Origin of the sequence: Sphingomonas sp. (assembly GCF_964263785.1) — a bacterium.
In the GTDB taxonomy this organism is placed as follows: domain Bacteria; phylum Pseudomonadota; class Alphaproteobacteria; order Sphingomonadales; family Sphingomonadaceae; genus Sphingomonas.
Map to the genome: position 1 here is coordinate 1 of NZ_CAXVWL010000093.1, position 42,267 is coordinate 42,267.

The window sequence follows — 42,267 nt, forward strand, 5'->3', positions numbered from 1 at the left end:
AGCGCGATGCACAGGATCGCGGTGAAGCCGAGCACCGGGTCGATCGGCACAGGCGCGGCGAGCATGCCGCATAGCGCGGTGAAGACGACGAGCGTCATGACCCGGGGCTTGGTCAGCGCCAGGAAATCGCGCCATTCGGCGGGGGGGAGCAGGGGCGTGGCGGTGGTCATGGGATGCGGGCCATATAGGGATGCGGCGGGTCGGATGAAAGCGGCGATGCAGCGGCGCATTCGGGGGAATACCGACCTGAACGCGCCGTCATCTGCAAAGCAGCCGCTACATCCGCGCGAGGGTGGTCTGCGGCGGCGGCGCGAAGCGGACGCCGCGGGTCTTCCACTGGCGCGCGCTCATGCACCGGCGCTGGTAGATGCCGGTGCTGGTGGCGGCGGCTTCCTCGAGCGTTGCCGGGCGGATGCAGTAGCGCTGGTCGGAGGTCTGGTAGGTTGCCGTGATCGGCACCTCGCCCGGGCGGGCCGCGGCGGAGGCGGCGGTGGCGAAGCCGGCGGCGGTCGACAGTGCGAGGGCGGCGGCGGCGATGGTCGTGGGGGTCATGGTCGGTTCTCCTGGCTGGGCGGGTTTGCCCATGCAGGAGGCTTTGCAGGAGGTGTGCCAGTCGAGTAAGTCACTGGAGTTGCGTGGGTGGCTGAGGTGGGTAGGTGTGTTGGCGTGGTGATACACGCCAAAGGGTGGCGGGTTGTACCAAACGAAAAACGCCCCGGACGTTGGCCGGGGCGTCTTTTCGGAAGAGAGACACGGAAGTAAATTCCGTATCCTTCGTCAGTCGCGGCTGTAGCCGCGCTGGCCGGTCGACTGAATGCAGGCTGCTTCGCTTGCCTGCACTCAGTCGACGTGCGGCAAGGTCTCGAACTGGTGGTACGGGGGGGGCGAGGACAGCGTCCATTCCAGCGTCGTCGCGCCGTCGCCCCAGGGGTTGTCGCCAGCCCGCCTGCCGGCCGCCAGCGACCAGATCAGGTTTACGAAGAACACCACCATGCTCAGCGCCATGATCATGTAGCCGATCGAGGCGACATGGTTCCACTGTTCGTACTGCGGCGTGTAGTCGGGAATGCGGCGCGGCATGCCCTGCAGCCCGAGGAAGTGCATCGGAAAGAACATCACGTTCACGCCGACGAAGAACACCCAGAAGTGCACCTGGCCGAGGAACTCGTTGTACATCCGACCCGACATTTTCGGGAACCAATAATAGAAACCGGCGAAGAGCGAGAACACCGCGCCCAGGCTCAGCACGTAGTGGAAGTGCGCCACCACGTAATAGGTGTCCTGCATGTAATCGTCGATGCCGCCGTTGGCGAGAACGACGCCGGTGACGCCGCCGACGGTGAACATGAAGATGAAACCGATCGCCCAGACCATCGGGGTCTTGAAGCTGAGCGAACCGCCCCACATCGTCGCGATCCACGAGAAGATCTTGATGCCGGTCGGCACCGCGATCACCATCGTCGCGGCGGTGAAATACATCTTGGTGTTTACGCTGAGACCCGTCGTGAACATGTGGTGCGCCCAAACGACGAACCCGACCACGCCGATCGCGACCATGGCATAGGCCATGCCGAGGTAGCCGAAGACGGGCTTGCGGCTGAAGGTCGCGATGATCTGGCTGACGATGCCGAAGCCCGGCAAGATCATGATGTACACTTCGGGATGGCCGAAGAACCAGAACAGATGCTGGTAGAGGACGGGATCGCCGCCGCCCGCCGGATCGAAGAAGGTGGTGCCGAAATTGCGGTCGGTCAGCAGCATGGTGATCGCCGCAGCGAGCACGGGAAGCGCCAGCAGCAGCAGGAAGGCGGTGACCAGCACCGACCACACGAACAGCGGCATCTTGTGCAGCGTCATGCCGGGTGCGCGCATGTTGAAGATCGTGGTGATGAAGTTGATCGCGCCGAGGATCGACGACGCGCCCGCGAGGTGGAGCGCGAGGATCGCCATGTCGGTCGACGGCCCCGGCTCGCCATAGGTCGAGAGCGGCGCATAGAGCGTCCAGCCGTTGCCCGCACCACCGAAGAAGGGCGAGGCGAGAAGCAGCGTGAAGGCGGGGACGAGCAGCCAGAAGCTGACGTTGTTCATCCGCGGGAACGCCATGTCGGGCGCGCCGATCATGATCGGCACGAACCAGTTGCCGAAGCCGCCGATCATGGCAGGCATCACCATGAAGAACACCATGATGAGGCCGTGCGCGGTGATGAGCACGTTCCACAGGTGGAGCGATTCGTCGAGGCTGGCCTCGCCGCCGTGCATGAATTGCGCCCAGCCCTGTAGGTACTGGATGCCCGGATGCGCGAGCTCGGCGCGCATCAGCCCCGAGATCGACCCGCCGATGATCCCCGCGATGATCGCGAAGATCAGATAAAGCGTGCCGATGTCCTTGTGGTTCGTCGACATGAACCAGCGTGCGAAGAAGCCCGGCTTGTGATCGGCGTCATGCGCATGTTCGTGCGTGTCGTGCGCCACGAAAGCCGACGGGTGGAGTGCGGTATCGGTCATCTTACTGTCCAGCCTTGCCGAGCGTGCCGCCGTTGCCGGTGGCGCCCTGGGAAATAGTGGGTGCGGTGATGGTCGCGTTCTCGACCGGGCCGGTGGCGGCGTTCGTCGTCGCGGCTTCGGCGTCCTTGGCCGCGGAGCCTTCGGCGCCGGGCTGCGGGATCACCTTGTCGGAGGCCTGCCCCGGGGTCGGCATCGTGCCGCCCTTGGCGCGGACCCAGGCCGCGAACTGCGCCGGCGGCACTGCCTCGACCGCGATCGGCATGTAACCGTGACGCGCGCCGCACAGCTCCGAACACTGGCCAAAGTAGAGGCCCGGCTTGTCGATCGTGAAGCTGGTTTCGTTCAGGCGGCCGGGGATCGCGTCGAGCTTGATCCAGAACGCGGGAACTGCCCAGCTGTGGATCACGTCGTTGGCGGTGGTGATCAGGCGGATGGGCACGCCGACAGGCAGCACGATCCGGTTGTCGGCGGCGAGCAGCGGCGGACCGTCTGCATCGGTGCGGAAGCGCACCCCCGGCTCGACGTCCTTGCGCTCCTTGAGCATGTTGGCGGTGATCTCGAACCCACCATTATCCGGATACTGATAGGACCAATACCATTGGTTGCCGATCGCCTTCAGCGTCACCGCGCCCGCGGGGGCGGGGCGGAACTGCGCCTGGAGCAGGCCGATCGAGGGCACCGCGATCAGCACCAGGATGACGACCGGGAGCAGCGTCCACAGCACCTCGATGAACGTGTTGTGCGAGGTCTTGGACGGCACCGGATTGGCGGCGCGGCGGTAGCGGAAAGCGACCCAGATCAGCAGGGCGAGCACGAGGATGCAGATCGCGGTGATCGTCGGCATCAGGATGCTGTCGTGCATCCAGTGCGCGAACACGCCGTTCTTCGTCACCTGTGGTTGGAGGCCGAAGAGGCCATCGGTCGGCTGGCCGATGTGCGGCTGCGCGGTCATCGCAGGCGCGCCGTCCATCGCCAGCGTCGGCGAGGCCGGCTGAGCGGTGGGCGTCGCGGCCGAGGTCGTCGGCGCGGTGTTGGAGACGCCTGCCGGAGCGGCCGCCGCCTGGGGAGCCGGCGCGGCGACCGCTTGCGGGGCAGGCGCCGCGGCGTTCGCGCCTGCGACGCCGGCGAGCGCCAGCCCCGCCGCGATCGCGATTCTCAACCCCAGATTGCGCATGCGTGTCACCTTCGTGTTCCTGTCGCGTGGGCTCGCCCGGCGAAATCGGGCGTGAACGAAACGGAGCCAGAGCGCCCCTTTCGGCCGTATCTTTCAGCGGCCTATACGCGCGGGCGCCCCCCGTCTCAATGGCAACACCCATGATTTTTCGCCGCACTGCGATACGTTGCACCGCAGCCGCGGGGGCCGTAGAGGAAGCGGATGACCGACGCCCCGATGACGCAAGCCGAGGTGCTCGCCGAATTCCGTGCCGCCGATGCGCTGCTGGAGGGGCATTTCATCCTATCGTCGGGGTTGCGGAGCTCACGCTACCTGCAATGCGCACGGGTGCTGATGGACCCGGCGCGGGGCGCCCGGCTGGCCCGGGCACTGGTCGCGATGCTGCCCGCGGACCTGCGGGTCGAGGTGGTGGTGTCGCCGGCGATGGGCGGGGTGATCGCGGGGCACGAGATGGCGCGTGCGCTCGGTGTCGAGGCGATGTTCCTGGAGCGGCCCGAAGGCACGTTCGAGCTGCGCCGCGGCTTTCGGCTGGCGCCGGGCGCGCGGGTGCTGATGATGGAGGACGTGGTGACCACCGGCCTGTCGTCGAAGGAAGCGATCGCCGCGATCGCGCGGGCGGGGGGCGAGACCGTGGCGGCGGCGGCGCTGGTCGATCGCACGGGTGGGTCGGCGGACCTGCCAAACGTCTTTGGAGGCGTGCCGTTCTTTCCGCTGATCCGGCTCGACGTGCCGACGTATGCCGCCGATGCGCTGCCGCCGGAGCTGGCGGCGGTGCCGGCGGTGAAGCCCGGAAGCCGGGCGGCGTTGGCATGCTGACGACGCTGTCTTATATCGGAGTGCGAGGTGACGCGATGACGTTTGAAGTGATCAAGCGCGAGGACGGGCGATACGGCTGGCAGCTTCGCGACGAGCAAGGCGACGTTGTCAAGTTGCCTAAGCCTGGGAGGATACACCTGCCCGACGACCCGGCGGCGGATGAGCGCGCCCGGCAGGCGTTGCAGACGGTTCTGCGATCCTGGGCCGAGCATGGCATACCACCGCTCGGTGCATAAGCCTTGACGCAGTTGCGGCGCGACCGGTCGGTCTTCGTCAATTGCCCGTTCGACCTGAGCTACAAGCCGTTGTTCGATGCCATCGTGTTTGCGCTGGTCCATTGCCGGTTCGAGGTGCGCAGTGCCCTCGAAGTCAACGATGCAGGCGATCTGCGCCTGGCCAAGATCGTTCGGCTGATCGAGGAATGCCGGTTGAGCGTGCACGACATCTCGCGGATCGAGCTCGACGCCGACAGTGGCCTGCCGCGCTTCAACATGCCGATCGAGCTCGGCATCGCGCTCGGCGCCAAGCATCTGGGCGATCGGGCGGTGCGTGATCATCTGCTGCTTGTCATGGACTCGGATCGCTATCGTTATCAGCGTTTCGCATCGGATCTTTTCGGCGTCGATATCCACGCGCATTCGTCAACCGTGCCCGGCGTCCTGCAAGGCGTGCGCGACTTTCTGGCGCCGCATGCCGACGAGAGCCTGCCCGGGGCGACGGCGATCGGATCGGCGCTCGACCGATTCGAACACGCCTTGCCCGAACTTGCGGCGGCGGCGCGGCAGCACCCCGCCGAGCTGACTTATGTCGACCGATTGCGCCACCTGACGGTCTTCGTGGAGGGATACCGATGACCCTGCGTCTGGGCGTCAACATCGACCATGTCGCCACCGTGCGCAATGCGCGTGGGGTCGGGTATCCCGATCCGGTGCGCGCGGCGTTGCTGGCGGCGGAGACTGGCGCGGACGGGATCACCGCGCATCTGCGCGAGGACCGGCGGCACATCACCGATGCCGATATCGCCGCGCTGTCCGAGCAACTGACGGTCCCGCTCAATCTGGAGATGGCGGCGACCGACGAGATGCTCGCGATCGCGCTGCGTCACCGCCCGCACGCCGCGTGCATCGTGCCCGAGAAACGCGAGGAACTGACGACCGAAGGCGGACTCGATGCGCATGCGTTGCACAACCGGCTGGCGCCGATGGTCGCCGAACTGGGCGCCGCGCGGGTGCGGGTGTCGCTGTTCATCGAGCCATCGGCGGTGCAGGTCGCGGCGGCGGTGCGACTCGGGGTGCCGGTGGTGGAGCTGCATACCGGGCGCTATGCCGAGCTGGACGGCGCGGCGCGCGCGGCCGAGCTGCGGCGGCTGGCGGACGCCGCGGCGCTGGCGACCAAGAACGGTATCGAAGTCCATGCCGGGCACGGGCTGACCTATGACAATGTCGCGCCCATTGCCGCCATCCCGCAGGTGCGCGAGCTCAACATAGGACATTTCCTGATCGGCGAGGCGCTGTTCGTCGGGCTGGGCGAAGCGGTGCGGCGGATGCGCGACGCGATGGATGCGGCGCGATGAGTACCTCACTCGGCCTGGGGGGGATGGAAGGGGCCCGCTCGGCGCAGCCGATTGGAAAGGGTGAGGGCGAAGTATTGCGCGGAGCTGCGATCACCCTCACCCTTCCGCCGCTTCGTGGCTCCCTCCCTCTCCCAAAGGGAGAGGGATTCTGATCCTCGGGCTCGGCTCCGATCTGTGCAACATCGAGCGGATCGCTGCGTCGGTTGCGCGATTTGGCGATCGGTTCGAGGCTCGCGTGTTTACCGATATGGAACGCGCCAAGGCGAACCGCCGTCCGTTCACCAAGGCGGGCACGCTCGCCAAGCGGTTCGCCGCCAAGGAGGCGTTTTCCAAGGCGGTCGGGACCGGGTTCAGGGCGGGCGTGTTCATGCGCGACATCGGCGTGGTCAATGCCACGCCCGGGGCGCCGACGCTGGAGCTCACCGGCGGGGCCAAGGCGAGGCTTGACGCGTTGACCCCGCCCGGCCACGTCGCGCGCGTACACCTGACCATGACCGACGATCATCCTTGGGCGCAAGCCTTCGTGGTGATCGAGGCGATAGCGGACCCGAACTTATGAAGGACGTGGCGTTGGACGGCAGCGAAGCCCCCGAGACCGCTGCCACCCCGGCGGAACCGGCGCGCGCACGGACCGACTGGTGGGGCGAGGTCAAAGGCATCTTCTGGCTGATCGTGATCGTGCTGGGCTTTCACAGCTTCATCGCCAAGCCCTTCTACATTCCGAGCGAATCGATGTTGCCGGGCCTCAGGATCGGCGATCGACTGGTGGTGTCGAAATGGGCATACGGCTGGTCGTTCGTGTCGCCGACGATCCCCGATCCGGTGGCGATCTTCGACAGCCTGGTGCTGCGGCGGCACGAGGACAGCTGGATCGTCGGGCTGCCGCATTGGAAGGGGCGCCTGCTCGGCTCGCTGCCCGAGCGCGGCGACGTCGTGATCGTCACCCCGCCGGGCACGCGCAACGACTATATCAAGCGCGTGATCGGCCTGCCCGGCGACCGGCTGGCGGTGCGCGGCGGCACGGTGTGGCTGAACGGCGTGCCGCTGAAACGCGGACCCATTCACGACACCGCGATACCCGTGGACACCAACAGCCCGTGCAGCGACATCGATTATCCGGGCGCGCGCCGGGCGATGCCCGACGGCACAACCGTGTGCCGCCTGCCGCTCGTCACCGAAACGCTGCCCAACGGTCGCCGCTACGACACCGTCGAGCTGGGGCAGAGCCAGGGCGACGATTATCCCGAAGTGACCATTCCCACCAACCACGTCTTCCTGATGGGCGACAACCGCGACCGTTCCGCCGACAGCCGCTTCAGCCTCGCCGAACAGGGTCTGGGCGGGCCGGTGCCGTACGAGAATCTCGGCGGGCGCGCGGAGTTCGTGACCTTCAGCCTCGACGGCGACGCGTCGTGGAATCCGCTGACCTGGCCGGGTTCGCTGCGCGGCGGGCGTGCGGGTACGTCGCTTCACCCCCAGCGCATTGCGGGACCAAGCGATGGCCGATGAGCCGAAGCACGTAGAACAGGACGCTGCACCTGCGGAAATGCGCGATCCGTTCGTTCGGCGCGAGCTGACCCGCGCCGCGGTGTGGCTGGGGCTGGCGGGGGCGATCGCGCTGGCGGTGCTGCTGGTCCAGCCGCTGCTGCTGATCTTTGCGGGGCTCGTCTTCGCGTCGCTGCTCGACGGTGGCGTGCGGCTGCTCGGACGGGTGCTGCCGATTGGGCGCGGGTGGCGGCTGCTGATCGTCGTCGTGCTGGTCGTGCTGTTCCTGCTCGGCACCTTCTATCTGACCGGGGTGCAGGTGACCCAGCAGGTGACGCAGCTGCGATCGACCCTGGAGGTTCAGTTCGCGCGGGTGGCGGCGTGGCTGGCGGCGCAAGGGGTTATGCCCGGCGCTTCGGATGTCGGCGGCATGGTGCGCCAGGCGATGGGATCGGTCGGGCGGCTGACATCCTGGGTCGGGACCGCGATCGGCGCGCTGACCAGCCTGTTCATGATCGCGGTCATCGGGCTGTTCGTCGCGATGGAGCCGCGCACCTACGGCCGCGGGGTCGAGTGGATGGTCCCGACCGACAAGCGCCGCGAGTTCGCCCTGGTCGTCGACCGGATGAGCAAGACGCTGCGCCGCCTGATGGCCGGGCGGCTGCTCGGCATGCTGGCCGAGGGCGTGCTGACCTGGCTCGCGCTGATGATCGGCGGCGTGCCGATGGCGATGATCCTGGGCGTGCTGACCGGGCTGCTGGCGTTCATCCCCAACATCGGCGCGTTCATCAGCGGCGCGTTGATGATCGCGGTGGGGTTCTCGGCGGGGACCGAGGTGGGGTTCTGGGCGATCGGCACGTATCTGGTCGTGCAGACCTTCGACGGCTATGTGCTGCTGCCGATCGTCGCGCGCAAGACCGTCGACCTGCCGCCTGCGCTGACGCTGGGCGCGCAGATCATGGCGAGCGCGCTGTTCGGCATCCTGGGGCTCGCGCTGGCCGATCCGATGACCGCGATGATGAAGGCTGCGCTGGAGCGGAGTTCGGAGCGGTCGGAAGAAGAGCTCGGGGACGATTCGCGTCACACCTGAGCGACAAGACGGTCGAACAGGTCCAGGTAGCGTTTGGCCGAGTCGGCGCCCGGCTGCGGCACTGGCATGGGGCGGGAGGCGAAGGGCGAAAGCCAATGGCGCAGCGCGGCGACGAGGGCCGCGGTGTCGTCGCGCGCGACGATGCTGCCGAGCGCGGGCGTGGCGACGATCTCATTGATGGCGGGGCTCGAGTCGGTGGCGACGACGGGGGTGCCGACCGACAGTGCCTCGCGCAGCACGCCGGGAACGCCTTCATAGTCTGAGGTAAGTGCGACCACACGTGCCTGCGCCATTGCCGGCAGGGGATCGGCGGTGTGACCGGGTAGGTGGAGCCGGACCCCGAGCGCTGCGGCTTGCGCCGCCAGCGCGGCACGGCACGGGCCTTCGCCGAGGATCACCAGCGATGTGGCGGGAGGCAGGTGAGGAAGCGCGGCGACGAGCCGGTCCCAGCGCTTTTGGGGCACGAGGCGCCCGACGCCCAGAACGAACGAACCGGGGGGCAGCGGCGTGGCCGGACCTTCGCGCGGCATGGCTGGCGGATTGGCAATGACGCTGACCCGGCCGCGCATCCGCATCGCCCCTTGCGCCGCCGCGGCGGTGGCGGGGGTCATCGCGACAAGATGATCGAGGAAGCGTGCGTGGAGCGCGAGCCAGACGCGGTGCCCCGCCGCCGTGATGGCGCCATGGTCGCCGCGCGCGGTCGCGTTGGACAGTTTGGCGACGATCGGCGGGCATTGCGTGCCCAGTCGCGCGCGCGTCCAGGCGGCGATGCTGGTGTAGTGATTGCCGGGGCAGAAGATCACGTCGGGTGCGTATCGGCGGACAACGCCGGGGAGCGCGAGCATCCGGCGATAGTCGGTCCCGCCGAGGGCGACGATGTCGACACCCTGCGGCAACTCCGCGGCGAGCGGTCCGCTCGCGTCGCCGATCGCCAGCGTCACCCGCCGCTCCGCCGCGATCCAGCCCGCCGCCAGCCGCAGCAGCGCGCGCTCGACGCCGCCGCCGTCCAGCGTCTGGGCATAGGACAGGATGTGACGCGCGGTCAGCCGATCGTTGCCCGGGCCTTGCGCAGATCGTCGACGAAGCGCGCGAATTCGCCCTCGACCTGCGTCTTGTCGGGGAGGCGCAGCAGATAGCTCGGATGGACGGTGATCCAGGCCGCGCCGCCCTCGGGCAGGGTCATCGCGCGCCCGCGCTCGCGGCCGATCGTGACGACGCGGCCGAACAGCGATCGCGCGGCAGTGGCGCCGAGCGCGACGGTGACCTGCGGGCGGACGAGCATCTGTTCCTGCTCGATCCACCAGCGGCACGCCTCGATCTCGCCCGCGCCGGGTTTGGCATGGATGCGCCGCTTGCCGCGCTGCTCGAACTTGAAGTGCTTGACCGCATTGGTGACGTAGGTGCGCGTGCGATCGACCTCGGCGACGCCAAGCGCACGGTCGAAGAGCTGCCCGGCGGGGCCGACGAAGGGGCGGCCGGCCAGATCCTCCTGGTCGCCGGGCTGCTCGCCGACGAACATCATCGCGGCGTCGACCGGGCCTTCGCCGAAGACGGTCTGGGTCGCGGGCTTGTAGAGCGGGCAGCGGGTGCAGCCCTTCGCCTCGTCGCGCAGCGCTTCCCAGGCGATCCGGCTGTTGCCGCCCACCGCGGCGCGTGCCGTTTCGATCATGCCCGATTCCCTTGCCTGCGCGCCTGCGATCAACTCGGGCACCAACGCGGTTTCCGGCATGTTTTTCCAGTATTTACGCGGCATTTCCTTCAGCATCGCGCCGATCTTCACGCGCGCGGGGTTGAAGATGCTGGCGTAGTAGGTCTTCCATACCTCCTCGACCGGGTCGCCGTCCGGCGCGTCGGTCTTCGCCGCGCCTGGGCCTTCCTCCAGCTTCTCGCCGTTCCAGTGTAGCGATACCTCGGGGGTGAGGATCGACCAGCGCATGCTGGCGAAGCGGTTGACGAAGAAGGCGGCGTTGGCGCGGACGATGTGGTGGTCGGGTTCGAACCAGGCGACGTAGCGGGTGGCGGCGCCTTCCCCATCCCCTTCAGGCGCTTCGCGGAAACGCAGGAAGGCGCGCATCTTGTGGATATCGCGGCGGACGTCCTTGGCGATACGGTCGAGGCGTCGGACGAGCGGATCGGCGCGGTCGTCGAGGAGCCGCGGCTCGAAGCGCAGGCGGGCGAGCAAGGTGTAGAGCAGCGCGAACCGTTCGGGCTCGCGCGAGAGGATGGCATTGCGCGCGAGGTCGAGGAAGGCGCGCGGGACCGAGAAGCCGGGCGGCGCGGGTGGGGGCGGTTCGGCTTGCGCTGCGAACAGGTCGGTGTCGGCGCCGGCGACCTGCCAGACGACGTCTTCGGGCGGGGTCGCGTCCGCGACGAGCCCGCGGGCGGCGTCGCGCCAGGCGTCGAAATCGTCGGGTTGGGGGAGGGTGACTATGCGCATGATCTTATTCCCCGGGACGGGGAGGAATAAGTAGGGCACCCCTCACGCCGCGAACAGCTCAAGTTGCTGCTTTTTCGGCGCGACCAGCGGCTTGAGCTCCGCCTTGTCGGACAGTGCCACCGGGCGCCAATCCTCCGCGATCAAGAAGGGGCGGACCTTGGCGATCGAGACCGTCAGCCGGGCGACATCCTCGAGCCGCAGCTTGCGCCAGCGGCGGCTGGTGAGGATCGCGTTCACCGCTTTCACCCCCAAGCCGGGCACGCGCAGCAGCAGCTCGCGCGGGGCGCGGTTGACGTCGACCGGGAAGCTGGCGCGGAACTTCAATGCCCAGGCGAGTTTGGGGTCGATGTCGAGCGGCAGCATGCCCGTCGCATCGTCCGCCGCCGCGACGACCTCATGCGGCTGATAGTCGTAGAAGCGCATCAGCCAGTCGGACTGGTACAGCCGGTGTTCGCGCATCAGCGGCGGGCGCTGGAGCGGCAGGACCGCGCTGGCATCGGGAATCGGGCTGAACGCCGAATAATAGACGCGGCGTAAGGAGAAGCGGTCGTAGAGCGTCGAGGCTTTCCGCACGATGTCGCCATCGGTGGCGGCGTCGGCGCCGACGATCATCTGGGTCGACTGGCCCGCGGGCGCGAACCTCGGCGCGGACTTGTAGCGCTTGGTTGCGTCCTTGCCGTCGAGGATCGCGGCCTTGGCATCGCCCATCGCGCTCTCGATCCGCCCGGCGTCCTTCTCGGGCGCGAGGCGCTTGAGGCCGCCGACGGTCGGCAGCTCGACGTTGATCGACACCCGGTCGGCGTAGAGCCCGGCCTGGTGAACGAGCTCGGGATCGGCGTCGGGGATGGTCTTGAGGTGGATGTAACCGCGGAAGTGGTGATCCTCGCGCAAGCTGCGTGCGACCTCGACCAGTTGCTCCATCGTGTAGTTCGACGAGGCGATGATGCCTGAGGAGAGGAACAGCCCCTCGATATAGTTGCGACGGTAGAAGCTGAGCGTCAGCTGGACGACCTCGTCCGGCGTGAAGCGGGCGCGGCGGACGTTGGAGCTCTTGCGGTTGATACAATAATGGCAGTCGAAGATGCAGCTGTTGGTCAGCAGGATCTTGAGCAGGCTGATGCAGCGCCCATCGGGGGCATAAGCGTGGCAGATGCCCATGCCTTCGGTCGAGCCCAATCCCTTTCCGTCGCGCGAGTTGCGCTTGGCGGTGCCCGACGAAGCGCAGGAGGCGTCGTATTTGGCGGCATCGGCGAGAATTTCCAGCTTCTTGCGGGTGTCGAGCTGGGCCATGCGTTCGATATACGTTCTTGGAAAGACGGGGACAAGAGGCTCGGAACCTTGCACTTGTGGCATGGTTGACACGGCATGACCCAGACCGCCAGCGCTGCCAGTCTGCTCCATGCCGCCGTCCAGGACCTCCACGCCGCCAAGCGGATGCAGGTCGAGCGGCTGCCCGAACTCGTCGATACGGCGGGTGAAAAGCTGGCCGCACTGATCGTGCAGGAGGGCGCGCGCGCTGCGGCGCAAGCGGCGCGGATCGAGAGCGCAGGAGTCGATGCGGCTGGACCCCGAAACCTGTGGATGGCTGGCATCCTCGACGACGCCGATCGCGATGCGCGAAGTCACGAAGCAGGACGCTTGCGCGACATCGCGTTAGTCGGCGCATTGCGCAAGGGCAAGGTGGCGGAGATCGTGTCGAGTGAAACCGCTATCGCGCTGGCTGCGGAGATGGACGATGCCGCGATTGGGGACGTCATTCAGGCGAATCGCGACGAGGAGATCGCGAGCGACCGCGCACTCCAGGCGCTGCTCTCCGAACTGACCGGCATCAGCCGGCCAGTATTTCGGCCGCCTGCAGATCGACCGACACGAGGCGGCTGACGCCACGTTCGATCATCGTCACCCCGAACAGGCGGTGCATGCGGCTCATCGTCACCGCATTGTGGGTGACCACGAGGTAGCGCGTGTCGGTGTCGCGCGCCATTGCCGCCAGCAGATCGCAGAAGCGTTCGATGTTGGCGTCGTCGAGCGGCGCATCGACCTCGTCGAGGACGCAGATCGGCGCGGGGTTGGTCAGGAACAATGCGAAGATCAGCGCGATCGCGGTCAGCGCCTGTTCGCCGCCCGACAGCAGGGTGAGCGATTGGAGCCGCTTGCCAGGCGGCTGCGCCATGATCTCCAGCCCGGCTTCGAGCGGATCGTCCGAATCGACGAGTTCGAGATGCGCCTCGCCGCCATCGAACAGGGTCGCGAACAGGCGGCGGAAGTGCGCGTCGACCGCCTCGAACGCGGCGAGCAGGCGCTGGCGGCCTTCGCGGTTCAAAGTGCCGATCGCGCCGCGCAGGCGGTGGACCGCCTGCGACAGTTCGTCGCGGTCGGCAGTGTTGCCGGTGCTGGCGGCCTCCATTTCGGCGAGTTCGCGTTCGGCGACGAGGTTGACCGGGCCGATCCGTTCGCGGTCGCGCGCCAGCCGTTCGTGGGTGGCGGATTCTGTCTGCGGGGTGGCGACGGTGTCCGCGGCGAAGCCGGTCCGCTCGGGCAGGACCGGGGCGGGACATTCGAAGCGTTCGCCCGAGAGGCGACCCATCTCGACGCGGCGCAGTTCCTGGTTCTCGACGCGGGCGAGCGCACCCGCGCGGACTTCGCGCGCGGCGGCCAGGGGTTCGCTGGCGGCACGGTAAGCGTCGTCCGCGGTGCGCAAGGCGACGTCGGCGGTGCGTTCGGCGGTTTGTGCGCTGTCGGCTTGGGCGCGCGCCCGGGTGTGGGCGGCGTCGAGTGATGCGACGGCCGTATCGAGCGCTGCAGGGCGGTCGGCGAGCGCGGCGGCGTCGCGTGCGACCGTGGCGGCGCGGGTGTCCATCGCGGCGATCCGCTTCGCCGCTTCGCCTGCGCGGGTGCGCCAGCTGCGGGCTTCGGCCTGAACCGAGGCGAGGCGGTGGGCTGCGGCAGTCGTCGTCCGGTCGAGCGCGGTGCGTGCGGCGCGGGCGTCGGCGACGGTGGCTCGGGTGTGGGCCGCGGTCGCGGTGCGCTCGGCGACGGCAATTGTTGCCGCTTCGCCATCGGGCAGCGCGGCGACGCTGCGCTCGGCGACGCGGACATCGGCCAGCGCGGCAACACGGTCCTCGGCCGTGCGGGCGGCGCGCACGTCGAGATCGGCCTGCTGCCCGGCGCGGCGTTCGAGGGCGGCAGTGGCGCGATCCTCGGCACGGCCGGCGTCGCGCAGCGCCGTCTCCGCGCGTGACAGCGCGGCGCGCGCGGCCTGGCCCGTGCTCCGTGCGCCGGTTAGTTGCGCGGCGACCGCATCGCGGGCGGCTTGCGTTTCGCTTGCTGCGGCAACGGCCGCGGGGCGGGCCGTGTCGAGCGCGGCGAGGTGGTTGGCGCGCTGGAGCCGATCCGCCGCTGCCGCGCCGCCGCCCTGCGCGCGGTAGCCATCCCAGCGGCGCAGATGCCCGTCGCGGGTGACGAGCCGCTGACCGACCGCGAGCGCGATGCCGTCGTCGGTGTCGGTCACGAACACCTGCGCGAGGCGGCGCGCGAGGGTGGCAGGGGCCTTAACGTGCGGCGCCAGCGGTGCGGTGCCCGGCGGAAGCGGGGGATCGCCGGAATGCGGCTCGGCGCCCGTCCAAGCCGTGGGCGCGGTATCGAGCGCATCGTCGAGTGCGGCGGCGAGCGCGCGTTCGTAGCCCGGCGCTGCGGCAACATGATCGAGCAGCCGGTCGCGCCCGCCCTGCGGCACCGCGGTGCGCAACGCCTTCGCCTCGGCATCGAGCGCGGCGAGGGTCGCGTGCGCGGTGGCGCGTGCGGCTTCGGCGGCGTCGCGGGCGGCGGCGCCTGACCGTTCGTCGGCGTCGGCTTGCGCGATGGCCGTGCGTGCGGTCGTGGCCTCGTCCTCCGCCGCCCTGCGCGCGGCGATCGCGGCATCGCGGGCTGCGGCGAGCGGGGCGGGATCGCCGAGCGCCTCCCGCGCGGCGGCGAGCTGCGCGGCGTCGCGCTCCGCCCGGTCGGCGCGCGCCTGTGCCGCGGTCAGCCCGACGCGCGCGACCCGCGCGTCGGCGGTTTCCGTGGCCTGACGGGCGAGCGCCTGGGCGAGCGCGACCTCCGCGTCGCGGGCGCTACGTTCGGCTTGGGCAAGGTTCGCGTCCAACTGTGTCATCTGTGGCCGGGCAGCGGCGATCTGCGCGTCTAGCGCCTTCGCCTCATCGCCGAGCCGCCGGATCGCGTCCGCCGCGTCGCCTGCGAGCGCGCCTTCGCGGGCGCGATCCTCGACCAGCCGGGCGGCGTCGGCGGCATGAGCGGCGAGGCGGCGATCGACCTCGGCCCGCTCGGCACGGGTCGCGGCGAGGCGTTGCGCGATCTCGCCCGCGGCGTCGCGGGTGGCGAGCGCCGCGGTGCGGGCGATGGCGACCGCTTCGGCGGCGGCTTCGCGCATCGCGGCGGCGGTGCGCTCGGCTTCGCTTGCCTGCGCGACCGCGCGTTCGGCGGCAGTGGCCTCGGTTCTGGCGGTGTCGGCGGCGGCGGCGGCATCGCGCCAGCGGGCGTAGATCATTCGCGCTTCGGCCACGCGCACCTGCGCCGACAGTTCGCGATAGTGCGCGGCGGCGCGGGCCTGGCGCTTAAGGGCGGCGGCGCGCGCGTCCTGATCGGCGATGATCGTGTCGAGGCGTTCGAGGTTGACCTCGGTCGCGCGCAGCCGCGCTTCGGCCTCGCGGCGGCGGACGTGGAGTCCGGCGATTCCCGACGCCTCCTCCAGCATCGCGCGGCGATCCGCAGGCCTGGCGGCGATGACTGCGCCGATCCGGCCCTGGCTGACGAGCGCGGGGGAGTGCGCGCCGGTGGCGGCGTCGGCGAACAGCAGCGCGACGTCGCGTGCACGGACGTCGCGGCCGTCGATGCGGTAGGCGGACCCGGCGCCGCGCTCGATCCGGCGCACGACTTCGCGCTCGTCCCCAGCTACTTCGCCGAGGATCGACACTTCCGCGAAATCGCGTGGCGGGCGGGTAGCGGTGCCGGCGAAGATGACGTCGTCCATCCCCGCGCCGCGCAGCGACCGCGCCGAGGTCTCGCCCATCGTCCAGCGCAACGCTTCGAGCAGATTGGACTTGCCGCAGCCGTTGGGGCCGACGACGCCGGTGAGGCCGGGTTCGATGCGGAGTTCGGTCGCCTCGACGAAGCTTTTGAAACCCGCAATGCGCAGGCGGGTGATCTTCATCGATTGCGGGGCTTTACGCCCCGGCGGCCTTCAGCGCCTTTTCGACGTCGGGCCAGCCAATGCCTTCGACCTTCGCGCCGTTGACGATCAGCGTCGGGGTGCCCGAGACGGTGCCGTCGGCGCCGCGCTTCTGGGTGACCGCGGTGATCGCGTCGAGCGCCTTCTGGTCGGCCAGGCATGTCCGCGCTTTCGCTTCCGGCAGGCCGCGCTGCTTCATGAAGGCGATGCCGCCGATCGCCTCTGTCCAGCCGGTCACCGCATCGGTCGGCGCGCGGGTGGAGAGCGCCTGCTGCTGGGCCGGGGTGACTGCCATCATCGCCTGGTTGAGCGCATCCTGGTTGGCGTAGGTCTGTTCGAGGATCGGAAAGAACGCCGCCTTGTCGGTGCAGCGCGCGAGTGCCGCCAGGCCGAGTTCGCCGGGGCCGTGGATCAGGAAATCGCGGAATTCGAAGCTGACCTTGCCGGTCGAGACATAGTTCTTGATGAGCGGATCGAAGCCGGCGGTGGCGAAGCCCTTGCACGCCGGGCACAGCCGCGCGCCATATTCGACGAGCTTGACCGGGGCGGCGGGGTTGCCGAGCAGATAGCCTTCGTCGGTTTTCGTGACGGTCTCCGTCCAGGGCTGGCTGGCGGGTGCGGCGACCGCGGCGACGGGCGCGGCGGCGGTGGCGTTGCCGTCACCGCCGGAGCAGGCCGAAAGGACCAGGAGCGCGAACGCGGCGAGAAGCGACTTCATGCGATTACTCCGAGAGGATCATTTGGCACCCGCGGCGCGCAGCGCGGGTTCGAGCTGGGCCCAGGCCGCGGTGCGCGGGACGATGCGGCCGTTGATGAAGAAGGTCGGCGTGCCGGGCAGATCGCGGGGAGCGGCGGCGGTCATCGCGGTGATCTGCGCGGTCGCGGCATCGTCGTCGAAGCACGCTGCGGTCGCCGCCGGCAAAAGCCCGCGCGCCTGGACGAGCGCGGTCAGGCCCGATCCTTCGGCCTCGGCGCGAAGCTGGTCGGCTTGCGAATACAGCGCGAGCTGGCTGGCGTTCAGCTGGTCAAACTGCATGCCGCGCGCAAGCCATTGCTCCTGCGCGGCATAGATCGCCGCCGACGCGCCGAAGAAGCCGCGTGGTCCCGTGCAGCGCGCCAGGATCGCGGCGGCGAGATCGAGGCGGTCGCGGACGAAATGGCGGACCTCCAGGCTGGTCGAGCCCGATCGGATCATCCGGCCTTTCAGCACCGCATCCGATTCGCGCGCGAAGGCGGCGCAATGCGGGCAGGTGTAGCTGGCATATTCGACGAGCTTCACGCGCGCCTGCGGGTTGCCGAGGACATAGGCGCCCGCAGGTGTGCGGGTGACGGTCGCGGTCCAGTCGCGCGGGGCCGCGGCGCCGGACAGCAGGAGGAACGCGAGGAGGGCGAGCAGACTGCGCATAAGGGTCAGCCGATCCGCGGCAGCCCGCTCGACGCGGCGACGCCGGCGGCGAGCGATTCGAGGACGGCCTTGAGTTCCGGATCGGCGATGGTCTTGAGGCTTTCGCCGAGGTCGTGCGGCACCGCGCGGAACGACGGCGCGCGCTTCGGCGCGGGCTTGGCGACTTCGCCCTGGCGGATCACGACGCGGGCGACCGCGCTGTACCCGAAGAAGCGGTTCACCCGCTCGGTGATCTCCGGCGTGATGTGCTGCATCATCGGCGCGAAGGCCCCGCGGACGACGAGAGTGAGGGTGCCGTCCTGCTTCTTGCCGAAGGGAAAGCGGATCGATTCGGGGTGGCTGGCGGCGGCGTAGCGTTCGCCGACGATCTCCGCCCAGCGGCTGACGATCGACGATTGGACGAAGCCAAATCGGCGGAACGCCGCGCCGCCGATCGCGGGCAGCAGCTCGGCGACCTGGCGCGAGCGGTTGGCGCGCTGGGGTTCGTCTTTCGGGGCAGGCGGACGCTTGCTCATGGAGCGGGCCATGCCATAGCGGATGCGTGGACGCAAAGCGCTCTTCCATCCCGGCACGCCTGCTCGACTGGTATGACGCGCATCGCCGCGACCTGCCGTGGCGCGCGAAGCCGGGCGAGGCGGTGGAGCCGTATCGCGTCTGGCTGTCCGAGGTGATGCTTCAGCAGACCACCGTCGCCGCGGTGCGCCCGCGGTTCGCGACGTGGGTCGCAAGATGGCCGACCTTTGCCGCGCTCGCTGCTGCCGACGATGCCGACGTGATGGCCGCTTGGGCAGGGCTCGGCTATTACGCTCGCGCGCGCAATCTGGTCGCGGCGGCGAAAACGGTCGTGGCCGATCACGATGGCGCGTTCCCACGTACTGAGGCAGCATTACGCAAGCTGCCCGGATTTGGGGCCTATACGGCCGCTGCGGTGGCCGCGATCGCGTTCGGGGAGCGCGCGGTGGTGGTCGACGCCAATGTCGAGCGGGTGGTCGCGCGGCTGTTCGCGATTTCCGTGCCGCTGCCCGGCGCGCGGCCCGCCATCCGTGCCGCAGCCGATTCGATCACGCCGGACGCGCGCGCGGGGGATTTCGCGCAGGGGATGATGGACCTCGGCTCGGGTGTCTGCACCCCGCGCGCGCCGAAATGCCTGCTGTGTCCGCTCCGCGCGCAATGCGCCGGGTTTGCGACCGGCGCGCCCGAGGCTTTCCCGGTCAAGGCGGCGAGGAAGGCGAAGCCGCAGCGCTACGGCACGATCTTCTGGCTGGAGCAGGACGGTGCGGTGCTGCTGGTGCGGCGGCCGCCCGAGGGATTGCTCGGCGGCATGCGCGCCTTGCCGACGGGCGCGTGGAGCGACGCGCCGCCGGGGCTGGAGGGCGCGCCCGCGCCGGCCGACTGGCGCTTGCTCGACGTGTGTGTGCGGCATGGCTTCACGCACTTCGACCTCGATCTGGCGCTTGCGGTGGCGCACACGCAGGGGCATCAACCCGCGGACGCCAGCGAATGGTGGCCTGTCGAGAGCCTTGCGTCCGCAGGGTTGCCGACGGTGTTCGCCAAGGCGGCCGAGACGATGGAGAGACTGCGATGAAGCCGGTTTTCGGATATGTTACCACCGCCGCGGTCGCGGTGCTCGCCGCCACTATCGCATCCGGGCAGGCGCAGCAGCGGGCGACGCCGCCGCAGGCCCGCGCCGCCGGGCCCGCGCCTGTCGCCCGGCTGCCGATGCGCCGGAACGCGGTGCTGCCGACGACGCAGGCGCTGTTCGACGGCTATGTCCGGTCGGGCAAGATGCCCGGCATCGTCGGCGCCTTCGGGGTCGGCGACCTGCCGACGCAGTTCGTGACCGCGGGCGCGCAGGGACTGGAGCCCGGCCAGCGCCCCGCCGACGCCGATACGTTGTGGCGGGTGTATTCGATGACCAAGCCGATCACCGGCATGGCGGCGATGATGCTGGTCGAGGACGGCAAGCTCTCGCTCGACGAGCCGCTCGGCGACATCTTCCCTGCGTTCCGGTCGATGAAGGTGCTGACCGATCCCGACACCAGCCTGGCCAGCCGCCCCGCCGCGCGGCCGATCACCATCCGCAATCTGCTGACCCATACCGCCGGGCTGGGTTACAACATCATCACCAAGGGGCCGCTGCTCAAGGAGTACGAGCGGCTCGGCATCCTGCCCGGCGCGGTCAACGCCGCGGTCGAGGTGCAGGCGCACCAGGTCCGCCCGAAGTCGCTGGCCGAATTCGCGAACCGCGTCGCGACACTGCCGCTGATCGCCGATCCGGGGACGAAGTGGAGCTATTCGATCGGGCTCGACGTGATGGGCGCGGTGGTCGAGAAGGTCAGCGGCATGTCGTTCGAGCGCTTCGTGCAGACCCGCATCTTCACGCCGCTAGGCATGACGCGGAGCTATTGGCAGGTGCCGCGCGACCGACAGGGGTTGCTGTCGACCAACTACACCTTTGTCGGGGACAAGGTGGTGCCGCTCGACCCGGCCGCGACCTCGACCTTCCTCGATGCGCCGAGCTTCGCCTATGGCGGCGCCGGGCTGGTGATGTCGGCGCGCGATTACGACCGCTTCCTGCACATGCTCCAGGACGAAGGGGAGCTCGACGGCGTGCGGGTGATGAAGCCCGAGACGGTGCGCCTGGCCATGTCGAACCTGCTGCCGGCGGGCGTGTTCTTCACCGGCATCGGCGGCGGCACCGGGGGCACGCAAGCGCCGGTGCCGATGGGCTTCGGCGCGGGCGGATCGGTGTATCTCGCGGACAAGCCGAACGGGCCGGGCAAGGGCACCTATGGCTGGGGCGGGGCGGCGGGGACGATCGCCTGGGTCGATCCGGTCAAGCGCGCGCGCGGCACGGTGATGGTCAATTACTTCCCCGCCGAACGCTGGCCCACTCGCGCGCAAATCCCCGCCGCGCTGGCGCAGGACGTGGCACGGTTGGCGCCGCGGTGATCGGCTTCACGGGCGGTACGCTCGACCGTGCCGACCGGCTGCGCCACGACGGCGCCGCGCTGACGGCGGCGACGGCGGACGGCCGTGCGCGGTTGCTGGTGCTCGACGGCTACACCCCGCAGGCGGGCGACGATGGGCGGCTCGGCTGGACGACGCTGGCCGACGCGCCCGACGATGCCGTGCTGATCCTGCTCGGGCTGGACGAGGGCGCGGCGCGGTTCGCGGCGTTCGTTCCCGGCACGATCGGCGGCGGCACCCCGGCGATGCGCGCGCCTGCGCTGATGCAGATGCTGGCCGCGCTGGCGCCGGGGGAGGCGGCGACCTATGCCGCGGCGCGCAGCCTGATCGACTGGCATGGCCGCCACCGCTTCTGCGCGAACTGCGGCGCGGCGAGCGAAGCCTTTCGCGCGGGCTGGGGGCGGCGCTGTCCGTCGTGCGCGACCGAGCATTTCCCGCGGGTCGATCCCGTCGTCATCATGATCGCCGAACACGACGGGCGCGCATTGCTGGGGCGCGGCAAGGGCTGGCCGCCGGGGCGCTATTCGGCGCTCGCGGGGTTCCTGGAGCCCGGCGAATCGGTCGAGGAAGCGGTGGCGCGCGAGATCGAGGAGGAGGCAGGGGTGCGCGTGCGCGACGTCCGCTATGTTGCCAGTCAACCCTGGCCGTTCCCGTCGTCGCTGATGATGGCGTGCGTCGCGGTGGCGGAGGACGACGCGATCACGCTGGACACGGCCGAACTGGAGGACGCGATCTGGGTGCCGCGCGACGTCGTGCGCGAGGTGCTGGCGGGAGGGGAGGGCCCGTTCCTGCCGCCGCCGCCGTATGCCATTGCGCATACGCTGCTGACGGTGTGGGCGGCGCGCTGAACGGTATCAATCTGCGCGATGGATGTCGAACGAACCAGTCGGCGGGGTGAGGCCGTTCAGTCGACCATTGCCCTGCATGATGTAGGTCATGTTCATGCGATCCTGTAGCGTGGACGATCGCTGCGCCGCGTCCGCGGCCTGCCTGCTGAGCGTTTCGCGATGCCGTGCAGCGGATCGAAGCGACTGGCGCCCCTGCGCTCGCGACTGAAGCACCAGCCAGATCGCCATGCCTGCGGCAAGCAGTGATCCGCCGAGCGCCAACAATGCCTCCGACATTCCGATCACGTCATTCCTCGCTTCGCCAGAACCGCAGGATCAGCTGTGCGAATGTATGTAGCAGAGCAATCGTTATCAACGCCAGTGCGATACCGACCGTTCCCGGCGCCCGCTCGCCGCGCGCGGCGGGTGCAACGAAGACGGCGATCACGAGCGCGATGCCGAAGTTGTTCAATAAGGTGGAGCCGAGCTTAAGTTGCTCGTTGGTGCGCTTGGCATCCCGTTTGCGGCGATTGGCGCCGGTCTAGTCGAGGAGTTCGGCGTCGGGCAGCGCGGCATCCGGGCGCGCCGCCCGCAATACGCCCGCGATGGATGCGAGCAGGATCGCGCCTGCAAGCATCAGGACGATCTGTGGATCCGTCACGCCCTCACCCCCGCGCGCGCGCCTGCCGGTAGGTCCCCAGCAGCCGCACCCACTTGGCGTGGAAGCCCAGTTCCTCGATCGCGCGGTCGAAGCCGGCGTCGCCTGGCCGGCCGTCTACGTCGGCGTAGAATTCGGTTGCGGCGAAGGTGGCGCCGCGCTGGTAGCTTTCGAGCTTGGTCATGTTGACGCCGTTGGTCGCGAAGCCGCCCATCGCCTTGTAGAGCGCGGCGGGGATGTTCTTCACCTCGAAGATCAGCGTGGTCATCCATGGGCCGTCCCCGACTGGCGGACGGCCGCCGCGCGCCAGCGTGACGAAGCGGGTGGTGTTGTGGTCGGCGTCCGCGATGTCGTCGGCGAGCAGGTCCAGCCCGTAGATCGCCGCCGCCGCGGCGGGGGCCAGCGCGGCGACCGCCGGATCGCCGAGTTCCGCGACCACCGCGGCGGCGCCGGCAGTGTCGGGATAGGCGACGGGCTGGATATCGTGCGCGCGCATCCAGTGACGGCATTGGCCGAGCGCCTGCGGGTGGCTCATCGCCTGGCGCACGCCTTCGCGCGGGCCGAGCCCCATCAGCGCGTGGCGGATCGGCAGGAAATGCTCGCCGGTGATGACGAGCCCCGATTCGGGCAGCAGGAAGTGCATGTCGGCGACGCGGCCATGGAGCGAATTCTCGATCGGGATGATCGCGCAATCGGCCTGCCCCGATTTCACCGCCTCGATCGCGTCGGCGAAGTCGAAGCAGGGCAGCGGCAGGCCGTCGGGGAAAGCCTGCGCGGCGGCGACATGGCTGTTGGCGCCGGGTGCGCCCTGAAAGGCGACGGTGCGCGCGGGGTCGGCGGCGGCGGCCTCGGTCATCGCGGCGACGATCGGCTGCGCGGGGGCGGCATATTGGTCCATGGCCGCGCGGGGTACGGGCGTGCCCGAGCCTTGCCAAGCGTGCTTGCGGTGCGCGCGGGGCTTTTCTATGGGGACACCAACTCTACCGCCGGGACATCGAACAGATAATGGACAATCGGACCAACACGATCGCGGGCTGGGTGCTGGCGGGCTGCGGCGCGGCGCTGGGGCTGTCGATCGTCGGCGGCATGGTGTTCCACGGCGAGCGCCCCGAGAAGATGGGCTATGCGATCGAGGGGGTCGAGGAGGCCGGCGGCGCGGGCGGCGAAGCCGCGGCGGTGCCGATCGCCTCGCTGCTCGGCGCGGCGGACCCTGCCAAGGGCGCCGAAGTGTTCAAGAAGTGCGCCGCGTGCCACACGATCAACCAGGGCGGCGCGGCGGGCGTCGGCCCGAACCTGTACGCGACGCTCGGCGAAGGCATCGGGCAGGGCAAGGGCGGCTTTGCGTTCTCGGACGCGCTGAAGGGCGTCGGCGGCAATTGGGACTTCGACAAGATGAACGCGTGGCTGACGAGCCCGCGCAAGTTCGCGCCCGGCACCAAGATGACCTTTGCCGGGCTGTCGGACGCGCAGGACCGCGCCAACGTGATCCTGTACATCAATCAGCAGGGCTCCAACCTGCCGCTCCCCGCCGCACCGGCGGCGGGCGCGGCGGCTCCGGCGGATGGCGGCAACAAGGTCGAGGGTGCGGGCGGCGCGGCCCCCGCCGCGGCCAATGCGGTCGACGCGGTTGCCAAGGATGTGCGCGGCGAAACGGGCGACATCGCCAACACCGGCACCGCCGCCAGCGGTGCGCCTTCGGTCGATCCCGAGGCGGCACGCAAGGGTGCGCGGCAGACGAAATAGGCTGAGAACCCAGAGCCTTCGACGTGAGCCTTGGTCGAGGGTAAGCGCCAGGCCATGCGCTTCGACTTCGCTCAGCGCGAACGGAAATGTTGATTCAGGCGGCCAGCACGTGTCGGTCGTCTTCGTTGGCGGGTTGCTTTGCCGGTTTGCGCGTCGGCGTGCCCGTGTCGTGCGGCGCTGGCTGCCGGACCGGCGGTCGATGACGACTCCTCGCACCAGACCGATCGCTACCCCGATCCGCGCGGTCGAGGCGAGCAGGGTGACCATCGCCAGCATATCGACGTAAGCGCCGATCTCGACGCTGGTGAGCGCGATCGTCAGCTCGGGCGCCGCCATGCCCGCGATTCTCAGACCGTCGGCGCCGCCGAGCCACGCCAGCATCGCGGCGCTCAGCACGAAGTCGACGCCGAGCATCACCCGTCCGCGCGTGATCCTGGCCAGCCATGCCGCGGGTACGGCGACGAGCGCGCGGTGCAGGGTGCGGTCGACCGGCTCGCGGGTGCGTGGATCATCGCCAGCCAGCATGCCAGCAGCATCGTCGCCATCGTCCGCTTCGCCGCCGCTATGAGGCGTGACGGCGCCGCCAGTGGGGTCAGGCGGGCGGGGTCGGGTCCTGTTCGAGGCGCTCCTGGTAAAAGCGCTGCACCGCGTCCCACGCTTCGTCGGCGGTCTCGACATAGGTGAAGATGCCGAGGTCGCGTTCGCTGACCACGCCTTCCTCGACCAGCGCGTCGAAGTTCACCACGCGCTGCCAGAAGGCGCGGCCGAACAGCAGCACGGGAATCGGCTTGATCTTGCCGGTCTGGATCAGCGTCAGCAGCTCGAACAATTCGTCGAACGTCCCGAACCCGCCCGGAAACGCCGCCAGCGCACGCGCGTGGAGCAGGAAGTGCATCTTCCTGAGCGCGAAATAGTGGAACTGGAAGCTCAAGGACGGGGTGACGTAGGGGTTCGGCGCCTGCTCGTGCGGCAGTACGATGTTGAGCCCGATCGATTCGGCGCCGACATCGGCGGCGCCGCGGTTGGCAGCCTCCATGATCGACGGGCCGCCGCCCGAGCAGACCACGAAATGGCGCCTGCCCGCCTCGTCGCGCGGGAAGTTGGAGACCTTGGCGGCGAGCTCGCGGGCGACGTCGTAATATTTGCTCTTCTCGATCAGCCGCTCGGCGATGCGGCGGCTCTTGTCGTCGGTCGCCATCTCCAGCAGCGCCTGCGCCTTGGCAGGCTCGGGGATGCGTGCGGAGCCGTACATGACGAAGGTCGACGCTATCTTCGCTTCCTCAAGCAGCAATTCCGGCTTCATCAGCTCGAGCTGGAAACGGACGGGACGCAGGTCTTCGCGCAGCAGGAAATCCATATCCTGGAAGGCGAGCGCGTAGGCGGGATTTTCGGTCTGCGGGGTCGACACCGCGTCCTTGGCGGAGGCGGCATCCTGGCGGGCGCGGGCGAAGACCCGCGAGGGAACACGTGTTTCAGTCATCCGAGGCTGGTACGGGATATTTCGCGCACGCGCTACCGGCAGAAACCGGCCCGATCGTCCTCCAGATGCAGGTGGTTGGCATGCGCGGCATTGTAGTCGGGGCTGAGCACAGTGCCGAAGCGGCGGCAGGCGCTGTCGTGGACGGTCTTGAGGAAGCCGCGCACCGCGGGATCGTCGGAGCGCCAGTCGCGCAGGACTGTCACGCGCCGGCCGTCCTTCAGCACGAAGCCGCCGACGTCGGTGGCGTTGGCGATCGCGTGGCCCGAGCGCCTTCCGGCGTTGGCCGCTGAGCCGACGACGTTGCGGCACGCGTAGGTGCCCATCCCCTCGACCCGCGCCAGCTCGCTGCCGAGTTGCTGGTAGGCGGCGGGCGCGACCGCGTTGCGGACCCAGGCGGCAAAGGCGCGGGCGTTGCCGCAGCGCATCGCGGTGATGCCGGTGACGGGCACGCCGATGTCGGTCAGCTGCACCGCGCCGTAGACGCCGCAGCCGGTGCCGTAGTCCTTGTCGGGCAGGGCGCGGAAGGCGACGCCTTCGCGGGTGAGATCGGCGAGGCATTGTGCGGTTTCGCGGACCGATGGACGCTGGGGCTCCGGGCGTGCGCTGCTCGGCGCCTCGTGGCGACCGCATGCGGCGAGCGCGAGCAAGGCTGTTATGGTCATCCCGGCGGTCCCGACGATGCTCAAGGCAGGGCTTGAGGCAGGCTTGTGCCGGGGGCCAGCGTTCCGCGCGTATCTCACGCTCATGACTTTGCGGGACGCTGGACCCCGGAACAAGTCCGGGGTGACGAAATTGAACTAGGGTTACGACGAAGCGGACTTGCCCTGCGTCGATCACCGCACTAGGGCCGTCGGCGGGCCACGCCGTCCCAACGCGGCGCGCGCTCTCTGTGAGGAGAGATACATTGACGGATACCGCCATCGCGCCCGCCGTTCGGGTCGCGCACAAGCCCGCTACCAAGCCGGCACGCCCCTATTTCTCCAGCGGTCCCTGCGCCAAGCCGCCGGGCTGGGATGCGGCGAAGCTCGCGACCGCGTCGCTGGGGCGCTCGCACCGCTCGAAGATCGGCAAGCAGCGGCTGCAATATTGCATCGACCTGATGCGCGAATTGCTCCGCCTCCCCGACACGCATCGCATCGGCATCGTTCCGGGCTCCGACACCGGCGCGTTCGAGATGGCGATGTGGACGATGCTCGGGGCGCGCCCGGTTACGACGCTGGCGTGGGAGAGCTTCGGCGAAGGCTGGGTGACCGATGCGGTCAAGCAGCTGAAGATCGAGTCCGTAGTGATGCGCGCCGATTACGGGCAGCTGCCCGATCTGGCCGCGGTCGACTGGGCCACCGACGTTCTGTTCACCTGGAACGGCACGACCAGCGGCGTGCGCGTGCCCGACGGCGATTGGATCCCGGACGACCGCGCGGGATTGTCTTTTGCCGACGCGACCTCGGGCGTGTTCGCCTACGACCTGCCGTGGGACAAGATCGACGTGGCGACCTTTTCCTGGCAGAAGGTACTTGGCGGCGAGGGGGGGCACGGGGTCCTGATCCTGGGGCCGCGCGCGGTCGAGCGGCTGGAGAGCTACACGCCTGCGTGGCCGCTCCCCAAGGTGTTCCGGCTGGTGTCGAAGGGCACGCTGACCGAAGGCGTGTTCAAGGGCGAGACGATCAACACGCCGTCGATGCTCGCGGTCGAGGATGCGATCTTCTCGCTGGAATGGGCGAAGTCGCTGGGGGAGAGCGGTCTGATCGCGCGGTCGGACGCCAATGCGGCGGCGCTCGACCGGATCGTCGAAGAGCGCGACTGGCTGGGGCACCTCGCTGCCGATCCGGCGTCGCGGTCGCGGACCAGCGTGTGCCTGACGGTCGAGGGCGCGAATGAGGCGCTCATCAAGCGGATGGCGTCGTTGCTCGAAACCGAAGGCGCGGCGTTCGATGTCGCGGGCTATCGCGACGCGCCGCCGGGGCTGCGCATCTGGTGCGGAGCGACGGTCGACACCGCCGATATCGAGGCGCTGGGGCCGTGGCTTGATTGGGCGTACGCCACGGCGAAAGCGGGCTGACACTTCCTTCCGTTCGCCCTGAGCGAAGTCGAAGGGCACGCCCGACCAATGTGCTTCGACTGCGCTCAGCACGAACGGTTTATCAAAGGTTCCAAATCATGCCCAAAGTCCTCATTTCCGACAAGATGGACCCCCGCGCCGCGCAGATCTTCCGCGAGCGCGGCGTGGGAGTGGACGAGATCACCGGCAAGACCCCAGACGAGCTGATCGCGATGATCGGCGAATACGACGGCCTCGCGATCCGCAGCTCGACCAAGGTGACCGCCAAGATCCTCGACGCCGCGACCAACCTCAAGGTCGTCGGGCGGGCAGGGATCGGCGTCGACAACGTCGACATCCCCGCCGCCTCGGCAAAGGGCGTGGTGGTCATGAACACGCCGTTCGGCAACAGCATCACCACCGCCGAGCACGCCATCGCGCTGATGTTCGCGCTCGCCCGGCAGCTGCCCGAGGCCGACGCGTCGACCCAGGCGGGCAAGTGGGAGAAGAACCGCTTCATGGGGGTGGAGCTCACCTCCAAGACGCTGGGGCTGATCGGCGCGGGCAACATCGGATCGATCGTCGCCGACCGCGCACGCGGGCTCAAGATGAAGGTCGTCGCGTTCGATCCGTTCCTCACGCCCGAGCGCGCGGTCGAGATGGGGGTGGAGAAGGTGACGCTCGACGAACTGCTCGCGCGCGCCGACTTCATCACGCTGCACACGCCGCTGACCGATTCGACCCGCAACATCCTGTCCGCCGAGGCGCTCGCCACGACCAAGCGCGGCGTGCGGATCATCAACTGCGCGCGCGGCGGGCTGATCGACGAGGCCGCGCTCAAGGCCGCGCTCGATTCGGGGCAGGTCGGCGGCGCGGCGCTCGACGTGTTCGTCGAGGAGCCCGCCAAGGCCTCGCCGCTGTTCGGCACGCCGAACTTCGTCAGCACGCCGCACCTAGGCGCGTCGACGACCGAGGCGCAGGTCAACGTCGCGATCCAGGTCGCCGAGCAGATGGCCGATTTCCTGGTGAACGGCGGCGTCACCAACGCGCTCAACATGCCGTCGCTGTCCGCCGAAGAAGCCCCCAAACTCAAACCCTATATGGCGCTCGCCGAGAAGCTGGGCTCACTGATCGGCCAGCTCGCGCACGGCGCGTTGACCGGCGTGACCATCGAGGTCGAGGGCGCGGCGGCCGAGCTCAACCAGAAGCCGATCACCGGCGCGGTGCTCGCGGGGATGATGCGGGTCCATTCGGACACGGTGAACATGGTCAACGCGCCGTTCCTGGCCAAGGAGCGCGGCATCGACGTGCGCGAAGTGCGATCGACCCACGAGGGCGATTACCATACGCTGGTGCGCGTGACGGTGAAGACCGCGGGCGGCGATCGATCGGTCGCGGGGACGCTGTTCGGCGACCAGGCGCCGCGCCTCGTCGAGCTGTTCGGGATCAAGGTCGAGGCCGATCTGGCGGGGCCGATGCTCTATGTCGTCAACGAGGACGCGCCGGGCTTCATCGGCCGCCTGGGCACGACGCTGGGCGAGGCGGGGGTCAACATCGGCACCTTCCATCTCGGGCGGCGCCAGGCGGGCGGCGAGGCGGTGCTGCTGCTGTCGGTCGACGAGCCGGTGACCACGGACCTGCTCGCGCGCGTCAAGGCGCTGCCGGGGGTGCGCACCGTGATGGGGCTGTCGTTCTGAAGCCGAAGGACGCCACGCTCCACAACCGGGCCAAGGTGTGGATGGCGAACACGTTCGGGCTCGACCACGCGACGCTCCACGTCCACGTCGGCATGGTCATCTGGGTCGCGTGCGTCACCATCGCGGGCGACGTCGGCGCCTGGTGGCCGCTGGCCGCCGTGACCGCGGCCGAGCTGTTCAACGAACTGCTCGATCGGCTGCGCAGCGGATCGTGGCGCTTCGCCGACACGGTGCAGGACATCGTCAATTCGGTGCTGTGGCCGGCCGTGCTCTTCGGACTAGCGCGCGCGGGGGTGATCTAGCGGCTAGTTCGGCGGCTCGTCGGGGTCCTCGGGCGGTGGGGGTTCGTCCTCGTCGCGCGGGGGCGGCGCGTCGCGTTCGCCCGACGGGCCGATCCGGATGCCGCCGTCGGGATCGACCTTGAGGTTGATCCCGAGGCCCTCGAAATCGCCCTCGAACGGCATATCCTCGTTGCTCATCGCGGCGTTGTCCGTCGCTTCCTCGACAACCGGAGCGGCGACGGAGGCGAGGCCAAGCGCGGATTGCATGAAGGTGCGCCAGATGCGGGCGGGGACGGTGCCGCCGTGGAGGCCCGGATTGGGCGAATTGTCGTCGTTGCCGACCCAGACGCCGACCACCAGATCGCCCGCGAAGCCGATGAACCAGCCGTCGCGGCTGTCCTGCGAGGTGCCGGTCTTGCCGTAGGCGGGAACGCTCAGCACCGCTTCGCGGCCGGTGCCGCGGATCGCGGAGTTGAGCAGCGACAGCATGTTCTCGCGGATGTCGTCGGGCATCTTGGATTGTCCGCCGGTCAGCGATTTGAGCCAGCTGCTGTCTTCGTTGAGCTTCTCGATGCCGCGCGGCTGGATCGGATAGCGGCCCGCCGATACCGCGGCGTAGGCGGCGGTGAGTTCGAGCAGCGAGACCTCCGCGGTGCCCAGCCCGATCGTCGCTTCGTTGGCGATCGGGGTGGAGATGCCGAGGTCGCGCGCGGCCTTGATGACGTTCCTGACGCCGAGTTGCTGGGTCAGCCGCGCCGCGGCGACGTTGGAGGAGCGGGCGAAGGCGCGCGCCAGGCTGATCTCGCCGAGGTAGCGGCCGTCGTCGTTCTTCGGCTTCCACCCGGCGATGTCGACGCGGCTGTCGTCGACGGTGGAGGACGGCGTCATCCCCGCCCGCATCGCGGCGAGATAGACGAACAGCTTGAAGGCGGAGCCGGGCTGGCGGCGGGCCTGGGTGGCGCGGTTGAACGGGCTCTTGCCGTAGTCGCGCCCGCCGACCATCGCGACGATGCGGCCGTCGGGACGCATCGCGACGAGCGCAGCCTGCGCCTGGCGCAGCCCTGCCGAGCGGATCGTGCGTTCGGCGGCGCGCTGCAGGCGGGGATCGAGCGTGGTCTCGACGGTCGCTTCGGACTGGACCTCGCCCGCGTGGTCGCGCGCGGCGGGAAGAACCCAATCGGCAAAATAGGTGCCGCTGGGAAGTTGGCCGGCTTGCGCGGGGAGCACGCGCTGCGGCTGGACGTCCTCGGCTTGCGCGTGGCTGAGGAAGCCCGCGGCCTCCATCGCGCCGACGACCACGGCCTGGCGGGCGCGCGCGCCCTTCAGATTGGTGGTCGGCGCGAGCCGCGACGGCGCCTTGACGAGTCCGGCGAGCATCGCAGCCTGGCCGATATTGAGGTTCTCCGGCGTCCGCCCGAAATAGTGTCTGGACGCTGCCGTCAGGCCGTAGACGTTGTCGCCGAAATAAACGTTCGACAGGTAGCGCGACAGGATCTCGTTCTTGGTCAGCCACGCCTCCAGCCAGAAGGCGATCATCATCTCGCGCAGTTTTCGCGCGGCGGTGCGGTCGGAATTCAGGAACGCGTTCTTGGCGAGCTGCTGGGTGATCGTGCTGCCGCCTTGGCTCACCCCCCCCGCGCCGACGTTCGACCAGGCCGCGCGGGCGATGCCGCGTGGGTCGATGCCCCAGTGCGAATAGAAGCGGCGGTCCTCGATCGCCAGGAACGCTTGCGTGACGTGCTTCGGGAGCTTGGCGGCGTCGACCGGCGCGCCGATGATCGCGCCGCGGCGCGCGATCGGGGTGCCGTCGTCGGCGGTCAGCGTGATCGACGGTGGGGTCGGGGGTTTGAGCGAACGCGACAAAGGCGCGGTGACCGCGAGCCAGCCGATCGCGACGACCAGCAGGACGATGAGCAATCCGGTGCCGCGCACGATCCAGCGCAGGACGCCGGCGCGGCGCCTGGGCGGTTCGGCCTCTTCGGGCGACCATTCGGACCAGTCGTCGGGGGGCGGCATGCCTCCCGTCAGCTCGAACGGTTTCTCGCCTCCGGCGTAGTGGGATCCGGGGCGGGGTCCGGGCTCGACATTCATACGCCGTGTGTTATCCTGCTACGACAGTTGCCGCAAGCGTCGCTGCCGTGGCAAAGCCCCCGTACCATGCCGAACAGGACGGAGCGATAGGGTTGCGCGCGACCATCAAGGACGTCTCGGCGGCGGCGGGGGTGTCGATCAAGACGGTCAGCCGGGTGCTCAACAACGAGCGCTACGTGGGCGCCGAGACGCGCGAGCGGGTGCAGGCGGCCGTCGCTGCGCTGAACTTTCGCCCAAGCCTGGCGGCGCGCTCGCTCGCCGGACGGCGGAGCTTCCAGATCGCATTGGTGTGCGACAATCCCAGCCCGCATTACCTGTTCGAAATCCAGGCCGGGGTGCGCGACCGGTGCGAGGCGGACGGGGTGCGGATGATCGCGCAGCCCTACGATCGCGCCTCGCCGCGGCTGATCGAGGAACTGCTCGCGCTGGTCGACACGACGCAGGTCGACGGGTTGATCCTGACCCCGCCGATCACCGACCGCGAGGATGTGCGCGCGACCCTGGCCGCACGGGGCGTGCGGACGGTGCTGGTGTCGCCGGGGGACGCCGCCGCAGGGCCGTCGACGCGGATCGACAACGTCAAGGCGGCGGCGGTGATGACGCGGCATCTGCTGGCGCTGGGGCACCGGCGGATCGGGTTCGTCGGCGGGCACCCCGATTATGCCACGAGCCGCCAGCGGGCGGCGGGGCACCGGGCGGCGCTGATGGCGGGAGGGCTGGACGACGACCCTTCGCTGTTCGTCGATGGCGGGTACGACTTTCCGTCTGGCGCGCGCGCGGGCGCGGTGTTGCTGGAGCTGCCTGAGCCGCCGACCGCGATCTTCGCGGCGAGCGACGAGATGGCGGCGGGCGTGCTGACCGCGGCGCATGCGCGCGGGCTACGGCTGCCGGAAGACTTGTCGGTGGCGGGGTTCGGCGACGATGCGCTTGCGGGCTATGTATGGCCGCCGCTGACGACGATCCGCCAGCCGACGCGGGAGTTGGGGTGGCAGGCGGCGGATCTGTTGCTGACGCATAGCGACGAGCGGCGGGAGATCGCGTTCGAGCTGGTGGAGCGCGGGTCCACCGTGGGGGTCGGCTTGTAGCTGCTCCCCTCGGTTGCAGGGAGGGGAGATAGTCAGCCGATCAGCGTCGTCGCGGCCGCCAGCGCCAGCGCGAAGGCTATTGCGCTCGCCGCCAGGATGATCAGGAGTGGCCTCGGCCCCGCTTCGAGCAGTTGCGACAAGGGCGAGCGGATCGCAGTGGCGGTGACCGCGGCGGCGAGCAGGCCGGTGGCGACGCGCTCGGCGCCGGTGGCCGCGAACGCAGGAATAACTCCCAACGAGTTGATGCCCGCGAGCACGAAGAAGCCGACGACGAACCAGGGGATGCCCGGCCCTTTCGCGCCCGCTTCGCCACGCGGCAGGAACAACGCGACGACCGCGAGTACGGGGGCGAGGAGCGCGACGCGGGTGAGCTTCACGATCGTCGCAATGCCGCCTGCCGCGTCCGAATAGGAGTAACCCGCGCCCAGCGCCTGGGCGACGTCGTGGATCGATGCGCCGAGCAGGAAACCCGCCCGCAGATCCGACAGTGCCAGTGCGTGCGCGGCGATGGGGTAGAGGACCATCGCGGTCGCGCTCATCGCCGAGATGCCGACGAGGACCAGCGTCAATTGCGCCTGTCCGACGCGGCGCTCGCCGAGCGTCGTCGCCAGCGCCATCGCCGCGCTCGCCCCGCAGATCGCGACCGCGCCGCCCGCCAGCGTCCCGAAGGCGGTGTCGAAGCCCAGGCGGCGTGCGACCAGGATGCCCGCGCCGATCGTCGCGGCGACGATGGCCAGCACGCAGAGCAGCGCCACCGGCCCGAGCGAGGCGATCTGACCGAAGGTCACGCGCACCCCGACCAGCACGATCCCCCAGCGCAGCAGCGAGCGCGATGCGAAGGCGAGCCCGGGGGTGAGCCGCGTGTCGGCGGAGAGGAAGTTGAGCGCGAGGCCGATGAGCAGCGCCATCAAGGTCAGCGGCGCGCCGTAATGATCCGAGATGAACCCGGCCGCCAGTGTGCCTGCGGCGACGATGGCGAGCCCGGGAAGGTAGCCGCGCCACGTCGCGCGCGGGCTGGGCTCGATATCGCCGTAGAGGTCGGCGGCCATTGGCAGGACGCGGGACTGGGAACGGGTTACGGCCATGCGGTCTCCTGTGTACGATGACTGACTAGCCCAATCGCACGGCTTGTGACAACGTTGTCGCAGGACGCGAAGGAGAGGATATGACTGCCAATCGGGGCCGCTGGGGGATCGTCGCACTCGTCTTCTTTGCGATCATGCTGAATTATGTCGACCGGCAAATCCTGGCGTTGCTGAAGCCGACGCTGGAAATCGAGTTCCGCTGGTCGGACGGCGATTACGCCAACATGCTGTCGGCGTTCCAGGTCGCCGCCGCGGTGGCGTTCCTGGGCACGGGGTGGTTCATCGACCGGGTGGGATTGCGGCTCGGCTTTGGCATCGGCGTTGCGCTGTGGAGCCTGGCGGGCATGGCGCATGCGTTTGCGACGACGGTGGGCGCGTTCATCGCTTCGCGGGTCGTGCTCGGCGCGGCGGAGTCGGTCGGCACGCCGGCGGCGGTGAAGTCGGCGGCAACGTATTTCACGCAAAGCGAGCGATCGATGGCGCTGGGCATCGGCAACACCGCGCCCAATGTCGGCGCGATCGTCACGCCGCTGGCCATCCCCGCGCTGGCGGTGGCGTTCGGATGGCAGGCGGCGTTCCTGGTCGCGGGCGGGCTGGGGCTGATGTGGGTCGTCGCGTGGTTCGCGATCCGCATCCCGCCGGTGGCGGAAGAGGGCGTGCGCGCGGTGCCGGTGCGCTGGACCTCGTTGCTGCGCCGGCGCGAGACGTTGGCCATCGCTGTCGCCAAAGTGCTGTCGGACCAGGTGTGGTTCTTCATGCTGGCGTGGCTGCCCGACCTGTTCCACCGAATGTTCGGGCTGCCGCAGGGTACGGTCGGGCTGCCGGTCGCGCTCGCCTATACGATGGCGGCGGCGGGGGCGCTGACCGGGGGTTGGTTGCCGACCAGGCTGATGCAGCGGGGGTGGAGCGTGGACCGGGCGCGCAAAGTCACGCTGCTGATCTATGCGGTGCTGATCCTGCCGGTCACGCTGGTGCTGCTGGTCGATTCGCCGTGGAGCGCGGCGCTGCTGCTCGGGCTGGGGCTGTTCGCGCATCAGGGATTTTCGACCAACGTCTTCGGGCTGGCGACCGATATCGTGCCCGCCGGGCAGGTGGGTTCGACGATCGGCATCGCGGCGTTCTGCGGCAACATGTGGTCGATCGTGCTGATCCAGCTGGCGGCGTTCTCGCTGGGGCACGGCTGGGGCTATGGGCCGCTGCTGGCGATCTGTTCGGTGTCGTATCTGGTCGCGCTGGGGATCGTGCAATTGCTGATCCCGCGCATCGTGGCGGTGGAGGACGATGGGTCGGGGGCGGTGGTGATGGGGCATTAACCATCCCTCCCCCGCGATCGCGGGGGAGGACAGAAGGGGTCAGAAGCCGATGCGGCCCGTCACGCCGTAATAGCGGTCCGCTTCGCGCGGGATGAGGTAGCGGTAGCTGCCGCCGGGGCCGCCGCTGGTGATGGCCGCGGCGAAGCTCTGGTCGAACAGGTTCTTGACCTGGAAGGTGAGCCGCGCGTGGTCGTTGGCCTCGACGATGCTCGCCGAGAGGTCGACCAGGCCGTAGCCCTTGATCGTCGTCGCCTGGCGGATGGCGGCGCTCGCATCGAGCTGCGAGATCTGTTTCGACTGGTAGGAACCTTGCGCGCCGAGTGCGAAGTCGACGCGACCGCCGGTGCGGATGCGGTAGTCGGTGCCGAGCGTGCCCTTCCACTTGGGCGCATAGCCGAGGCGGGTGCCCGACGGGATGACGCCGGTCGTCACGCCGTTGGTCGGTATCTTGAACTGGTCGATGTGCGCGTCGGTGTAGGCGAGGCCGCCCGAGAACGACAGGTCGCGGACCGGCTGGAACAGCAGATCGAGCTCGCCGCCGCGGGTCGAGATGTCGCCGGCGTTGGTGAAGCGCGTGACCAGCACGCCCGCGACGATGTCGGGGTTGTTGGCCTGGAAATTGTGGTACTTCGCGTAATAGGCAGCGAGGTTGACGACGAGCTTGCCGCCCAGCAGCGTGTTCTTGAGGCCGACCTCGTAGCTGTCGGCGGTCTCCGGCTCGATGACGTTGGTGCCGGTCGCGGTCAGGTTGAAGAAGACGTTGAACGCGGGCCCCTTGTAGCCGCGCGAGTAGGTCGCGTAGGCGGTTGACTGCGGCACCACGTCGAATTGCAGCCCGGCCTTGCCCGACCAATTGTCGTTCGTCGTCTTGCCGGTGAACGGGCCGAAGCTGGGGTTGATCCCCGGGCCCGCGAGCGTCGTCACGCGATTGTGGAACACGTTCAACTGGTCGCTGGTATAGCGAACCCCGGCAATGCCGCGGAAGCGATCGGTGAAGTTCAGCGTGCTCTGGCCGAAGAAGGCGAGGTTCTTGAACACCGATCCGAAGTTTGCGGTGCCGGTGGGCCGCGACGCCAGCACCAGCGGGCTGGAGCAGGGGGTGAGCGCCGGCAGGGCGCCCGAGACGCAGGTGATATCGTTGCGGGTGAACGTCCGCTCGGTTTCCGCGCGCGAATAGAAGGCGCCGACGACGTAGCTGAAGAACTGGTCGGCGGGCGAGGTGATCCGCACTTCCTGGGTCAGCGTGTTGCTGGTCTGCGGGCCGAAATCGTGGAGCTCGTTGAAGCCGTTATAGGCCTGGGGCAGGAAATCGCCGTCGCGGATCTCGGTGTTGTCGTATTCGCGGTACGCGCCGATGTAGGTCAGCGTCTGGGTGCCCAGCGTCCAGTCTGCCTGGAGCGACACGCCCCAGCTCTTTTCCTCGGTCGAGGTGATGAGGTTCTGGGCCAGCGCACGGGTCTTGTCGCCGCGTGGCGTGGGCAGGACGGTGGCGGTCGCGTTGGCGGGGGTGGTGCCGATCACTTCGCCGCAGCAATCGTCGTGGCTTTCGCGGTAGTCGGCGATCAGCGTCAGCAGCAGGTCCGGGGTCGGATCGGCGACGATCATGCCGCGAACGCCGTAATGTTCGTAGCCGTTGACCCGCGTGTTGCCGCGCGCGACGTTGCGGATGTTGCCGTCGTAATTACCGTAAAAACCGGTGACGCGGCTCTTGATATGCTCGGCGATCGGCAGATCGACCGCGCCGCGCACGCGGTATTCGTCGCCGCCCGTGTAATAGCCGCCCTCCAGGAAGCCGCCGAAATCGTTGCCGGGCCGCTTGGTGACGATGTTGATGACGCCGGCGCTGGTGTTCTTGCCGAACAACGTGCCCTGTGGGCCACGCAGCACCTCCAGCCGGTCGATGTCGACCAAGTCGCTGAACGCTTCGCCCGCGCGGCTGTAGACGACGCCGTCGACTACGGTGGAGATCGACGGCTCGCCTGCGATCGAGAAGGTCGAGGTGCCGACCCCGCGCAGGAACAGCGACTGGTTGATCGCCGTCCCCGATTTGCGGAAGTTCAGCGTCGGCACGAGATATTGCGCGCTCTCGATATTCTGCCCGCCCTTGGCCGCGATCGCGTCGCCCGAGATGACCGACACCGCGACCGGCACGTCCTGAAGGCGTTCGGAGCGCTTCTGCGCGGTGACGACGATGTCGCCGGGGGTGGTCGCGGGCTGGTCGCCCTGCAACTGGTCGCTCTGGCCCTGCGCGGTGTTGGTGTCCGATGCCTCGGTCGCGGCACCGGTGTTCCCCGAGTCCTGCGCCGCCGCGGGTGCGGCGATCGTCAACGCGGCGGCGGTTCCCGCCAGCAAAAGCCCCTTCATCGTCGTCCTCCTCGTAAAATCCCATCTTGCCGATGGGTTATGATGCCTGTCCCGCGTTGTCAGCCGCGTTCGTCTTTGCGGGCATGAAGCCCCGGTATGTCAAAATCCCAGTTCGGCCATCTCGACAGCGCGGTGTTCGCGTGCGCTGATCTCGGCGGCGGTGCCGATCGCGACCGCCATCAGTCCGTCGCGCGCGGTGACCTCGACCGCGCCCTCGCCACGCACCGCCGCATTGAAGCGTTGGTGTTCGTAGAAGGTCGAGCCGTGATGGCTGCCCGCGGCGAGCGCGGTGGCGTCGGTGTCGATCGTGCGGCGGGTCGCACGCTTGGGATTCATGAAGCCGACGCGCGGAGCATGGACGATGGCGCCTTCGGGAATGAGCACGTCGAGCCGCGCGGTGTCGCCGACCGCGGTGATCTCTTCCTGGTTCTCGGCGCCGTCGGCGAACATCGACAGGTCGAGCATGGCACGCGTGCCATTCGCGAAATCCACTGTCGTGTAGCTGTTGTCGATGATGTCGGGGCGCGCGCCGTCATAGAGTTCGTCGACGTGGTTCACGTCCATCGCGCCCGAGCAATAGACGCGCACCGCTTCGGACCGCGTGATGAGCCGCATCAGATCGAAGAAGTGGCAGCATTTCTCCACCATCGTGCCGCCGGTGTTGCGGCCGAAGCGGTTCCAGTCGCCGACCTTTTGCAGGAACGGAAAGCGGTGCTCGCGGATCGACAGCATACGCAGGGTACCGATGTCGCCGCCATGGACCTGCGCGATGAACGCGGCCGCCGGCGGCATGTAGCGATATTCCATCGCGGTCCAGAACACCCGGTCGCTCGCCTCGGCCTGCGCGACGATCCAGCGCGCATCGCGGATCGTCGTCGCGAGCGGTTTCTCGCACAGGATGTGGAGGCCTTCGCCGAACAACGGCGTGAGGACGTCGCGGTGGGTGTGGTTGGGCGACGCGACGATCACCGCATCGACCAGGCCGCTCTTGGCGAGGCTGGGGGCGTCGGCAAAGGCCTGCACGCGCTGCGCACGCGTATCGCCCAGCGCCTTGCGGGCCCAGGCGAGCGACGTCTCCGCGGGGTCGGCGATGGCGGTGACGACCGCACCGGGGGTGACCGCAAGGTTGTTGAGATGCTCGACGCCCATCATGCCGGTGCCGATCAGCCCATATCGCACTTGCTCTTGCACCGATTTCGCCCCTAATATGACAGCGATGTCTGAAATCGCACTTACACCCGATCCGCGGCCTTTGGGCAAGAGCGGAATTGCTGTCTCCCCGATCGCCTGGGGGATGTGGCGCTTCGCCGGGCGCAGCGTCGGCGAGGCGCGCGCGCTGGTCGAGGCTGCGTTCGCGGCGGGGGTCACCCTGTTCGATACCGCCGACATCTATGGCTTCGACGGTTCGGGCGGATTCGGCGATGCCGAGTCGCTGCTGGGCGCGGTGTTCGCCGAGGCGCCGGAGCTGCGATCCCGGATGGTGCTGGCGACCAAGGGCGGGATCACGCCGCCGGTGCCGTACGATTCGAGCGCCGCATATCTCAAGGATGCGCTCGACGCGTCGCTCAGGCGGATGCGGGTCGAGCGGGTCGAGCTGTACCAGATCCACCGGCCCGACATCCTGGCGCACCCGCACGAGGTCGCACGTGCGCTCGACGACATGGTGGCGAGCGGCAAGGTCGCCGCGGTCGGGGTGTCGAACTACACCGTCGACCAGACGCGCACGCTGGCGTCGTTCCTGAGAGTGCCGCTATCGACGACCCAGCCCGAGTTTTCGCCGCTGGCGATCGAGCCGCTGTCGAACGGCCTGTTCGATCAGGCGCTGAAGCACGACGTAGCGGTGCTCGCCTGGTCGCCGCTCGGCGGCGGCAGGATCGCGGCGCCGACGGCAGAGCGTGAACGCGCGGTCTGCCGCGCCCTGGCGCGCAAGGCCTTGGCTGCCGGGGTCGATGTGGCGGCGGCGGCCTATGCCTGGATCATGGCGCATCCGGCGCGGGTCATCCCCATCGTCGGCACCCAGAATGCGGGCCGGATCGCCGAGATCGCCGACGTCTACAAGGTCCGCTGGACTCGCGCGGAATGGTATGAGGTGCTGGTCGCCAGCCGCGGAGAGGCGCTGCCATGAAACCTTGCGAGATCAGCTGGTTCTCGGCCCTGTGCGACGACGATTACGAGTTCCTGGGCGTGCCCGATCCGAGGCTCAAATCGAGCTGGGAGCATTGCCGCGACATCGTGATGCAAGCCGAGACGGGCGGATTCGACAATATTCTGCTGCCCTCGGGCTACCAGCTCGGCATCGACACCACGGCGTTCGCGGCGGCGATCGCGCCGATGCTTCGGCGCATGGCGCTGCTGATGGCGGTGCGGATCGGCGAGACCTGGCCGCCGCAACTCGCGCGCCAGATCGCGACGATCGACCGGCTGCTCGGGGGGCGTCTCACCGTCAACATCATTTCCTCCGACATGCCGGGCGAGATGCTGGCCTCAACTGCCCGCTACGCCCGCACGGCCGAGGCGATGACGATCCTCAAGACGCTGCTGAACGGCGAGCCGCTCGATCACGACGGCGCGTTCTGGAAGCTCAAGCTGGATCCGCCGCGTGTCGGCATGATGAGCGGCAAGGCGCCGTTGCTCTATTTCGGTGGGCTGAGCCCCGATGCGCGCGAGGCGGCAGCGAGGGGTTGCGACGTGTTCCTGATGTGGCCCGACGTGAAGGAGAATGTCGCCGCGATCATCGCCGACATGCGCGCGCGCGCGGCCAAGCATGGGCGCACGCTCCGTTTCGGCTACCGCGCGCATGTGGTCGTTCGCGATACCGAGACCGAGGCGCGCGCCTATGCCGACCGGTTGCTGTCCAAGCTCGACGCGCAAGCCGGCGCGGCGATCCGCGCGAAGTCGCTCGATTCGGCGTCGGCCGGAGTCGCGGCGCAGGCGGCGCTGCGCGAGAACGCCGCGGGCGACGGCTATGCCGAGGACAATCTGTGGACCGGGGTGGGGCGCGCGCGTTCGGGCTGCGGGGCGGCGATCGTCGGCGATCCCGACCAGGTGCTCGCCAAATTGCAGGGGTACCGCGCGATGGGCATCGAGGCCTTCATCCTGTCGGGCTATCCCCACGCCGCCGAGGCGGACCTGTTCGCGCGCCATGTGCTGCCACGGATCGACCACGCCGCCTTGGCGCGGTAGGAGACGCCATCGGAGGAGCTAGAAGATGGCGGACAGCGAACTACCCCTTGTCGTGGGCATCGGCGGCACCATCGGCGGGGTATCTTCGACCGAGCGGGCGCTGCGCATCGCGCTCGACGCGGCGTGCCAGCAAGGATTCCGCACGCGGATGTTCGGTGGCGCCGACATGGCCAGACTGCCGCTCTACGATCCCAAGGCGACCACGCGCACGCCCGAGGAGCGAGAGTTCGTCGAGACGGTGCGGCAAGCCTCGGCGCTGATCATCGCGAGTCCGGGCTATCACGGCAGCATTTCGGGGGTGGTCAAGAACGCGCTCGACCTGCTGGAGGAGACCGCGCGCGATGCGGCGCGGCCCTATCTGGCCGACATGCCCGTCGGGCTGATCGCGACCGCTTACGGGTGGCAGGCGACCGGATCGACGATCGCGGCGCTGCGATCGATCGTCCACGCGCTGCGCGGCTGGCCGACCCCGTTCGCGGCGGCGATCAACAGCCAGATCGTCAAGTTCGACGAAGAGGGCGGCGCGAGCGACCCTGCGGTGGTGGAACAGCTGATGCTGGTCGGCCGCCAGGTCGCGCGTTTCGCGCCGCTGGCGGCCACCGCGGCGACGCCCTGACGCGCCACGGCTTGACAATCGCCGCCGCCTCGTCTCTAGGCGCGCTTCGTTCGCGCAAGGGTGTCAGCCCCGGCCGGCCGTGCTGCCGTAGCTCAGTGGTAGAGCGCATCCTTGGTAAGGCTGAGGTCGTGAGTTCAATCCTCACCGGCAGCACCATTTTTCAATGACTTAGCCCCGCAACGCGGGGTTTCCGCGAGGCCTGGCACGCACCGGGTACTCACGGCGGGGCGTTCGGGACCGGCTAGGGGTGCGACGGTCCGCCCGCTGCGCGGGCCGAACCGTGCGGCGGAGGCTTACGAGATCGCCCGCACTTCGCAGGAAGGTGCGCAGCCCGGCCGGGCGGCTGCGCATCTGCCGCCCGGCGTAGAACGGTCACGCCCCCAGTGGCAGTGGCTGCGTGAAGACCTTCTGGCCGACGTTGCTCACGACCGTCACGTGTCCCCGCCGCTGGAGGGTTTCGGTCTCGGCCGCCTTGAGCAGCCGGGCCATGCGCTTCTGCGCGCGGAGCCGCCCGGCAGCGAGGTCGCCGGGCACCGGTCCCCGGATTCGCCGGAACGGCTGGCCGCGACGGAACGCGAAGTAGCCCGAGGGTCCACCCTCCCCGGTGGGCACGAGCAGCGCGCGGCCGTCTCCGGGCGGCGACCAGAGCATGCACAGGCCGTAGCAGACGACGTGTTCGCCCTCCTTCCGGAAAACGCCGAGCCCGATGGGCGGACCCTGCGCGTCGTCGATGTCGAACGCGATGTAGACGCGCTCGACGCCGTCCCCCCGCGTGAAGCTCGCGAACAGCTTCTCCTCGCCGTCGACGAAGCGGAAGTCGCGTGTGTCGTACGCGCGGTCGGCTGCCAGCGTGATCCGGCGCGCCTCCGGGCGGTCGACATCATCGAGCATCGCCACCGCGGTCACCCGTTCGGCAAAGCCGGCCACGCGCGTGGTCTCGGCATCGACGGCCAGCCGTTTCCGGTTCTCCATCAAGACGTGCCCCATGTAGCACAGCTTCGCCCCCGCCCCGGGGCTCTTGCGATACAGCCGCGCGTCCGGATCGGTGATCGAGGCATGGGTGTCGTTGCTGCGCCTGGTGCCGCGGAAGTCGACCTCGCCGTTGCGACCGCCCGCGCCGTCGG

At 69.1% G+C, this 42,267-nt stretch carries 39 protein-coding genes, 1 tRNA gene and 2 pseudogenes; 21 read left to right on the forward strand and 21 right to left on the reverse strand.

Annotation, left to right across the window (positions count from 1 at the left end; genetic code table 11):
* The 4 genes and pseudogenes from ACE5C1_RS12440 to coxB all read right to left on the reverse strand — a co-directional run.
* Positions 1-170 (reverse strand): annotated as a pseudogene (locus ACE5C1_RS12440) (protoheme IX farnesyltransferase); the annotation flags it as partial.
* Between the two features lie 106 nt (positions 171-276).
* A complete protein-coding gene (locus ACE5C1_RS12445; protein WP_374944394.1) occupies positions 277-552 on the reverse strand; it encodes a hypothetical protein in 276 nt (91 codons plus the stop codon).
* Positions 553-840: 288 nt separating this feature from the next.
* Entirely contained in the window at positions 841-2,505 is a 1,665-nt protein-coding gene (gene ctaD / locus ACE5C1_RS12450; RefSeq protein ID WP_374944395.1) for a cytochrome c oxidase subunit I, read from the reverse strand.
* Between the two features lies 1 nt (position 2,506).
* Complete coding sequence (gene coxB / locus ACE5C1_RS12455) at positions 2,507-3,679, reverse strand: cytochrome c oxidase subunit II (RefSeq protein WP_374944429.1); 1,173 nt, start codon at positions 3,677-3,679, stop codon at positions 2,507-2,509.
* Between the two features lie 216 nt (positions 3,680-3,895).
* Between coxB and pyrE the strand changes: the two genes are divergently transcribed.
* The 7 genes from pyrE (at position 3,896) to ACE5C1_RS12490 (ending at position 8,643) form a co-directional block, all read left to right on the forward strand.
* Entirely contained in the window at positions 3,896-4,495 is a 600-nt protein-coding gene (gene pyrE, locus ACE5C1_RS12460) for an orotate phosphoribosyltransferase (protein WP_374944430.1), read from the forward strand.
* Positions 4,489-4,731: a hypothetical protein gene (locus ACE5C1_RS12465; RefSeq protein ID WP_374944396.1), complete on the forward strand. Its 243-nt coding sequence runs from the start codon at positions 4,489-4,491 to the stop codon at positions 4,729-4,731. Before pyrE ends, ACE5C1_RS12465 begins: the two co-directional genes overlap by 7 nt.
* A gap of 3 nt (positions 4,732-4,734) precedes the next feature.
* Complete coding sequence (locus tag ACE5C1_RS12470) at positions 4,735-5,349, forward strand: hypothetical protein (RefSeq protein WP_374944397.1); 615 nt, start codon at positions 4,735-4,737, stop codon at positions 5,347-5,349.
* Positions 5,346-6,068, forward strand: a complete 723-nt coding sequence (locus ACE5C1_RS12475) for a pyridoxine 5'-phosphate synthase (RefSeq protein ID WP_374944398.1) — start codon at positions 5,346-5,348, stop codon at positions 6,066-6,068. Before ACE5C1_RS12470 ends, ACE5C1_RS12475 begins: the two co-directional genes overlap by 4 nt.
* Before the next feature lie 148 nt (positions 6,069-6,216).
* Positions 6,217-6,627 (forward strand): holo-ACP synthase, encoded by a 411-nt coding sequence (gene acpS / locus ACE5C1_RS12480; RefSeq protein ID WP_374944431.1) that lies wholly within the window; start codon positions 6,217-6,219, stop codon positions 6,625-6,627.
* Positions 6,624-7,577 carry a signal peptidase I gene (lepB, locus tag ACE5C1_RS12485; RefSeq protein ID WP_374944399.1) on the forward strand — a complete coding sequence of 318 codons (954 nt, stop codon included), beginning with the start codon at positions 6,624-6,626 and terminating at the stop codon, positions 7,575-7,577. The genes acpS and lepB overlap by 4 nt, the downstream gene beginning before the upstream one ends.
* The gene (locus ACE5C1_RS12490) at positions 7,567-8,643 is read left to right on the forward strand and encodes an AI-2E family transporter (protein WP_374944400.1); all 1,077 of its coding nucleotides are present in this window, start codon (positions 7,567-7,569) and stop codon (positions 8,641-8,643) included. The genes lepB and ACE5C1_RS12490 overlap by 11 nt, the downstream gene beginning before the upstream one ends.
* Here ACE5C1_RS12490 and ACE5C1_RS12495 read toward each other — a convergent pair.
* The 3 genes from ACE5C1_RS12495 to ACE5C1_RS12505 are packed head-to-tail and all read right to left on the reverse strand — an operon-like array spanning position 8,634 to position 12,370.
* Complete coding sequence (locus ACE5C1_RS12495) at positions 8,634-9,737, reverse strand: glycosyltransferase (RefSeq protein ID WP_374944432.1); 1,104 nt, start codon at positions 9,735-9,737, stop codon at positions 8,634-8,636. The genes ACE5C1_RS12490 and ACE5C1_RS12495 overlap by 10 nt on opposite strands.
* Positions 9,686-11,080, reverse strand: a complete 1,395-nt coding sequence (locus ACE5C1_RS12500) for a UdgX family uracil-DNA binding protein (RefSeq protein WP_374944401.1) — start codon at positions 11,078-11,080, stop codon at positions 9,686-9,688. The genes ACE5C1_RS12495 and ACE5C1_RS12500 overlap by 52 nt, the downstream gene beginning before the upstream one ends.
* 42 nt (positions 11,081-11,122) lie before the next feature.
* Positions 11,123-12,370, reverse strand: a complete 1,248-nt coding sequence (locus ACE5C1_RS12505) for a putative DNA modification/repair radical SAM protein (RefSeq protein ID WP_374944402.1) — start codon at positions 12,368-12,370, stop codon at positions 11,123-11,125.
* A gap of 75 nt (positions 12,371-12,445) precedes the next feature.
* Here ACE5C1_RS12505 and ACE5C1_RS12510 point away from each other — a divergent pair, with 75 nt between their 5' ends.
* A complete protein-coding gene (locus ACE5C1_RS12510) occupies positions 12,446-12,961 on the forward strand; it encodes a DUF892 family protein (protein ID WP_374944403.1) in 516 nt (171 codons plus the stop codon).
* Here the strand turns inward: ACE5C1_RS12510 and ACE5C1_RS12515 are convergent.
* Genes ACE5C1_RS12515 through ACE5C1_RS12530 form a run of 4 tightly spaced genes read right to left on the reverse strand, consistent with a single transcriptional unit; the run spans position 12,909 to position 18,227 of the window.
* Positions 12,909-16,289 carry a chromosome segregation SMC family protein gene (locus tag ACE5C1_RS12515; protein WP_374944404.1) on the reverse strand — a complete coding sequence of 1,127 codons (3,381 nt, stop codon included), beginning with the start codon at positions 16,287-16,289 and terminating at the stop codon, positions 12,909-12,911. The two genes, ACE5C1_RS12510 and ACE5C1_RS12515, sit on opposite strands and share 53 nt — an antisense overlap.
* A gap of 13 nt (positions 16,290-16,302) precedes the next feature.
* Entirely contained in the window at positions 16,303-17,025 is a 723-nt protein-coding gene (locus ACE5C1_RS12520; protein WP_374944405.1) for a DsbA family protein, read from the reverse strand.
* A gap of 18 nt (positions 17,026-17,043) precedes the next feature.
* Complete coding sequence (locus ACE5C1_RS12525; RefSeq protein ID WP_374944406.1) at positions 17,044-17,712, reverse strand: thioredoxin domain-containing protein; 669 nt, start codon at positions 17,710-17,712, stop codon at positions 17,044-17,046.
* A 5-nt stretch (positions 17,713-17,717) separates the two neighbouring features.
* A complete protein-coding gene (locus ACE5C1_RS12530; protein WP_374944407.1) occupies positions 17,718-18,227 on the reverse strand; it encodes a DUF721 domain-containing protein in 510 nt (169 codons plus the stop codon).
* A 26-nt stretch (positions 18,228-18,253) separates the two neighbouring features.
* Here ACE5C1_RS12530 and ACE5C1_RS12535 point away from each other — a divergent pair, with 26 nt between their 5' ends.
* The 3 genes from ACE5C1_RS12535 to nudC are packed head-to-tail and all read left to right on the forward strand — an operon-like array spanning position 18,254 to position 21,530.
* Positions 18,254-19,297, forward strand: coding sequence for an A/G-specific adenine glycosylase (locus ACE5C1_RS12535; protein WP_374944408.1), 1,044 nt, complete (start codon positions 18,254-18,256; stop codon positions 19,295-19,297).
* Positions 19,294-20,664 carry a serine hydrolase domain-containing protein gene (locus ACE5C1_RS12540; protein WP_374944409.1) on the forward strand — a complete coding sequence of 457 codons (1,371 nt, stop codon included), beginning with the start codon at positions 19,294-19,296 and terminating at the stop codon, positions 20,662-20,664. The genes ACE5C1_RS12535 and ACE5C1_RS12540 overlap by 4 nt, the downstream gene beginning before the upstream one ends.
* Positions 20,661-21,530, forward strand: coding sequence for an NAD(+) diphosphatase (nudC, locus tag ACE5C1_RS12545; RefSeq protein WP_374944410.1), 870 nt, complete (start codon positions 20,661-20,663; stop codon positions 21,528-21,530). Before ACE5C1_RS12540 ends, nudC begins: the two co-directional genes overlap by 4 nt.
* Before the next feature lie 6 nt (positions 21,531-21,536).
* Here nudC and ACE5C1_RS12550 read toward each other — a convergent pair whose 3' ends face one another.
* The 3 genes from ACE5C1_RS12550 to ACE5C1_RS12560 form a co-directional block, all read right to left on the reverse strand.
* A complete protein-coding gene (locus ACE5C1_RS12550) occupies positions 21,537-21,806 on the reverse strand; it encodes a hypothetical protein (protein WP_374944411.1) in 270 nt (89 codons plus the stop codon).
* 10 nt (positions 21,807-21,816) lie between these two features.
* Positions 21,817-21,981: a hypothetical protein gene (locus tag ACE5C1_RS12555; RefSeq protein ID WP_374944412.1), complete on the reverse strand. Its 165-nt coding sequence runs from the start codon at positions 21,979-21,981 to the stop codon at positions 21,817-21,819.
* 193 nt (positions 21,982-22,174) lie between these two features.
* Positions 22,175-23,065 carry a prephenate dehydratase gene (locus ACE5C1_RS12560; protein ID WP_374944413.1) on the reverse strand — a complete coding sequence of 297 codons (891 nt, stop codon included), beginning with the start codon at positions 23,063-23,065 and terminating at the stop codon, positions 22,175-22,177.
* A gap of 107 nt (positions 23,066-23,172) precedes the next feature.
* Between ACE5C1_RS12560 and ACE5C1_RS12565 the strand changes: the two genes are divergently transcribed.
* Positions 23,173-23,910, forward strand: a complete 738-nt coding sequence (locus ACE5C1_RS12565) for a c-type cytochrome (RefSeq protein WP_374944414.1) — start codon at positions 23,173-23,175, stop codon at positions 23,908-23,910.
* Positions 23,911-24,502: 592 nt separating this feature from the next.
* Here ACE5C1_RS12565 and ACE5C1_RS12570 read toward each other — a convergent pair.
* Positions 24,503-25,390 carry a TIGR00730 family Rossman fold protein gene (locus ACE5C1_RS12570; protein WP_374944415.1) on the reverse strand — a complete coding sequence of 296 codons (888 nt, stop codon included), beginning with the start codon at positions 25,388-25,390 and terminating at the stop codon, positions 24,503-24,505.
* Positions 25,391-25,422: 32 nt separating this feature from the next.
* Complete coding sequence (locus ACE5C1_RS12575; protein WP_374944416.1) at positions 25,423-26,052, reverse strand: extensin family protein; 630 nt, start codon at positions 26,050-26,052, stop codon at positions 25,423-25,425.
* A gap of 242 nt (positions 26,053-26,294) precedes the next feature.
* On the opposite strand from ACE5C1_RS12575, the gene ACE5C1_RS12580 reads away from it, so the two are divergent.
* From ACE5C1_RS12580 to ACE5C1_RS12590, 3 genes are all read left to right on the forward strand, one after another.
* Entirely contained in the window at positions 26,295-27,449 is a 1,155-nt protein-coding gene (locus ACE5C1_RS12580) for a phosphoserine transaminase (RefSeq protein ID WP_374944417.1), read from the forward strand.
* Between the two features lie 98 nt (positions 27,450-27,547).
* A complete protein-coding gene (gene serA / locus ACE5C1_RS12585) occupies positions 27,548-29,125 on the forward strand; it encodes a phosphoglycerate dehydrogenase (protein WP_374944418.1) in 1,578 nt (525 codons plus the stop codon).
* 41 nt (positions 29,126-29,166) lie between these two features.
* Positions 29,167-29,427 (forward strand): hypothetical protein, encoded by a 261-nt coding sequence (locus tag ACE5C1_RS12590; protein WP_374944419.1) that lies wholly within the window; start codon positions 29,167-29,169, stop codon positions 29,425-29,427.
* A 3-nt stretch (positions 29,428-29,430) separates the two neighbouring features.
* Here the strand turns inward: ACE5C1_RS12590 and ACE5C1_RS12595 are convergent, their stop codons facing one another.
* The gene (locus ACE5C1_RS12595; RefSeq protein WP_374944420.1) at positions 29,431-31,422 is read right to left on the reverse strand and encodes a transglycosylase domain-containing protein; all 1,992 of its coding nucleotides are present in this window, start codon (positions 31,420-31,422) and stop codon (positions 29,431-29,433) included.
* A gap of 122 nt (positions 31,423-31,544) precedes the next feature.
* On the opposite strand from ACE5C1_RS12595, the gene ACE5C1_RS12600 reads away from it, so the two are divergent.
* Positions 31,545-32,582 (forward strand): LacI family DNA-binding transcriptional regulator, encoded by a 1,038-nt coding sequence (locus ACE5C1_RS12600; RefSeq protein WP_374944421.1) that lies wholly within the window; start codon positions 31,545-31,547, stop codon positions 32,580-32,582.
* Between the two features lie 32 nt (positions 32,583-32,614).
* Here the strand turns inward: ACE5C1_RS12600 and ACE5C1_RS12605 are convergent, their stop codons facing one another.
* Positions 32,615-33,667 (reverse strand): YeiH family protein, encoded by a 1,053-nt coding sequence (locus ACE5C1_RS12605; protein ID WP_374944422.1) that lies wholly within the window; start codon positions 33,665-33,667, stop codon positions 32,615-32,617.
* Between the two features lie 80 nt (positions 33,668-33,747).
* Between ACE5C1_RS12605 and ACE5C1_RS12610 the strand changes: the two genes are divergently transcribed.
* A complete protein-coding gene (locus tag ACE5C1_RS12610) occupies positions 33,748-34,980 on the forward strand; it encodes an MFS transporter (RefSeq protein WP_374944423.1) in 1,233 nt (410 codons plus the stop codon).
* A 39-nt stretch (positions 34,981-35,019) separates the two neighbouring features.
* Here the strand turns inward: ACE5C1_RS12610 and ACE5C1_RS12615 are convergent, their stop codons facing one another.
* The gene (locus tag ACE5C1_RS12615; RefSeq protein ID WP_374944424.1) at positions 35,020-37,344 is read right to left on the reverse strand and encodes a TonB-dependent receptor; all 2,325 of its coding nucleotides are present in this window, start codon (positions 37,342-37,344) and stop codon (positions 35,020-35,022) included.
* A 99-nt stretch (positions 37,345-37,443) separates the two neighbouring features.
* Positions 37,444-38,523 carry a Gfo/Idh/MocA family protein gene (locus ACE5C1_RS12620; RefSeq protein WP_374944425.1) on the reverse strand — a complete coding sequence of 360 codons (1,080 nt, stop codon included), beginning with the start codon at positions 38,521-38,523 and terminating at the stop codon, positions 37,444-37,446.
* A gap of 37 nt (positions 38,524-38,560) precedes the next feature.
* Between ACE5C1_RS12620 and ACE5C1_RS12625 the strand changes: the two genes are divergently transcribed.
* From ACE5C1_RS12625 to ACE5C1_RS12640, 4 genes are all read left to right on the forward strand, one after another.
* Positions 38,561-39,469, forward strand: a complete 909-nt coding sequence (locus tag ACE5C1_RS12625; protein WP_374944426.1) for an aldo/keto reductase family oxidoreductase — start codon at positions 38,561-38,563, stop codon at positions 39,467-39,469.
* Positions 39,466-40,527: an LLM class flavin-dependent oxidoreductase gene (locus ACE5C1_RS12630; protein WP_374944427.1), complete on the forward strand. Its 1,062-nt coding sequence runs from the start codon at positions 39,466-39,468 to the stop codon at positions 40,525-40,527. Before ACE5C1_RS12625 ends, ACE5C1_RS12630 begins: the two co-directional genes overlap by 4 nt.
* A gap of 25 nt (positions 40,528-40,552) precedes the next feature.
* The gene (locus tag ACE5C1_RS12635; protein ID WP_374944428.1) at positions 40,553-41,143 is read left to right on the forward strand and encodes an NADPH-dependent FMN reductase; all 591 of its coding nucleotides are present in this window, start codon (positions 40,553-40,555) and stop codon (positions 41,141-41,143) included.
* An 81-nt stretch (positions 41,144-41,224) separates the two neighbouring features.
* Positions 41,225-41,299: transfer RNA gene (locus ACE5C1_RS12640), tRNA-Thr, on the forward strand.
* A gap of 657 nt (positions 41,300-41,956) precedes the next feature.
* On the opposite strand, the pseudogene ACE5C1_RS12645 reads toward ACE5C1_RS12640, so the two are convergent.
* A pseudogene (locus ACE5C1_RS12645) lies at positions 41,957-42,267 on the reverse strand (IS5/IS1182 family transposase); the annotation flags it as partial.

What these genes read in the sequence shown, in the direction of transcription:
- ACE5C1_RS12445 (WP_374944394.1), bottom strand. Translation starts at nt 552, where the DNA reads ATGACCCCCACGACCATCGCCGCCGCCGCCCTCGCACTGTCGACCGCC.
- ctaD (WP_374944395.1), bottom strand. Translation starts at nt 2,505, where the DNA reads ATGACCGATACCGCACTCCACCCGTCGGCTTTCGTGGCGCACGACACG.
- coxB (WP_374944429.1), bottom strand. Translation starts at nt 3,679, where the DNA reads ATGCGCAATCTGGGGTTGAGAATCGCGATCGCGGCGGGGCTGGCGCTC.
- pyrE (WP_374944430.1), top strand. Translation starts at nt 3,896, where the DNA reads ATGACGCAAGCCGAGGTGCTCGCCGAATTCCGTGCCGCCGATGCGCTG.
- ACE5C1_RS12465 (WP_374944396.1), top strand. Translation starts at nt 4,489, where the DNA reads ATGCTGACGACGCTGTCTTATATCGGAGTGCGAGGTGACGCGATGACG.
- ACE5C1_RS12475 (WP_374944398.1), top strand. Translation starts at nt 5,346, where the DNA reads ATGACCCTGCGTCTGGGCGTCAACATCGACCATGTCGCCACCGTGCGC.
- lepB (WP_374944399.1), top strand. Translation starts at nt 6,624, where the DNA reads ATGAAGGACGTGGCGTTGGACGGCAGCGAAGCCCCCGAGACCGCTGCC.
- ACE5C1_RS12490 (WP_374944400.1), top strand. Translation starts at nt 7,567, where the DNA reads ATGGCCGATGAGCCGAAGCACGTAGAACAGGACGCTGCACCTGCGGAA.
- ACE5C1_RS12500 (WP_374944401.1), bottom strand. Translation starts at nt 11,080, where the DNA reads ATGCGCATAGTCACCCTCCCCCAACCCGACGATTTCGACGCCTGGCGC.
- ACE5C1_RS12505 (WP_374944402.1), bottom strand. Translation starts at nt 12,370, where the DNA reads ATGGCCCAGCTCGACACCCGCAAGAAGCTGGAAATTCTCGCCGATGCC.
- ACE5C1_RS12510 (WP_374944403.1), top strand. Translation starts at nt 12,446, where the DNA reads ATGACCCAGACCGCCAGCGCTGCCAGTCTGCTCCATGCCGCCGTCCAG.
- ACE5C1_RS12515 (WP_374944404.1), bottom strand. Translation starts at nt 16,289, where the DNA reads ATGAAGATCACCCGCCTGCGCATTGCGGGTTTCAAAAGCTTCGTCGAG.
- ACE5C1_RS12520 (WP_374944405.1), bottom strand. Translation starts at nt 17,025, where the DNA reads ATGAAGTCGCTTCTCGCCGCGTTCGCGCTCCTGGTCCTTTCGGCCTGC.
- ACE5C1_RS12525 (WP_374944406.1), bottom strand. Translation starts at nt 17,712, where the DNA reads ATGCGCAGTCTGCTCGCCCTCCTCGCGTTCCTCCTGCTGTCCGGCGCC.
- ACE5C1_RS12530 (WP_374944407.1), bottom strand. Translation starts at nt 18,227, where the DNA reads ATGAGCAAGCGTCCGCCTGCCCCGAAAGACGAACCCCAGCGCGCCAAC.
- ACE5C1_RS12540 (WP_374944409.1), top strand. Translation starts at nt 19,294, where the DNA reads ATGAAGCCGGTTTTCGGATATGTTACCACCGCCGCGGTCGCGGTGCTC.
- ACE5C1_RS12550 (WP_374944411.1), bottom strand. Translation starts at nt 21,806, where the DNA reads ATGTCGGAGGCATTGTTGGCGCTCGGCGGATCACTGCTTGCCGCAGGC.
- ACE5C1_RS12560 (WP_374944413.1), bottom strand. Translation starts at nt 23,065, where the DNA reads ATGGACCAATATGCCGCCCCCGCGCAGCCGATCGTCGCCGCGATGACC.
- ACE5C1_RS12565 (WP_374944414.1), top strand. Translation starts at nt 23,173, where the DNA reads ATGGACAATCGGACCAACACGATCGCGGGCTGGGTGCTGGCGGGCTGC.
- ACE5C1_RS12570 (WP_374944415.1), bottom strand. Translation starts at nt 25,390, where the DNA reads ATGACTGAAACACGTGTTCCCTCGCGGGTCTTCGCCCGCGCCCGCCAG.
- ACE5C1_RS12575 (WP_374944416.1), bottom strand. Translation starts at nt 26,052, where the DNA reads ATGACCATAACAGCCTTGCTCGCGCTCGCCGCATGCGGTCGCCACGAG.
- serA (WP_374944418.1), top strand. Translation starts at nt 27,548, where the DNA reads ATGCCCAAAGTCCTCATTTCCGACAAGATGGACCCCCGCGCCGCGCAG.
- ACE5C1_RS12590 (WP_374944419.1), top strand. Translation starts at nt 29,167, where the DNA reads ATGGCGAACACGTTCGGGCTCGACCACGCGACGCTCCACGTCCACGTC.
- ACE5C1_RS12595 (WP_374944420.1), bottom strand. Translation starts at nt 31,422, where the DNA reads ATGCCGCCCCCCGACGACTGGTCCGAATGGTCGCCCGAAGAGGCCGAA.
- ACE5C1_RS12605 (WP_374944422.1), bottom strand. Translation starts at nt 33,667, where the DNA reads ATGGCCGTAACCCGTTCCCAGTCCCGCGTCCTGCCAATGGCCGCCGAC.
- ACE5C1_RS12610 (WP_374944423.1), top strand. Translation starts at nt 33,748, where the DNA reads ATGACTGCCAATCGGGGCCGCTGGGGGATCGTCGCACTCGTCTTCTTT.
- ACE5C1_RS12615 (WP_374944424.1), bottom strand. Translation starts at nt 37,344, where the DNA reads ATGAAGGGGCTTTTGCTGGCGGGAACCGCCGCCGCGTTGACGATCGCC.
- ACE5C1_RS12625 (WP_374944426.1), top strand. Translation starts at nt 38,561, where the DNA reads ATGTCTGAAATCGCACTTACACCCGATCCGCGGCCTTTGGGCAAGAGC.
- ACE5C1_RS12630 (WP_374944427.1), top strand. Translation starts at nt 39,466, where the DNA reads ATGAAACCTTGCGAGATCAGCTGGTTCTCGGCCCTGTGCGACGACGAT.
- ACE5C1_RS12635 (WP_374944428.1), top strand. Translation starts at nt 40,553, where the DNA reads ATGGCGGACAGCGAACTACCCCTTGTCGTGGGCATCGGCGGCACCATC.